This is a genomic window from Gordonia sp. OPL2 (assembly GCF_003797825.1).
GTDB lineage: Bacteria > Actinomycetota > Actinomycetes > Mycobacteriales > Mycobacteriaceae > Gordonia.
On the sequence record NZ_RKME01000006.1, the window covers coordinates 57,672 to 115,342 of the forward strand.

At 67.5% G+C, this 57,671-nt stretch carries 49 protein-coding genes (2 of these 49 cut by a window edge); 39 read left to right on the forward strand and 10 right to left on the reverse strand.

Features of this window, described 5'->3' with window-relative positions; translation table 11 throughout:
• The 11 genes from EEB19_RS08350 to EEB19_RS08400 all read left to right on the forward strand — a co-directional run.
• On the forward strand, positions 1-1,946 hold the 3' portion of the coding sequence (locus EEB19_RS08350; protein ID WP_187585055.1) for a biotin carboxylase N-terminal domain-containing protein. The gene continues 91 nt to the left of window position 1, outside the view; 1,946 of the gene's 2,037 nt are visible here — the last part of the coding sequence; its start codon lies off the left edge, out of view; the stop codon is at positions 1,944-1,946.
• Positions 1,946-3,091, forward strand: a complete 1,146-nt coding sequence (locus EEB19_RS08355) for an acyl-CoA dehydrogenase family protein (RefSeq protein ID WP_187585057.1) — start codon at positions 1,946-1,948, stop codon at positions 3,089-3,091. The genes EEB19_RS08350 and EEB19_RS08355 overlap by 1 nt, the downstream gene beginning before the upstream one ends.
• Positions 3,088-3,585, forward strand: coding sequence for a MaoC family dehydratase (locus EEB19_RS08360; RefSeq protein WP_187585059.1), 498 nt, complete (start codon positions 3,088-3,090; stop codon positions 3,583-3,585). Before EEB19_RS08355 ends, EEB19_RS08360 begins: the two co-directional genes overlap by 4 nt.
• Positions 3,586-3,587: 2 nt before the next feature.
• Complete coding sequence (locus EEB19_RS08365; protein ID WP_187585061.1) at positions 3,588-4,475, forward strand: CoA ester lyase; 888 nt, start codon at positions 3,588-3,590, stop codon at positions 4,473-4,475.
• A 110-nt stretch (positions 4,476-4,585) separates the two neighbouring features.
• Complete coding sequence (locus tag EEB19_RS08370; protein ID WP_187585063.1) at positions 4,586-6,262, forward strand: AMP-binding protein; 1,677 nt, start codon at positions 4,586-4,588, stop codon at positions 6,260-6,262.
• Positions 6,259-8,244, forward strand: a complete 1,986-nt coding sequence (locus EEB19_RS08375) for an acetoacetate--CoA ligase (protein WP_187585065.1) — start codon at positions 6,259-6,261, stop codon at positions 8,242-8,244. The genes EEB19_RS08370 and EEB19_RS08375 overlap by 4 nt, the downstream gene beginning before the upstream one ends.
• A gap of 157 nt (positions 8,245-8,401) precedes the next feature.
• Positions 8,402-9,472, forward strand: coding sequence for a hypothetical protein (locus tag EEB19_RS08380; RefSeq protein ID WP_187585067.1), 1,071 nt, complete (start codon positions 8,402-8,404; stop codon positions 9,470-9,472).
• Between the two features lie 231 nt (positions 9,473-9,703).
• Positions 9,704-11,323, forward strand: coding sequence for a DUF6350 family protein (locus EEB19_RS08385; RefSeq protein ID WP_187585069.1), 1,620 nt, complete (start codon positions 9,704-9,706; stop codon positions 11,321-11,323).
• 62 nt (positions 11,324-11,385) lie between these two features.
• Positions 11,386-12,021 (forward strand): phosphoribosylglycinamide formyltransferase, encoded by a 636-nt coding sequence (purN, locus tag EEB19_RS08390; protein WP_262365521.1) that lies wholly within the window; start codon positions 11,386-11,388, stop codon positions 12,019-12,021.
• On the forward strand, positions 12,018-13,592 hold the full coding sequence (gene purH / locus EEB19_RS08395) for a bifunctional phosphoribosylaminoimidazolecarboxamide formyltransferase/IMP cyclohydrolase (RefSeq protein ID WP_187585071.1): 1,575 nt from the start codon (positions 12,018-12,020) through the stop codon (positions 13,590-13,592). The genes purN and purH overlap by 4 nt, the downstream gene beginning before the upstream one ends.
• A 33-nt stretch (positions 13,593-13,625) precedes the next feature.
• Positions 13,626-14,369 carry a sulfite exporter TauE/SafE family protein gene (locus EEB19_RS08400; RefSeq protein ID WP_187585073.1) on the forward strand — a complete coding sequence of 248 codons (744 nt, stop codon included), beginning with the start codon at positions 13,626-13,628 and terminating at the stop codon, positions 14,367-14,369.
• Between the two features lie 44 nt (positions 14,370-14,413).
• Here the strand turns inward: EEB19_RS08400 and EEB19_RS08405 are convergent, their stop codons facing one another.
• The 3 genes from EEB19_RS08405 to EEB19_RS08415 are packed head-to-tail and all read right to left on the reverse strand — an operon-like array spanning position 14,414 to position 17,129.
• Positions 14,414-15,280, reverse strand: coding sequence for an ABC transporter permease (locus tag EEB19_RS08405; protein ID WP_187585075.1), 867 nt, complete (start codon positions 15,278-15,280; stop codon positions 14,414-14,416).
• The gene (locus tag EEB19_RS08410; protein WP_187585077.1) at positions 15,255-16,127 is read right to left on the reverse strand and encodes an ABC transporter ATP-binding protein; all 873 of its coding nucleotides are present in this window, start codon (positions 16,125-16,127) and stop codon (positions 15,255-15,257) included. Before EEB19_RS08410 ends, EEB19_RS08405 begins: the two co-directional genes overlap by 26 nt.
• Before the next feature lie 6 nt (positions 16,128-16,133).
• Positions 16,134-17,129 (reverse strand): ABC transporter substrate-binding protein, encoded by a 996-nt coding sequence (locus EEB19_RS08415; protein ID WP_262365522.1) that lies wholly within the window; start codon positions 17,127-17,129, stop codon positions 16,134-16,136.
• Positions 17,130-17,447: 318 nt separating this feature from the next.
• Here EEB19_RS08415 and EEB19_RS08420 point away from each other — a divergent pair, with 318 nt between their 5' ends.
• The 12 genes from EEB19_RS08420 to EEB19_RS08475 all read left to right on the forward strand — a co-directional run bounded on the left by EEB19_RS08420 (position 17,448) and on the right by EEB19_RS08475 (position 30,009).
• Complete coding sequence (locus tag EEB19_RS08420; RefSeq protein ID WP_187585081.1) at positions 17,448-18,794, forward strand: LLM class flavin-dependent oxidoreductase; 1,347 nt, start codon at positions 17,448-17,450, stop codon at positions 18,792-18,794.
• The gene (locus tag EEB19_RS08425) at positions 18,791-20,035 is read left to right on the forward strand and encodes an MFS transporter (protein ID WP_187585083.1); all 1,245 of its coding nucleotides are present in this window, start codon (positions 18,791-18,793) and stop codon (positions 20,033-20,035) included. Before EEB19_RS08420 ends, EEB19_RS08425 begins: the two co-directional genes overlap by 4 nt.
• A gap of 44 nt (positions 20,036-20,079) precedes the next feature.
• Positions 20,080-20,949, forward strand: coding sequence for an ABC transporter permease (locus EEB19_RS08430; protein ID WP_187585085.1), 870 nt, complete (start codon positions 20,080-20,082; stop codon positions 20,947-20,949).
• Between the two features lie 7 nt (positions 20,950-20,956).
• Positions 20,957-22,024: an ABC transporter substrate-binding protein gene (locus tag EEB19_RS08435; protein WP_187585087.1), complete on the forward strand. Its 1,068-nt coding sequence runs from the start codon at positions 20,957-20,959 to the stop codon at positions 22,022-22,024.
• A gap of 7 nt (positions 22,025-22,031) precedes the next feature.
• Positions 22,032-22,838 (forward strand): ABC transporter ATP-binding protein, encoded by an 807-nt coding sequence (locus EEB19_RS08440; RefSeq protein ID WP_262365531.1) that lies wholly within the window; start codon positions 22,032-22,034, stop codon positions 22,836-22,838.
• A gap of 345 nt (positions 22,839-23,183) precedes the next feature.
• Entirely contained in the window at positions 23,184-24,107 is a 924-nt protein-coding gene (locus EEB19_RS08445) for a TauD/TfdA family dioxygenase (RefSeq protein ID WP_187585091.1), read from the forward strand.
• A gap of 183 nt (positions 24,108-24,290) precedes the next feature.
• Positions 24,291-24,668 carry a helix-turn-helix transcriptional regulator gene (locus tag EEB19_RS08450; RefSeq protein ID WP_187585093.1) on the forward strand — a complete coding sequence of 126 codons (378 nt, stop codon included), beginning with the start codon at positions 24,291-24,293 and terminating at the stop codon, positions 24,666-24,668.
• A complete protein-coding gene (locus EEB19_RS08455) occupies positions 24,665-25,159 on the forward strand; it encodes an SRPBCC family protein (RefSeq protein WP_187585095.1) in 495 nt (164 codons plus the stop codon). The genes EEB19_RS08450 and EEB19_RS08455 overlap by 4 nt, the downstream gene beginning before the upstream one ends.
• Before the next feature lie 4 nt (positions 25,160-25,163).
• Positions 25,164-25,760 (forward strand): maleylpyruvate isomerase family mycothiol-dependent enzyme, encoded by a 597-nt coding sequence (locus EEB19_RS08460; protein WP_187585097.1) that lies wholly within the window; start codon positions 25,164-25,166, stop codon positions 25,758-25,760.
• 32 nt (positions 25,761-25,792) lie between these two features.
• A complete protein-coding gene (locus EEB19_RS08465) occupies positions 25,793-27,238 on the forward strand; it encodes a sigma 54-interacting transcriptional regulator (protein ID WP_187585099.1) in 1,446 nt (481 codons plus the stop codon).
• A gap of 32 nt (positions 27,239-27,270) precedes the next feature.
• Positions 27,271-29,268: a VWA domain-containing protein gene (locus EEB19_RS08470; protein WP_187585101.1), complete on the forward strand. Its 1,998-nt coding sequence runs from the start codon at positions 27,271-27,273 to the stop codon at positions 29,266-29,268.
• Positions 29,269-29,370: 102 nt separating this feature from the next.
• Positions 29,371-30,009 carry a DUF1707 domain-containing protein gene (locus EEB19_RS08475; RefSeq protein ID WP_187585103.1) on the forward strand — a complete coding sequence of 213 codons (639 nt, stop codon included), beginning with the start codon at positions 29,371-29,373 and terminating at the stop codon, positions 30,007-30,009.
• A gap of 24 nt (positions 30,010-30,033) precedes the next feature.
• Here the strand turns inward: EEB19_RS08475 and EEB19_RS08480 are convergent, their stop codons facing one another.
• A complete protein-coding gene (locus EEB19_RS08480; protein ID WP_187585105.1) occupies positions 30,034-30,981 on the reverse strand; it encodes an AEC family transporter in 948 nt (315 codons plus the stop codon).
• A 91-nt stretch (positions 30,982-31,072) separates the two neighbouring features.
• Between EEB19_RS08480 and EEB19_RS08485 the strand changes: the two genes are divergently transcribed.
• The 4 genes from EEB19_RS08485 (at position 31,073) to EEB19_RS08500 (ending at position 33,519) form a co-directional block, all read left to right on the forward strand.
• Positions 31,073-31,681: a DUF4190 domain-containing protein gene (locus EEB19_RS08485; RefSeq protein WP_187585107.1), complete on the forward strand. Its 609-nt coding sequence runs from the start codon at positions 31,073-31,075 to the stop codon at positions 31,679-31,681.
• Between the two features lie 92 nt (positions 31,682-31,773).
• Positions 31,774-32,433 (forward strand): DUF4190 domain-containing protein, encoded by a 660-nt coding sequence (locus EEB19_RS08490; protein ID WP_187585109.1) that lies wholly within the window; start codon positions 31,774-31,776, stop codon positions 32,431-32,433.
• A 166-nt stretch (positions 32,434-32,599) separates the two neighbouring features.
• On the forward strand, positions 32,600-32,773 hold the full coding sequence (gene rpmF, locus EEB19_RS08495; RefSeq protein ID WP_124707982.1) for a 50S ribosomal protein L32: 174 nt from the start codon (positions 32,600-32,602) through the stop codon (positions 32,771-32,773).
• A 110-nt stretch (positions 32,774-32,883) separates the two neighbouring features.
• Positions 32,884-33,519: a trimeric intracellular cation channel family protein gene (locus EEB19_RS08500; protein ID WP_187585111.1), complete on the forward strand. Its 636-nt coding sequence runs from the start codon at positions 32,884-32,886 to the stop codon at positions 33,517-33,519.
• A 50-nt stretch (positions 33,520-33,569) separates the two neighbouring features.
• Here the strand turns inward: EEB19_RS08500 and EEB19_RS08505 are convergent, their stop codons facing one another.
• The 3 genes from EEB19_RS08505 to EEB19_RS08515 are packed head-to-tail and all read right to left on the reverse strand — an operon-like array spanning position 33,570 to position 38,040.
• A complete protein-coding gene (locus tag EEB19_RS08505; protein ID WP_187585113.1) occupies positions 33,570-34,994 on the reverse strand; it encodes a condensation domain-containing protein in 1,425 nt (474 codons plus the stop codon).
• Positions 34,975-36,525, reverse strand: a complete 1,551-nt coding sequence (locus EEB19_RS08510; RefSeq protein ID WP_187585115.1) for a condensation domain-containing protein — start codon at positions 36,523-36,525, stop codon at positions 34,975-34,977. The genes EEB19_RS08505 and EEB19_RS08510 overlap by 20 nt, the downstream gene beginning before the upstream one ends.
• 18 nt (positions 36,526-36,543) lie before the next feature.
• Entirely contained in the window at positions 36,544-38,040 is a 1,497-nt protein-coding gene (locus tag EEB19_RS08515; RefSeq protein WP_187585117.1) for a condensation domain-containing protein, read from the reverse strand.
• Positions 38,041-38,748: 708 nt separating this feature from the next.
• Between EEB19_RS08515 and EEB19_RS08520 the strand changes: the two genes are divergently transcribed.
• The 3 genes from EEB19_RS08520 to EEB19_RS08530 are packed head-to-tail and all read left to right on the forward strand — an operon-like array spanning position 38,749 to position 41,463.
• The gene (locus EEB19_RS08520) at positions 38,749-39,708 is read left to right on the forward strand and encodes an ATP-binding cassette domain-containing protein (protein ID WP_187585119.1); all 960 of its coding nucleotides are present in this window, start codon (positions 38,749-38,751) and stop codon (positions 39,706-39,708) included.
• A gap of 50 nt (positions 39,709-39,758) precedes the next feature.
• Positions 39,759-40,541 (forward strand): ABC transporter permease, encoded by a 783-nt coding sequence (locus EEB19_RS08525; RefSeq protein ID WP_262365532.1) that lies wholly within the window; start codon positions 39,759-39,761, stop codon positions 40,539-40,541.
• 10 nt (positions 40,542-40,551) lie between these two features.
• A complete protein-coding gene (locus tag EEB19_RS08530) occupies positions 40,552-41,463 on the forward strand; it encodes a glycosyltransferase family 2 protein (protein ID WP_187585394.1) in 912 nt (303 codons plus the stop codon).
• Between the two features lie 8 nt (positions 41,464-41,471).
• On the opposite strand, the gene EEB19_RS08535 is transcribed toward EEB19_RS08530, so the two are convergent.
• Complete coding sequence (locus EEB19_RS08535; protein ID WP_262365523.1) at positions 41,472-42,746, reverse strand: glycosyltransferase; 1,275 nt, start codon at positions 42,744-42,746, stop codon at positions 41,472-41,474.
• 116 nt (positions 42,747-42,862) lie between these two features.
• On the opposite strand from EEB19_RS08535, the gene EEB19_RS08540 reads away from it, so the two are divergent.
• The 3 genes from EEB19_RS08540 to EEB19_RS08550 are packed head-to-tail and all read left to right on the forward strand — an operon-like array spanning position 42,863 to position 47,055.
• Complete coding sequence (locus EEB19_RS08540) at positions 42,863-44,284, forward strand: hypothetical protein (RefSeq protein WP_262365524.1); 1,422 nt, start codon at positions 42,863-42,865, stop codon at positions 44,282-44,284.
• Positions 44,285-44,292: 8 nt separating this feature from the next.
• Positions 44,293-45,639, forward strand: a complete 1,347-nt coding sequence (locus tag EEB19_RS08545) for a hypothetical protein (RefSeq protein WP_187585121.1) — start codon at positions 44,293-44,295, stop codon at positions 45,637-45,639.
• A gap of 3 nt (positions 45,640-45,642) precedes the next feature.
• On the forward strand, positions 45,643-47,055 hold the full coding sequence (locus EEB19_RS08550; protein ID WP_262365525.1) for a glycosyltransferase: 1,413 nt from the start codon (positions 45,643-45,645) through the stop codon (positions 47,053-47,055).
• 44 nt (positions 47,056-47,099) lie between these two features.
• On the opposite strand, the gene EEB19_RS08555 is transcribed toward EEB19_RS08550, so the two are convergent.
• On the reverse strand, positions 47,100-47,870 hold the full coding sequence (locus EEB19_RS08555) for an SDR family oxidoreductase (RefSeq protein ID WP_187585123.1): 771 nt from the start codon (positions 47,868-47,870) through the stop codon (positions 47,100-47,102).
• Between the two features lie 262 nt (positions 47,871-48,132).
• On the opposite strand from EEB19_RS08555, the gene EEB19_RS08560 reads away from it, so the two are divergent.
• The 6 genes from EEB19_RS08560 to EEB19_RS08585 all read left to right on the forward strand — a co-directional run bounded on the left by EEB19_RS08560 (position 48,133) and on the right by EEB19_RS08585 (position 54,491).
• Complete coding sequence (locus EEB19_RS08560; RefSeq protein WP_262365533.1) at positions 48,133-49,017, forward strand: diiron oxygenase; 885 nt, start codon at positions 48,133-48,135, stop codon at positions 49,015-49,017.
• A complete protein-coding gene (locus tag EEB19_RS08565; protein WP_187585125.1) occupies positions 49,017-50,591 on the forward strand; it encodes a 4Fe-4S binding protein in 1,575 nt (524 codons plus the stop codon). The genes EEB19_RS08560 and EEB19_RS08565 overlap by 1 nt, the downstream gene beginning before the upstream one ends.
• A gap of 276 nt (positions 50,592-50,867) precedes the next feature.
• Positions 50,868-51,215: a molybdopterin oxidoreductase gene (locus tag EEB19_RS08570; RefSeq protein WP_187585127.1), complete on the forward strand. Its 348-nt coding sequence runs from the start codon at positions 50,868-50,870 to the stop codon at positions 51,213-51,215.
• The gene (gene nirB / locus EEB19_RS08575; protein WP_187585129.1) at positions 51,215-53,695 is read left to right on the forward strand and encodes a nitrite reductase large subunit NirB; all 2,481 of its coding nucleotides are present in this window, start codon (positions 51,215-51,217) and stop codon (positions 53,693-53,695) included. Before EEB19_RS08570 ends, nirB begins: the two co-directional genes overlap by 1 nt.
• Positions 53,692-54,009 carry a Rieske (2Fe-2S) protein gene (locus tag EEB19_RS08580; RefSeq protein WP_187585132.1) on the forward strand — a complete coding sequence of 106 codons (318 nt, stop codon included), beginning with the start codon at positions 53,692-53,694 and terminating at the stop codon, positions 54,007-54,009. The genes nirB and EEB19_RS08580 overlap by 4 nt, the downstream gene beginning before the upstream one ends.
• 173 nt (positions 54,010-54,182) lie before the next feature.
• Complete coding sequence (locus tag EEB19_RS08585; RefSeq protein ID WP_187585134.1) at positions 54,183-54,491, forward strand: GIY-YIG nuclease family protein; 309 nt, start codon at positions 54,183-54,185, stop codon at positions 54,489-54,491.
• 136 nt (positions 54,492-54,627) lie between these two features.
• On the opposite strand, the gene EEB19_RS08590 is transcribed toward EEB19_RS08585, so the two are convergent.
• Positions 54,628-57,671: the 3' portion of a bifunctional nitrate reductase/sulfite reductase flavoprotein subunit alpha gene (locus EEB19_RS08590; protein ID WP_187585136.1), read on the reverse strand. The gene runs 1,093 nt beyond the window's last position; only the last 3,044 of its 4,137 coding nucleotides appear in the window; the start codon falls outside the window, past its right edge — the gene reads right to left on this strand; the stop codon is at positions 54,628-54,630.

Consider the following 57,671-nt stretch of genomic DNA (forward strand, 5'->3'; position numbering starts at 1 on the left):
GGATTCGCAGCATCGCCGTCTACTCCGACGCCGACGCCGACGCCCGCCATGTGCGGCTCGCCGACGTCGCCGTCCGGATCGGGCCGGCCGCCGCGACCCACAGCTACCTGGACATCGCCGCCGTTGTGCGCGCAGCACAGCAGACCGGAGCCGATGCGGTGCATCCGGGCTACGGATTCCTTTCCGAGAACCAGAAATTCGCCGCAGCTCTCGCCGATGCGGGCATCACGTTCATCGGTCCGCCCGCCGAGGCCATCGCGACGATGGGTGACAAGATCACCGCACGTGCCGCGGTCACCGAACGTGACGTCCCGGTCGTGCCGGGCCTGTCCCGTCCGGGCCTGTCGGACGAGGACCTCATCGCCTCCGCCCCCGACATCGGTTTCCCGGTGCTGATCAAACCCAGTGCCGGTGGCGGTGGCAAGGGCATGCACCGAGTCGAGCGCGCCGAGGATCTCCCGGCCGCGCTGCAGCGTGCACGCCGCGAAGCCGGATCGGCCTTCGGCGACGACACCCTGTTTCTCGAGCACTTCGTCGACACCCCACGACACATCGAGGTCCAGGTCCTCGCCGACGAGCACGGCTCGGTGATCCACCTGGGCGAGCGGGAATGCTCTCTGCAGCGTCGGCACCAGAAGGTGATCGAGGAGGCGCCGTCGGCACTGCTCGACGAGCGGACCCGCGCGCGGATCGGTGCGGCCGCCTGCGACGCGGCACGAAGCGTCGGCTACACCGGCGCCGGCACCGTCGAGTTCATCGTCTCCGCGAACCGCCCAGACGAGTTCTTCTTCATGGAGATGAACACCCGTCTGCAGGTGGAACATCCGGTGACCGAACTCGTCACGGGTGTGGACCTGGTGGAGCAGCAGATCCGCGTGGCCCGCGGCGAGCACCTCGCACTCACCCAGGACGACATCGTCCTCACCGGCCACGCGATCGAGGCTCGCGTCTACGCCGAGGACCCGGCCAACGGATTCCTGCCCACCGGTGGTCGCATCGCCCATCTCGAACACCCCGACACCGGGCCGGGTACGGGTGTGCGCGTGGACTCGGCCATGGTCGAGGGCCTCGTCGTCGGCAGCGACTACGACCCGATGCTCGCCAAAGTGATCGCCCACGGATCGGACCGCGAGGAGGCGATCGAACGCCTCGACCAGGCGCTGGCCCACACCCGTGTCCTCGGAGTGGTCACCAACGTCGACTTCTGCCGATTCGTCCTCGCGCAACCCGCCGTGCTCGCCGCCGACCTCGACACCGAGTTGCTCGACCGGCTCGTTCTCGACTACGCGGTGCCGTTCCCGATCCCCGAGGCGGCAGCGCTGGTCGGCGTCGCGCGCATCGGGCCGCGGGACACCCGCGATGTCTGGGAGTCGGCGGTGGGCTGGCGGATCGGAACACCGTCACCGGTGGTGACCCGGCTGACCTGGGGCGAGCATCATCTGACCGTGTCGATTCTGGTCGAGTCCGCGTCGGAGGACACCGTCGTCGCGACGGCGACGGTCAGCGTCGACGACACCGATCGCGAACCGTGGCAGGCCGCTGTCGAACACCGACGCGTCGACCGCGGCGGCGAGGTGTCCGCACGACTCATCGTCGACGGGGTCAGCCAATCGTGGTCGGCCACCTGCGACGACGACACCTGGTGGGTCTCGGGGCCGCGCGGCACCTGGCTGCTCGACCTGGCCCGGCCCGAACTCGACGAACAAGCCGACGAGCATGCGGGCGAGATCCTCAGTCCCATGCCGGGAACCGTCGTCGCTGTCACCGCGGGTGAAGGGGACACGGTGACCGCCGGCAGCGCGATCATCGTCGTCGAGGCGATGAAGATGGAGCACACCCTGACCGCGCCGATCGACGGCGTGGTCGCGATCTCCGCCGGCGTCGGCGACAAGGTCGCCGCGGGTCAGGCGCTCGCCCACGTACAGAACGTCCAGAAGGAGGACTGATGGAACTCGGTCAGGAGTACACCGACCTCATCGGCAGCGTCCGCGACTTCGCCCAGTCGGTGGTCGCGCCGGTGTCCGCGAAACACGATGAGGAACACAGTTTCCCGTACGAGGTCGTCTCCCAGATGGGCAAGATGGGGCTCTTCGGCCTCCCGTTCCCGGAGGAGTACGGCGGGATGGGCGGCGACTACTTCGCGCTCGCACTCGCCCTCGAAGAACTCGGCAAGGTCGACCAGTCGGTCGCCATCACCCTCGAGGCCGGTGTCGGTCTGGGCGCGATGCCGATCTACCGCTTCGGATCCGAGGAACAGAAGCAGCGCTGGCTGCCCGATCTCACCACCGGACGTGCGTTGGCCGGGTTCGGCCTCACCGAGCCGGGCGCCGGCTCCGACGCCGGTGCCACCGCGACCACCGCCAAGCAGGACGGCGACTCGTGGATCATCAACGGCGCCAAGCAGTTCATCACCAATTCGGGAACCGACATCACCTCACTGGTCACGGTCACGGCGGTGACCGGGACGAAAGACAACGGACGCAAGGAGATCTCGACGATCGTCGTGCCGTCCGACACCCCGGGCTTCACGGCGGAGCCCGCCTACAACAAGGTCGGCTGGAACGCCTCGGACACGCATCCGCTGTCCTTTGTCGACGCACGTGTCCCGGCGGAGAATCTGCTCGGCGAACGTGGCCGCGGGTACGCGAATTTCCTGTCCATCCTGGACGAGGGACGTATCGCGATCGCGGCGCTCGCCACCGGCGTCGCCCAGGGTTGCGTCGATGAGAGCGTGAAGTACGCGAAGGAACGTCAGTCGTTCGGCAAACCCATCGGTGAGTACCAGTCGGTGTCGTTCGCGATCGCGCGGATGGAGGCGAGGGCGCATGTGGCTCGCACCGCCTATTACGACGCGGCGGCGAAGATGCTCGCGGGCAAGCCGTTCAAGAAGGAGGCGTCCATCGCCAAGATGATCTCCAGCGAGGCGGCGATGGACAACGCACGGACGGCCACCCAGATCCACGGCGGGTACGGCTTCATGAACGAGTACCCGGTCGCGCGCCACTACCGTGACTCGAAGATCCTCGAGATCGGGGAGGGCACCACCGAGGTGCAGCTCATGCTCATCGCGCGAGAGCTCGGGTTCTCGTGAGCGCCGAGGGCTCCGATCCGGTCCGGGTCGTCCAGCGCGGACTGTGGTTCGGCGAGTTCGTCGAGGGCACCGTCTACGAACATCGCCCCGGCCGGACGGTGACCGAGGCCGACAACGTGCTGTTCACCACCCTCACCATGAACACGCAGGCGTTGCACCTCGATGCTGCGTGGTCGGCGCAGCAACCGGGTTTCGGGGGGCAGCGTCTGATCAACTCGATGTTCACCCTCTCGACGATCGTCGGTCTATCGGTGTCACAGTTGACCCAGGGCACCCTCGTCGCCAACCTCGGTTTCAGCGAGGTCGCCTTCCCGGCACCGCTCTTCGCCGGTGACACGCTCTACGCCGAGACCGAATGCACCGGCAAACGGGAATCGCGGTCGCGACCCGGCGAGGGCGTGGTGAACTTGACCCACATAGGACGCAACCAGCACGGCGAGGTCGTAGCGCGTGCCGCGCGGGCCACGCTGGTGCGTAAGGAGCCAGTGACCTAGCAATGCATTTCGACAGCCAGCCCGCCAATGCCTGGACGCCACCCGGTCCCGCCATGCTGTTCTGTCCGGCCGACCGGCCCGAGCGCTACCAGAAGGCACTGGACCGGTCCGACGTGGTCATCCTCGATCTCGAGGACGCCGTGTCCCCGGAGGACCGGGTAACCGCGCGTGAGGCCCTCGTCGCGAATCCCCTCGACCCGGACCGGACGATCGTGCGGATCAACCCAGCGGGCACGGGCGACTACCGGCGTGATCTGGCCGCGATCGGTGACACCAACTACCGGGTCGTGATGCAGGCCAAGGCCGAGGACGTGGACTCGATCATCGACACGGCCCTGCAGACCGTCGCCCTCATCGAGACGCCGCTCGGTGCCACGCGTGTCAACGACATCGCTGCGGCGGTGAACTGCATCGGGCTGATGTGGGGCGCCGAGGACCTCGTGGCCGGGCTCGGCGGCAAGTCCAGCAGGTTCGGGCCGAGTGAGGAACGTGCCGGGCAGTACCGGGATGTCGCACGGTGGGTGCGGTCGAGCGTCCGTATCGCCGCGGCCGCCCACGGCCGATTCGCCGTCGATTCGGTGCACCTCGACATCAATGACGTCGACGGCCTCGTCGCCGAGGTCCGGGACGCGGTCGCCCTGGGCTACACCGCCACCGCATGCATCCACCCGTCGCAGGTCGACCACATCCGGGCCGGGTACCGGCCGTCGGACGACGAGGTCGAATGGGCCCGACAGGTCGTCGACGGGTCGGCGGAACACAAGGGGGGAGTGTTCAGCATCGACGGCCAGATGATCGACGGACCGGTACTGCGGCAGGCCGAGGTCGTCCTGGCCCGCGCCGAGGCCCTGGAGAACGTCCCGGCAGGCGAGCCGGCCGCCGAGGCCTGAGGCGACCCATGGGTCGCCCTCAGCCGTTGCCGGAGTCGCCGACCCCGAATCCGTGACCGTAGTCCCGTGACCACCCGAGATGACCAAGACCGAGAAACCGGAGCGAGACCATGACCGAACCGGCGTACGCCCGCGGTGAGAACACCCCCGATCTGCTCACCGAGACGATCGGGGCGACCCTGGCGGCGACCGCCGCGTCCTACGGCGACAACGTCGCCCTCATCGACGCGGCCGCGGGGCGGCAGTGGACCTACACCGAGTTCCTGCGCGATGTGCGCGCACTGGCGGCAGGCCTGTACCGGTTGGGTGTCCGCCCGGGCGACCGTGTCGGGTTGTGGTCTCCCAACCGGTTCGAATGGGTGTTGACCCAGTACGCCACCGCCGAGATCGGCGCTGTCCTGGTCAATCTCAATCCCGCCTACCGTCAGAACGAGATCCAGTACGCACTCGCGCAGTCGGGGACGAGCGTCGTCCTCGCCGCCGAGCGATTCAAGGATTCCGCCTACACCTCGATGCTGGAGCAGGCGCGCCCGGACTGTCCCGACCTGCGTGAGGTGGTCCTCTTCGAATCCCCCGAGTGGACAGCGTTGCTCGCCGAGCCGACCGAATCGGAGGCGGCCGCGGTGGCCGAGATCGCCGCCTCGCTGTCGCCCGACGATGCGATCAACATCCAGTACACCTCGGGGACGACCGGATTCCCGAAGGGCGCGACGCTGTCCCACCGGAACATCGGCAACAACGGCTACCTCGTCGGGGAGCTCCTCGACTACACCGCGGCCGACCGGATCTGCCTGCCCGTGCCGTTCTATCACTGCTTCGGGATGGTGATGGGCAACCTCGCGGCGACCAGTCACGGTGCGGCGATGGTCATCCCGGCGCCGGCGTTCGATCCGGCGGCAACGCTGGCAGCGGTGTCGGAATACCGCTGCACCAGCCTGTACGGGGTGCCGACGATGTTCATCGCCGAGCTGGCCCTGCTCGACGAGCGTGGCGACGACCACGGCTTCGATCTGTCGTCCCTGCGTACGGGGATCATGGCCGGTTCACCCTGTCCCGAGCACGTGATGCGACAAGTCGTCGACCGTATGCACATGGGGCAGGTGTCGATCTGTTACGGCATGACCGAGACCTCCCCGGTGTCCACGCAGACGCGGGTCGACGACCCGCTCGAACTCCGCGTGGGTACCGTCGGCCGCGTCGGTCCGCACCTCGAGATCAAGGTCATCGACCCCGGCACCGGGGAAACGTTGCAGCGCGGCGACACCGGTGAGTTCTGCACCAAGGGCTACTCGGTGATGAAGGGATACTGGGACAACCCCGAGAAGACCGCAGAGGTGCTCGACGACGAGGGCTGGATGCGCACCGGTGATCTCGCGGTGATGGACGACAGCGGATACGTCCGGATCACCGGTCGCATCAAGGACATGGTGATCCGCGGCGGCGAGAACATCTACCCACGCGAGATCGAGGAGTTCCTCTACTCCCATCCGGACATCCTCGACGCGCAGGTGGTCGGCGTGCCCGACCCGAAATACGGTGAGGAGCTGATGGCGTGGGTCCGGTTGCGCGACGACGCAACCGATTTCACCGACGACGATCTGCGCGCGTTCGCCACCGGCAAGATCGCGCGCCACAAGATCCCACGCTATGTGCACGTCGTGAAGGAATTCCCCATGACGGTCACCGGCAAGGTCCGCAAGGTGCAGATGCGTGCCGAGGCCGTCGACATCCTCGGTCTCGACACCGGTGAGGACGGCAGCGAGAACGGAGCGGGTACCGGGCGATGAGCACAGACGCCGAGAATGCCGCTGCCACAACCCAGATCGAGGCGTTCGTCGAGTTGGCGCGTGGGCGGTCAGGCGAAGATCTCGCCGACTACGCACAGTTGTGGCAGTGGTCGGTGGACCGGCCCGCCGCGTTCTGGCGGGCACTGTGGGACTTCTATGATCTCGGCGAGATCGCGTCGACCGTCGACGATGCACCGATCGCCGACGATGCCGAGGTGCTCGCCGACCATGAGATGCCCGGTGCCCGATGGTTTCCGGGCGTGCGACTGAACTACGTCTCGGCGATTCTCCGCCGGTGCGACCGGCCCGGACCGGCCGTCGTCGGACTCGACGAGGACGGCGCCCGCACCGCCATCGGCTGGTCGGAGCTGCCGGGGCTGGTGACCGGATTCGCCCGTACCCTCACCGATCTGGGGGTCGGTGAGGGTGACGTCGTGGCCGCCTATCTGCCCGACGTCCCCGAGGCGGTCGTCGCGTTCCTCGGTACCGCCTACATCGGGGCGATCTGGTCGGGATGCGGCCAGGACTACGCCCCCGAGGGTGCGGCGGGCAGGCTCGCACAGTTGCGACCCAAGGTGCTGATCAGTGCCGCCGGATACCGCTACAACGGCAAGGACGTCGACAAGACGGCCGACAGCGCAGCGCTGGCCGCTCTGCTGCCCGAACTCGTCGCCCACGTCGTCGTCGGCGATCCGGGCCCGGCGGCCGGGCCCGCCCGCATCTCCTATGCCGACGCGGTCAGTGCAGACGGATCTGCGACGGCGCCCGCGCAGGTGCCGTTCGACCATCCGTTGTGGGTGCTGTTCAGTTCCGGGACCACGGGCCGGCCCAAGGGCATCGTGCACGGCCACGGCGGGGTCGTCGTCGAGCATCTGAAGGCCGGCGGACTGCACGGCGACCTGGGACCCGACGACGTGTTCTTCTGGCAGACGGCGCTGAGCTGGATGATGTGGAACTACCAGGTCGCCGGACTGCTCTGCGGGGCCCGGATCGTCTGCTACAGCGGGTCACCGCTGTCGCCCGACGCGGATCGGCTCTGGCAGATCGTGGAATCGGAGAACGTCACCTATTTCGGTACGAGTCCCGGTCAACTCCAGGCATCGCGGAAGGCCGGCCTCGTGCCCGGTCGTCAACACGACCTGTCGGCGTTGCGCACCCTGGGCAGCACCGGATCGACCCTGGCCGCCGACCTGTTCATTTGGGTCGACGACAACGTGAAACGCGGCCTGCCGATCTCGTCGATCAGCGGAGGAACCGATGTGGTCACCGCGTTCGCGGGCGGGTCGACCGGTGTCCCGGTGGTCGCGGGCGAGTTGTCGGTGCGCTACCTCGGTGTGGCCCTACAGAGCTGGGCTCCCGACCGCACGCCCCTCGTCGGCGAGGTGGGGGAGATGGTGATCACCGCTCCGATGCCGTCGATGCCCGTGTCCTTCTGGGACGATCCCGACGACGTCCGGTATCGGGCCGCCTACTTCGACCACGAATGGGCCGTCCCGTCGGACGTACCCGTCTGGCGGCACGGTGACTGGGTCACCGTGACCGATCGCGGTTCGCTGGTCATCCACGGCCGCAGCGACGCCACGCTCAACAGGCACGGGATCCGGATGGGATCGGCCGACATCTACGAGGTCGTCGAGGGGATCGACGAGATCGCCGAGGCGTTCGTCCTCGGCGTCGACGGACCGGACGGCGCGTACTGGATGCCGCTGTTCGTGACGCTCGTGCCGGATGCCACCCTCGACGACGACCTGCGGTCCCGTATCGCCGCCGAGGTACGTCGTCGGCTGTCACCGCGCCACGTGCCGGACGAGGTCATCGAGGCCCCCGGTATCCCGCACACCCGGACGGGCAAGAAACTCGAGGTGCCCGTCACGGGGATCCTCGCGGGACGATCCGAGGTCAGCATCGACCCCAGATCGGTCGACGACCACGGTCTCATCGAGTGGTACGCCGAGCAGGGGCGTGCCCACCATTGGCGCTGACCGAGCCATATCCGATCGGTTCTTCACTGCCGAGGTCATCGGCCCATTCCGGTGGATCCGCGCCGCAGGCGGGCGGGGACGGTCCGGGACATGTACTAGCGTGGGCGACGACACGAGCGCTCACCGTGGGGCGAAGGACGACTGAGCAGGAGATGCGATGACCTACCAACCGGGTTCCGGCCAGCAGGGATACGGGCAGTACGGCGGCTACTCACAGTCCGGCCAGCATGAGGGTGCCGGATACGGGCAGCAGAACTTCGGGGCCGAGGGCTCCGGACAGCAGCCCGCGTACGGCCAGCAGGGTTACGGCCAGCAGCCGGGGCAGCAGTATCCGCAGGGTTACGGCCAGCAGCCGGGACAGCAGTATCCGCAGGGCTATGGCCAGCAGCCGGGACAGCAGTATCCGCAGGGCTATGGCCAGCAGCCGGGACAGCAGTACCCACAGGGTTACGGTCAGCAGCCCGGCCAGCAGTACGGCTACACGGCACCGAAGCCCGCGAGCCAGGGGCTGCCCGCCAACATCGGTCAGCTGCTCGCGATCGCCGTCGGAGCCGTCGCGGCCGTCGACGCGATCACCAGCTTCTGGAACTTCGGGTCCTACCTCCCGTACCTCGCGTTCATCGCGGTCCTGGCCCTGCTGACCCTGCACCCGAAGATCGAGGCGATCTACGCGGTCCCGGTGATCGCGGCGGCAGCGGTCTCGACCGTCATCACCGACATCTACGCGGTGATCCACACTGCGTCGCAGGGCTCGGAGTTCGTCAAGAACTCGGGCGTCGACTACGCGCAACTGGCACTGACCATCATCGTCGCCGGTATCGCCGTGTTCTGGCTGGTCGTGGCGCTCGGACTGGTCAAGGTCGCGCCGGCAACGACCGGCGCCGCGACTGACGCGAGCGCATCGGTCGCCCCGCAGACGCAGGCACAGACCCAGACGCACGCCCAGACGCAGGCACCGACGACCGCGTTCGGCGACGCGCAGTCGAGCGCATACGGCGACGCGAGCGGTTACGGCTCCTCGGCGCTCGGTCGCCAGCCGACCTATGACCCCTCCGCGTACACACAGGTCCCGTCGCAGGGGCCGACGTCGTCCGCGGGTTACACGCCGTCGGCGGGCGCTGCCGACGCGGGTACGGCGCCGGGCGGATACGGATCCGAGCGCGTGACACAGGCCGGTGAGGCCGGGTCGGACGCCACCTCGGTGATCAAGAAACCCGAGCAGGGCTGACCCCCCTCACCTCCTCACCACGACGACACGAGCGTCACCGCCGGCGGGTGGATGGCTGGATGATCCAGACACTCCCATCTCTGCGGTGGCGCTCGTGTCGTCGGCGTAGGGGGCGCGTCCAGCGTGAGACACGAGGTGTGACGACCTCGGCCTGAGGCGTGTGTCGCTTTCTCCAGGTGTGTGCGGCGCGTCTGCCGTGTGTGACGGTTGTGGCGTGCCACGCTCGTAGCGATGCCCACGCCAACTGCTGAGAATCTCGCGTCGCGTCTCCGTCAGGTGCGGCGATCGAACCGTGCGCAACGGTCGGTGACCGACGGTTCGGCGCGTGAACTCGTGGTCGTGGCGTTCGCCGTACCCGTGATCACGATGGCTGTCCTGTTGGTGTCGGTCCTGGCGGTGCTGTTGTTCGCCGGCAGCGGTCTGGAGGGCCTCGCCACAGCCGTCGGGACGATATGGCTGGCCATTCACCAGGTACCGGTGACGATCAGCGGGGTGTCGGTGGGCGTGCTGCCGTTGCTGCCCACGCTCCTCGTCGCGGTCGGCACCGGACGGATGGCCGCCTCGGCGAGTGGTCCCGAGCGTTCCGCCTCCGAACTCGTCCCGGTGTTCTGCTCGGCATTGGGTGGCCCCCTGCTGATGACCGCGCTGTCGCTCGCGGTGGTGATGGACGGTATGTCGGTGCAACCGGTGCAGAGTCCGCCGGCGCTGCTGGCCTTCGGCTACACCCTCGGCATCCATGCCGCTGCCGCCGGCGCCTGGATCGCGTGGCGACGGCGCGACGATCTGTACGAGAGGTTCGCGATCACCGCGTCCGTGCGCCGTGGCGGTCGTGCCGGTGGCGTCGCGGTCACCGCGCTGCTCACCTGCGCGACCGTTCTCGTCATCGCCCGGCTGCTGCTGCGGTGGAGCCTCGTCGGGGACCTGATCGCCGGTGGCAACGACTTCGACGGCTACCTGGGCCTCACGGTGTTGTCGATCCTCTACCTGCCGAACGTCGTCGTCGCGAGCGCGGCCGTGCTCGTGGGTTCGGACGCGCACGTCGGAGGTACCACCGTCGACCTCACCGCCGTGCACGCCGGTCCGGTCCCGCCACTGCCGGTGCTCGGTGCGCTGCCCGACACCTCCGCCGGCCTCCCCGGGATCGTCGGCTTCCTGGTCCCCGTGCTCATCGCTCTGGCGGTCGCACTGCGCTGCCGCAACATCGACCCGCTCGCCAACGTCCGGTCCGTGACGGTCGCGGCGGCGGTCGCCGCATCGGTGATGGTCATACTCTGCGCCATGGCCGGTGGGGAACTCGGTGAGTTCGGCGGTGCCGGCGTCACGCTTCCGACGGCGGGAGTCTTCACCCTCGGGTGGATCGCGGTCGTCGGGCTGGTGGTGGCGCTGATCCACGCAGCCTTGCCGACGACACGGGCCGCACGCGAGACGGCCGGCGTCATCGTCGACGACGACCTGGACGATGACGGGTACGGCTACGACGACGATTACCTCACCGACGAGTACGACGAGTTCGACGCGGACGACTGGGACAACGAGTACGACGACGCCGACGACACCGATGCGGACTACGCCGACGACGAGTATTTCGACGACGAGAATTCCGACGACGTCGACCACCACGCCGACGCCCATGACGACCACTCGGACGAGGACGGCGCCAACCGGAGCCCGTCGGGCGGCCGCGTCCGATACGTCGACCGCGACCACGAAGATCTGCAGTACGACGACTCGACGATGACCGACGACATGCTCAATCCGTCCGACGAGGTGTCGTTCGCCGGTGAGGTCGCCGATCCGACCGGGCCCCGCGTCGGGCGCGACGAGGCCGACCGCCCCCTCGGCCGTCACTGAACCCGGTCGCCGATCGGCCCCGACGGCCCGGCCACCGCGACCGCCCACTAGGCTTCTGCAGTGTGAACGCAGTGTCGGCCGAAACTCCCGTGCCTGCGGTTCGCGTACCCATTGCGGTACTGGCGTCGGGGACCGGCTCGCTGCTCGAGGCACTGCTCGACCGCGCCGACGACGGCGCCCCTTTCGAGATCGCCGCAATCGTGGTCGACCGAGACTGCCGGGCCGCACAGATCGCGCGGGAGCGCGACATCTCGCTGATCGACTGCCGGATCGGCGACCACCCGGATCGCCCGGCGTGGGACTCGGCGCTCACCACCGCGGTGGCCGCAGTCGAACCGGCATGGGTGGTCACGGCGGGGTACATGAAAATCCTTGGGCAGGACTTCCTCTCACGATTCGGCGGCCGGATCGTCAACTCCCACCCGGCACTTCTGCCGTCGTTCCCCGGTGCGCACGGTGTCGCCGACGCACTCGACCACGGCGTGAAGATCACCGGGACGACGATCCATCTCGTCGATGCCGGCGTGGACACCGGGCCGATCCTCGCGCAGGAGCCGGTCGCGGTCCGTCCCGACGACACGGAGGCCTCCCTCCACGAACGAATCAAATCGGTGGAGCGTGTCCTGCTCGCCGACGTGGTGACGGCCCTCGTCACCAAAGGTGTAGTGATAGACGGACGAAAGGCCGACATCCCGTGAACGCACAGACCTCCGGCAGTGACCGCCGACCGATCCGGCGCGCACTCGTCAGCGTGTACGACAAGACCGGCCTCGCGGACCTCGCGACGGCGCTGAATGCCGCCGGGGTGGAGATCGTCTCCACCGGATCCACCGCGAAAACCATTGCCGATTCCGGTGTCCCGGTGATCGAGGTGTCCACCCTGACCGGCTTCCCGGAGTGCCTGGACGGGCGCGTCAAGACCCTGCACCCGAAGGTGCACGCGGGCATCCTCGCCGACAGTCGCAAGTCGAGCCACGTCGAGCAGCTCTCCGAACTGGGCATCGCCGCCTTCGATCTCGTGATCGTCAACCTGTACCCGTTCACCGAGACAGTCGCGTCGGGCGCGTCGCCGGACGAGTGCGTCGAACAGATCGACATCGGCGGACCGTCGATGGTCCGGGGTGCGGCGAAGAACCATCCGTCGGTCGCCGTCGTCGTCGATCCCGACGATTATCGTCTCGTGCGAGATGCCCTGTCCGCCGACGGTTTCTCGCTCACCGAGCGTAAGGCGCTGGCGGCCAAGGCGTTCCGTCACACCGCCGACTACGACGTCGCCGTGGCGTCCTGGATGTCGAGTGTGGTGGCGCCTCCGACCGATTCGGAGAACTTCCCGGACTGGATCGGTGCGACGTGGAACCGGTCGTCGGTGCTGCGTTACGGAGAGAACCCGCATCAGTCCGCCGCCCTCTACGTCAGCGAGAACGGTGGCGGGCTCGCCTCGGCCGAACAGCTGCACGGCAAGGAGATGAGCTACAACAACTACACCGACGCCGACGCCGCGTGGCGCAGCGCGCACGACTTCGACGCGCCCGCCGTTGCGATCATCAAGCACGCCAATCCGTGCGGGATCGCTGTCGGTACCGATATCGCCGAGGCGCACCGCAAGGCGCACGCCTGCGATCCGGTGAGCGCCTACGGTGGCGTCATCGCGGCCAATCGCGAGATCACCGTGGAGATGGCCGAGCAGGTCGCCGAGATCTTCACCGAGGTCATCATCGCGCCGGGGTTCGCCGATGGCGCGCTCTCGGTCCTGACCCGCAAGAAGAACGTTCGTGTGTTGACCGCCCCGGCGCCCCCGCGCCGTGGTGTCGAGACGAAGCCGATCTCTGGCGGGCTGCTCGTCCAGCAGCGCGACGTCCTCGACGCCGACGGCGACTCGCCGGCCAACTGGACCCTTGCGGCCGGCGCCCCCGCCGAGCCCGACGTCCTCGCAGATCTCGAATTCGCCTGGCGTGCTTGCCGTTCGGTGAAGTCCAATGCGATCCTCCTCGCCCACGACGGCGCGTCCGTCGGTGTCGGCATGGGACAGGTCAACCGGGTGGACTCCGCACACCTGGCCGTCACCCGTGCCGGCGAACGGGCGACCGGGAGCGTCGCCGCATCCGATGCGTTCTTCCCGTTCCCGGACGGGTTGCAGGTGTTGATCGCCGGTGGTGTGCGAGCGGTTGTGCAACCGGGCGGGTCGATCCGCGACAACGAGGTCATCGAGGCGGCATCCGAGGCAGGGGTGACGCTCTACCTGACCGGCGCACGACACTTTGCGCACTGACACCCTGACCCGCACCGCCGCCCTCGCACGGCCGTGAACCCGGCGGAGTTCGCCTTCCTGGTCGCCGCGGGGTTCGGCGCCGGGTTGATCGGTTACATCACCGGACTGGCGTCGGTGGTGAGTTATCCGGCACTGCTCGCCGTCGGTCTCAACCCGGTGATCGCGAACGTCACGAACACGGTGTCCCTCGTGGCGGTCGGGATCGGCAGCACCGCCCAGTCCGGACGCGTCCTCCTCGACGGTGACCGTCGTCGCCTGATCGGTGGTGTGATCGCGTCGCTCATCGGCGGCACCATCGGCGCCATCACGCTGTTACTCACGCCGCCGAACGCATTCGAGGCGATCGTGCCGTACCTCGTGGCGCTCGCCGCAGTCGCCCTGCTCATCCAGCCGATGTTGCGGCGGTGGGCGACGAGCCACGAGGACCGGCCATGGACGTGGCTCGTCAGCCTGGTCGTGATCTCGGTGTACGGCGGCTATTTCGGGGCCGGCGCGGGCATCATGGTCCTCGCGCTGATGCTGGTGCTCACCAACGAACCGCTCTGGCGTGCGGCGCTGTCGAAGTCGCTGTTCCTCGGTGTCGCGAACACCGTCGCCGCCGTCATCTTCATAATCTCGGCAGACGTCGACTGGTGGGCCGCGGTGGCGATGGCGATCGGGTGCCTGCTCGGTGGATGGTGCGGGCCACCGGTGGTCAAACGTCTTCCCGCCGAGCCCCTGCGCATCGTCGTCGGTATCGGCGGCCTCGGCCTCGCGGTCTGGCTCGCCCTGCGCTGAGCTCGCCCGACCCCGCGGATCCAACCCGCGGGAAGGTATCCGGATCAGCCGGCGCGCCCGCGGGTCAGTTTCTTCTCGGCCCAGGCCAGCAACCCGTTGAAGCCGACGCCGACGACGGCGACGGTGAGAATCCCGGCATACATCTGCGGGATCTGGAAGTTGAACTGACTGTTGCTGATCAGATAGCCCAGCCCGGCCTTCGCGCCGACGAGCTCGGTGGTGATGAGCACGACGATGGACGCCGCGCCGGCGAGTCGGATGCCGGTGAAGATGGTGGGCAGCGCGGCCGGGACGATCACCTTTTGGAAGAGGCGCGGCCCCGTCACGCCGAGGGATTCGACGGATCGGATGAGCAACGGATCGACGTTGCGTGCTCCGCTGATCGTGTTGTACAGCACCGGCCAGAAGCAGGCGTAGGTGATGATGGCGATCTTTGACGTCTCCCCGATGCCGAAGATCAGGACGAACACGGGGAGCAGGGCGACGGCGGCGGTGTTCAGGAAGACGGTGAACAGCGGGGTGAGGATCTCGCTCACGGTTTTGTAGTGGGCGATCAGGAGTCCGACGGGGACCGCGACCAGCACCGCGATCGTGAACCCGCTCAACGAGCGGATCAGGCTCGCACTGGTGTTGGTCCACAACTCGCCGCTGAGAATGAGATCCCATGCGGCGGCGAGCACCTCGGACAGCGGCGACAGGAATGTCTTGTCGACCCACCCGAAGGTGGGTGCGAGTTGCCACAGCGCGAGGAACGCGACGATCGCCGAGGATCGGACGGCAATCGCCCGCGCCCGCAGGGTCGCAGTCCGACCACGTCCGGGTTCGGCGCGCGGCGGCGGCGACGGTAGGGAACCTGGTTCCGCCACCGGGGTCTCGGTCACCGTGTCACGCGATTCGACTGTGCTGACCATCGTGGGTCACCTCTCTCGGTGTGATGTCGCCGGTCGACTCGAGGCCGACGGCCCGGGCGATCTCGTGATGGAGCAGTTCCCACACCTCGTGCCGGTAGCGAGTGAACGTGGGAGTGGACCGGATGTCGTTGCCGGCGAACCGGTCCCCGAGGTCGATCGGGAGAATGGTCTTGATCTGTCCGGGACGCGCCGACATCACCGCCACTCGCTGCCCGAGGTAGATCGCCTCCTCGATGCCGTGAGTGATGAACACGACGGTCGCTCCGGTGCGTTCCCAGATCCGCAACAACTCGATTTGCAGCAGCTCGCGCGTCTGCGCGTCGAGCGCGGCGTACGGTTCGTCCATCAGCAGGACCTTCGGCTCGTACGCGAGGCTTCTCGCGATGGCCACACGCTGGCGCATACCTCCCGACAACTCGTTCGGATAGCGGTCGCGGAACGAGTCGAGGCCGACGAGGTCGAGGACCTCGCGAGCTCGTGCCGCCCGGTCCTTCTTCTTCAGCCTCCCCTCGACCTCGAGGCCCAGTTCGACGTTGGCCTGCGCCGTGCGCCAGGGAAGGAGTGCATACTGCTGGAACACGATTCCGCGATCGAGGCCGGGCCCCGTGATCGGTTCGCCGTCGAGCTCGAGCGCTCCGGACGTCGGTGTCGTGAGCCCTCCGATGAGCTCGAGCAGGGTGGACTTGCCGCATCCGCTGGGGCCGACGAGGGTCAGGAACTCGCCGTCGGACACAGTGAGGTCGATGTCGCTCAGCGCGACGGTACGTCGTGCGGATTTCTCGTCGCCGAAGACCTTGCTGACACCTCGGATGGAGATCTTGGGTGGCCGTCCGTCCTGGGGTGACATCGCCGGTCAGTCCTTGCCCTGCTGGGTGAGCAGATCGTTGTACTCATTGGTGTAGAACGTGGAGGGCTCGAGCTTGTCGTCCACGCCGCCGGTGTCGCGCAGCCATCCCTCCCAGCGGGTGAAGTCGGTGTCGGAGATCTCGCCGTACTTGCTCGGCACGCCGACCGACAGCCAGTACTTCAGCGTGGAGGTGTTCTCGTTGGGGCGCTTTCGCGCGTTGATGATCTCGGTGAACTTGGCGACCACTGCCTCACGCGGGGTCGTGCGCTCCCATTCGAGTGCCTTTGCGACCCCGGTCGTGAACGTGCGGACGGCACCTTCGTTCTTGCCGATGAAATCATTGCGGAACACGTAGGGTCCGCCGTTGATCGGGCCGAAGGCCTCGGGCTCGGTGAAGACCGGCCGCACCCCGCCGGCGGCGACGGCACGCTGCTGGAACTGACCGGTCAGGGCGGCGGCGTCGATCTGGCCCTTGCGCAACGCATCCTCGATCGACGGCGGCGGCAGCGGGACCAGTTGCGCGGATTTGATCTGCTCGGTGCTCAGACCCTTGCCCTTGAGCACGGTATAGATGTCGGCCTCGTTCTGTCCGCCGAGCGTGTTGACGCCGATCTTCTTGCCCACCAGGTCCTCGGGCTTCTTGATGGAACTGCTGTCGAGGACGTAGTAGCCCGTGAAGGTCTTCTCGTCGGCGCCGTAATAGTTGATGACGGCCTTGATCGGCGCGCCGGCGGTGGCGAGCTTGGCGACCGCACCAGCGAATGCGCCTCCGAAGTCGGTCTCACCGGTGGCGGTCTGCTGGATTTCCTGCGGACCGCTGATCGTGTTGCCCACCCATTGCAGTTTGACCTTGCCGTCGAAATAACCGAGGGCCTCGGCCAGTTCGGGCGGAGTGACCTGTTGGGACCAGCCCTGGTAGCGCAGGGTGGTGACACCGTTCTCGCTCGCCGCTTCCGACGAGCACGCCGTCAGTGTCCCGACGCCGACGACGAGTGCCGTCACGATCGATACGGTGGCGCGAATACTCGCTGTTCGCAAGAGTTGTTCCTTCCATGAGGCACAGCTCATGCTGGTGCCGTGAAGTGGTGACGGGCCGTGTGGCCGGCGGCGGAGTCCGTGTGGTGGAGCCGAATCCGGACAGGTGAGCGACGCCGGGCGTCTCACGGCAACGTAGGCGACCCGCATGCCCTACTGCGAGGCTTTGGATCGCGCTGATCGAATCATCGTGACCGAAAGATTCGGACTCCGCCGCGATCTGTGATGACGTGTCCGGACATGGGAAAGTTCCCTACGGGACTGTGCGAGAGGATGTTTCACCGGATGCCACAACACCTGTATCTCAACGCCTTCGTGATGGGGGTCGGACACCACGAGGCCGCGTGGCGGCATCCGCGCACCGATCGTCACCGCCTCCTCGATGTGGATCATTTCGTGGAACTGGGTCGGATCGCCGAACGTGGCAGGCTCGATTCGATCTTTCTCGCCGACATCCTCGCGGTAGGGCCGAACATCGCGAGGAACACGCCGTCGGTCTTCGAACCACTGACTCTGCTGAGTGCCGTGGCCACGCACACCCGACACGTCGGGCTGATTGCGACGGCCTCGACGACGTACAACAGTCCGTACTCGCTCGCGCGCGCTTTCAATTCGCTCGAACACATCAGTGGCGGGCGTGTGGGGTGGAACATCGTCACCTCTGCCCAGGCCGACGAGGCCCGGAACTTCGGCGGCCCCGACACGCCCGATCACTCCGATCGTTATGCCCGCGCCGAGGAGTTCGTCGACGTCGTCGTCAAGCTCTGGGAGAGCTGGGACTCCGATGCCCTGGTGCTCGATGTGGAGGACGCCGTCTTCGCTGACCCGGCCCGGGTCCACACGCTCGATCACGAAGGAGAGCACTTCCGGGTCCGCGGTCCGCTCAACTCCCCGCGGTCCCCGCAGGGAAGGCCGGTCCTGGTGCAAGCCGGTTCCTCGGATGCCGGCAAGGAGCTCGCCGCCCGGGTCGCCGAGGTCGTGTTCACCGCACAGCGCAGCATCGCCGACGCCCGTGTGTTCTATGACGACCTGAAGTCGCGGGCGGTGCGGCACGGGCGGCGGGCCTCCGACATCAAGATCCTGCCGGGGATCGTGCCCTACATCGCCGACACCGAGCAGCGTGCACGGGAACTCGAACAAGAGTTCACCGACCTCATCTCGCCCGACTACGCTTTGCGTCAGCTGTCGGCGGTGTTCGGGACCGACCTCACCGGTCTGGCGCTCGACGACCGCCTTCCCGAGCTGCCGCCGGAGTCCGAGATCGAGGGCCAGAAGAGTCGGTCCACCCTGGTGCGTCACCTCGCCACGGAGGAGGACCTGACCGTCCGTGGGCTGCTCGGTCGACTCGGCGGGGGACGTGGTCACCGATCGATCGCGGGCACGCCGGAGCAGATCGCCGATGATCTCATCGCCTGGGCGGACGCCGGCGGGGCCGACGGCTTCAACATCATGCCTCCCTACCTGCCGGGCGGCCTGGAAGACTTTGTCGACCAGGTCGTCCCGATCCTGCAGCGGCGCGGCGTGTTCCGGACCGACTACTCGGCGCAGACGCTGGCCGGGAATTACGGTATCGGCGGACACGGTGCGGGTGACCGCTCCGTCCTCGGTGGCGTCGCAACCGCCCTCGGATGACCTCGCTCGGCGATCGCGGCCGTGTCGAGCACACCGACGACGGTGTGCCGATCGCCGATCTCGGTGCGCGGCCGCTGCGGTCGCTCGCGTCCACTGTGTACCTCCCGGCGGCAGCCTATGGGATCGGGCAGGGGGCCGCCGCGCCCGTCATGGTTCTCACCGCACTCGACATGGGTGCGAGCGGTGCGGTGGCGGGACTGACGGTTGCGGTGGTGGGCCTCGGCCAGGTGCTGGGCGACATGGGATCCGGTCAGATCGTCGCTCGGCTCGGTGAGCGGCGATCGATCATCCTGGCGAGCGCGGTCGCCGTGTGCGGTGTTCTGCTCTGCATCGTCGCCCAGACGATCGCGATGTTGTGTGGCGGGATCCTCGCTGTCGGCCTGGCGAACGCCGTGTGGGGCTTGGCGAGACAGAACTACCTGTCGCTGGCTGTCCCGTTCGCCTGGCGTGCCCGCGCGATGTCACTGTTCGGCGGTTCTATGCGCCTCGGGTTCTTCCTCGGTCCCGTCGTCGGGGCGGGGGCCATCGCCCTGGGCGGTGTCCGCGGCGGATTCGTCGTCCAGCTGGTCGCGGTGGTGGTCGCCGGGCTGCTCATGGTGCGTCTTCCAGATCCCGACGGAGCGCAGCGGTCGGATTCCGCGGTGGGTCTGGCGACGACACTTTCGCGGCATCGGCGGCTTCTCGCCACGCTGGGCATGGGCTCGCTACTGCTCGGAATCGCCCGTGCGGCGCGGGACTCCACCCTTCCGCTATGGACCGATCACCTCGGATTGTCGGCCGCGACAGCAAGTCTCGTCTTCGCCCTCGGTGCGGGCGTCGACGTCCTGTGCGCCTATCCGGCCGGACACCTGATGGACCGATTCGGCCGGACCTTCGTCGCGATCCCGTCGATCCTCGTGCTGGCACTGGCCTATCTGCTCGTCCCGTTCACCGGATCACTGGTCACGCTGGCGGCGGTCTCGGTGGTGCTCGGAATCGGCAGCGGGTTCGGGAACGGGGTGATCATGACCGTGGGCGCCGACGTGGCCCCCGCGAACGGGCGGGCGGAGTTCCTCGCCGTGTGGCGGTTGTCGCACGACGCCGGGTTCCTCCTCGGCCCCTTGTCGATCGCGGGACTCGCCGCGATCGCGCCACTCGCGGCAGCCGTGTTCGCCGCCGCTGGGTTGTCGGCGGCCGGTGCGTTCCTCCTCGCACGATATGTGCCGAAATACACATCGGCGACGAGCTTCGCGTCACGCTGAGGAAAAGTCTGGCTGTACGGTTGACCGGCCGCTAGACATTGCTGGTGACTTTGTTTGTCGACATCACGCCCGAGGAAGCCGGTGGCAGGCGGCCCGGCGCCCCACGCGTGACGGGGGATTCGCGTCTGCGTTCGCTGGCGACGCGGGTGGGCCTCCCGCTCCTGTCGGTGGTCGTCTTCCTCCTTGTGTGGCAGCTGATCGCGATCAGTGGCATCTGGAGTGAGACCTTCGTGCCTCGCCTGGGTACCGTCTGGCAGGCCTTCATCGACATGTCCACGACCCACGACGGTGTGCGCGGCTATGCCGACTACTACTGGTGGGAACACCTCTACATGACGTTGCGGCGCGTGTTCGCCGGCGTCGTGATCGGCGTTGTCGCAGGGGTTCTGCTCGGCCTTGCGATGGGGACGATCGGCTGGCTGCGACGTCTCCTGGAGCCGTGGCTGACCTTCCTGCGGGCGCTGCCCCCGCTGGCGTACTTCTTCCTGCTGGTCATCTGGCTCGGTATCGATGAGGCTCCGAAGATCACCTTGCTCGCCCTCGCGGCGCTGCCACCCGCCGCCGTCGCCACCACGACCGCGGTCAGCGCGGCCCCGGTCAGCCTGATCGAGGCGGCCCGGGCGTTGGGTGCGTCGCGACGTGAGGTGGTCCGCGACGTCGTCGTCCCGTCGGCGCTGCCGGAGACCTTCACGGGAATCCGCCTGTCCGTCGGCATCGCCTATTCCTCGGTGGTCGCCGCCGAACTCTTCAACGGCATTCCCGGCATCGGTGGCGTGGTGAAAGACGCCAGCAACTACAACAACACACCTGTCGTCCTGGTCGGCATCATCGCCATCGGTCTGTCCGGACTGATCATCGACGGCATCCTTCGGGTAATCGAGCACCGTGTGGTGCCCTGGCGCGGAAAGGTCTGATACCGCAATGACAATCAACCGTACGAATGACCGTTCGAGAGCACGCCGGCTGAGCTCGGTGTTCGGCATCATCGCCGCGCTGGTCATGGTCATCGCCGGCTGCTCGGTGGACAATTCGGGGTCCGACGACAGCAGACCCACGATCCGCCTCGCCTACCAGTCGTTCCCGAGCGGTGATCTCATCGTCAAGAACAACCGCTGGCTCGAGGAAGCGTTGCCGGACTACAACATCAAGTGGACCAAGTTCGACTCCGGCGCCGACATCAACACCGCCTTCGTCGCCAAGGAGGTCGACTTCGCGGCCATCGGTTCCAGCCCGGTTGCGCGCGGTCTCTCTGCGCCGCTGAACATCCCGTACCAGGTGGCCTTCGTCCTCGACGTCGCGGGCGACAACGAGGCGTTGGTGGCGCGTAATGGCACCGGGATCAACACCGTCGCCGACCTGAAGGGCAAGCGGGTCGCCACGGCCTTCGCCTCCACCGCGCACTACAGTCTGCTCGCCGCGCTCAATCAGGCGGGCGTGAATCCCAAGGACGTCAACCTGATCGACCTGCAGCCGCAGGCATCGCTCGCCGCCTGGCAGCGTGGCGATGTCGACGCCGTCTACACCTGGCTCCCGACCCTGGACGAGCTCCGCAAGACGGGCAAGACGATCATCGCCAGCCGTGAACTCGCCACCGCGGGCAAGCCGACGTTGGATCTCGGTGTCGTGTCGTCGTCCTTCGCGACCGAACATCCGGAGGCCGTGGACAAGTGGCGTGAGGTCCAGGCCCGGGCCCTCACCCTCATCAAGGACGATCCGAACGCAGCTGCCCAGGCGATCGCAGCGCAACTCGGGACCACCCCCGAGGATGCGGCTGACCAGCTCGAGCAGGGGACATACCTGACCGTGGCCGAACTGACCTCGCCGACCTGGCTGGGCACCGAGGGCAATCCCGGCAATGTCGCCGAGAACCTGTACAGCGCAGCGGAGTTCCTCGCCGAGCAGCAGCAGATCCCGTCCGCGCCGCCGCTGGACACCTTCCAGAAGGCCATCTACACCAAGGGATTGCCCGGTGTCGTCGAACAGCAGTGATGCCCGCATCGTCGAGGCCGATCGCCCCGCCGCAGGTCCCGACCTGCGTGGTGCCATCGCATTGCGCAACGTGTCGCAGACCTACGGCCAGGGCGCGGGTGCGGTGACCGCGGTCGGCCCGGTCGACCTCGACATCCCGCCGGGGGAGTTCCTCGTGCTGGTGGGTGCGTCGGGCTGCGGCAAATCCACCCTGCTGCGCCTCATCGCCGGATTCGAGTCCGCGACAGTCGGCGACGTCGAGGTCTCCGGGGGACAGCCGCTGCCCGGCCTCACCTCCGGCGTCGTCTTCCAGCAGCCGCGGCTGTTCCCGTGGAAGACGGTGGGCGGCAACGTTGATCTGGCCCTGCGCTATGCACGGGTGCCCAAGGATCGACGCGCTGCGCGCCGCGACGAACTCCTCGCGCGGGTGGGTCTCGACGACACCGCCGACCGTCGTATCTGGGAGATATCCGGCGGACAGCAACAGCGCGTGGCCATCGCGCGGGCGCTGGCGGCGGAGACCTCGCTCCTGCTGCTCGACGAACCGTTCGCCGCGCTGGACGCGCTCACCCGGGAACGGCTGCAGGAGGATCTGCGCTCGGTGAGTACAGACCTGGGGCGCACCAACGTGTTCGTCACGCACAGTGCCGACGAGGCGGCCTTCCTGGGCAGCCGGATCGTCGTGCTGACCAGGCGGCCCGGACGAGTGGCGCTCGACATCCCGTCACCCCTCCCGCGTGCCGGTGTCAGTGCCGACGAACTCCGGGGCTCGCCGGAGTATGCGGCGTTGCGCGCCGAGGTGGGTGCGGCGGTCAAGGAGGCCGCAGCAGCCTGACGGGTCGGCACGGTCCCCCGCTCCGGACCTTCGACGGTGTGGGACGGCCGCCGGGCCGTGGAGACCGAGTCGGAGGTGTTTTCCTCACCGTGCGGCTAACCCTGTCCGCCACGGCGTCCGCCGGTTACAAAGTACGGGTGACCTCCTCCGCATCGCCTGCTCAGCGCCTCGGCCGCATGTCGCCGTCCGCAGCACGCGCCGGCGGGGGAGTCGGTCGGGTCGGGTACCTCCCCTCCCGGCAGATGACGGCCCACTCGATGAACTGGTCGGACGGATCGCACCACGGCTCACCGCCCGCAGCGCCCGGACCCCGCCCTGCTCGTATCGATCCACGAAGGAACCGTCATGACCATCACCTCTCACCCCGTCTCCGCTCCTGAGTTCACCGCCGGTGGCGGCCTCGTCTCCTCCGGGATCGTCTCCTCCGGTGTCGAACTCGACGTCGACGAGTTCGGTCCGCATTTCGGTGCCGAGATCCGCGGTGTCGATGTCGCGTCGTCATCGGACGACGAGGTGCGTGCCATCCGTCAGGCGCTGGTCGATTACAAGGTCGTCGTCCTGCGCGATCAGCACATCGACGACGCCGCACACATCGAGTTCGGCCGTCGTCTCGGCGATCTCACGGCCGGTCATCCGGTGTGGAACAGCGGAGACGTCCCGGGCGAGGTCTACGCGCTCGACAGCTCCGACGACGGTTTCGCCGACGTGTGGCACACCGATGTCACGTTCATGCCGCGTCCGCCGATGGGGTCGATCCTGCGTCCGATCGTGTTGCCCCGCAACGGCGGTGACACCAACTGGGCCGATGCCGAGCTCGCCTATCTCTCGCTGTCCGAGCCGGTCCGCCGTCTGGTCGACGAGCTGACGGCCGTCCACGACGGCAACCGCGCCTTCGGCTACTACCTCAAGCAGCGCCGAGGTGGTCGTGGAAACACTTGGGACGGGGAGGAAGTCACCGAACTGGTGCCGGTCTCGCACCCCGTCGTCCGAGTGCACCCGGAAACGGGACGCAAGTCCCTCTTCGTGAACCCGGGCTTCACCTCGCACATCGAGGGGGTGTCGGAGGCGGAGAGCAGGGGAATCCTGGACCTCCTGTACGCGCACATCACGAAGCCCGAGCACATCGTCCGGCATCGATGGCGTCTCGGCGACATCGTCATGTGGGACAACCGGAACACCCTGCACTACGCGAATCGCGACTACGGCGACACCCGCCGCGTCATGCATCGCATCACGCTGCGTGGTGACGAACCGCTCGGCCCCGCCTGATCTCACACCCGGTTCGACTCTCGTCCCCCGGTTGACCGCCGCTCGCCCTCTCGCGAGCGACGTGGACGACCGGGGGACGAACTCGTCGACGGGCCGCTGCCGGCATCGTATTCAACCAAAGGGTTGACAACGGGCGCGCGACGGCGCAGAGTCTTATTCAACCGAACGGTTGAGGAGGACGACGTGGCCGACGAGCTGTCCAAGATGTTCGCCGCCCTGGCGGACCCGACGCGGCGCGACTTGGTCGCCCGGTTGGCGGTGTCCGACGCGACGGTGGGTCAGCTGGCCGAGCCGTACGACGTCAGCCTCCAGGCGGTGTCCAAGCACCTCAAGGTGCTCGAGGACGCCGGCCTGGTGACCCGAACCCGGGAGGCCCAGACCCGCCCGGTCCATCTGGAAGCGGAGGTGTTCGACCTCATGACCAAGTGGATCGAGCGTTACCGCAGGCAGGCCGAGGAGCGCTACCAACGCCTCGACGCTTTGCTCGCGGAGATGAACGACGGCCCCGCGGCACACCGTCGCGAGGACGAGAAACCGCGAAAGAAAGGAAAGGCGTCATGAGTGCAGTGCAGACCCGCTATCCCGAGGCCGCGATCGAGGCCGACAAGGATGTGCCCATCATCCGCATCACCCGCGACTTCCGGGGCACCCCGGCTCAGCTGCTGAAGGCTCACACGGACCCGGAACTGTTCATCCGGTGGGTGGGGCCGTCGGCGATCACCAGCCGCATCATCGACTGGGACGTCCGCGACGGTGGCAGCTGGCGCTACGTCAGCGAGCACGACGGCCAGGAGTACGGCTTCCGGGGGTGTTTCCACACGGTCTCCGAGGACAAGATCGTGCAGACCTTCACCTTCGAGGGGATGCCCGACCAGGTCGCACTCGAGTCACTGTGGTTCGAGGACCTCGGCGACGGGAACACCCGGCTGCACGCACAGTCGTTGTGTGACAGCTTCGAGGCCCGCGATGGGTGGCTCGCGTCCGGCATGGAGGTCGGTGTCAACGAGGGCTACGCCGCGCTCGACGACCTCCTCGGCTCGGGCGAGGTCTGATCCGATGACCGAGTCGATCGTCGACCTGTCGCCGGCCGACCGTCATCGCGCCGTGTCCGAGGGGTTCGCCGAACAGGTTGCCGCCGTGTCGGAGTGGGACGCCCCGACGCCGGTCGACGGGTGGGTGGCGCGTGACGTCGTCGCCCACCTCGTCGAGTGGTTCCCCGGCTTCCTCGCCGGCGGGGGAGTGACTCTGCCGGCGGGACCGGACGTCGCCGACGACCCCGTCGCCGCCTGGCGTGCCCACTCCGCAGCGGTCCAGGACCTGCTCGACGGCCCGTCGGCCGACGACACCTTCACCCATCCGATGGCGGGGGAGCACCGGCTCGCCGATGCTGTCGACCGGTTCTACACCGCCGACGTGTTCATGCACACCTGGGACCTCGCTGCTGCCGCCGGTCGTCCGTCGGGCCTCGACCCGACGTTCGCCGGGCAACTGCTCGACGGCATGGTCGGCATGGAGGAACTGTTGCGATCATCGGGACAGTACGGCGCCGCGGTGCCGGTACCCGACGACGCCGATCCGGTGGTCCGGCTTGCCGGGTTCATCGGCCGTGACCCGGCATGGGCCCCGCGTGCGGGCCGACCAGTGCGCCGCTGAGAGCGATCCGCCTCCGGGCCGAGGCGAGTACCGTGGACAAGGTGCCAGAGGAGAACTTCACCACACACACCTCTCAGACCACCGAAACCCGCCATCCCTCGCCCCGCACCCTGGGTGAGCTGCGTGCCAGTGGCCATATTCAGCGCAGCGTGCGCGACGAGATCCGCAACAACCTGCTGGGTGCACTGCGTGACGGCCGTGATCCGTGGCCCGGCATCGTCGGATTCGAGGCGACCGTCATCCCACAGCTCGAACGGGCACTGATCGCCGGTCACGACGTCGTGATGCTCGGCGAACGCGGTCAGGGCAAGACACGCATCCTGCGAACCCTCGTGCTGCTCCTCGACGAGTGGACACCGGTCATCGCCGGGTCGGATCTGGGAGAACATCCCTACGAGCCGATCACGCCCGCGTCGATCCGCAAGGCGGCGAATCTGCTCGACGACCTGCCGATCGAATGGCGCCACCGCAGCCAGCGATACAGCGAGAAGCTCGCCACACCGGATACGTCGGTGGCCGATCTGGTCGGCGACATCGACCCGATGAAGGTCGCCGAAGGACGCAGCCTCGGTGACCCCGAGACCATCCACTTCGGTCTCATCCCGCGTGCGCACCGCGGCATCGTTGCGATCAACGAGCTGCCCGACCTCGCCGAACGCATCCAGGTGTCCATGTTGAATGTCATGGAGGAGCGCGACATCCAGGTCCGCGGCTACACATTGCGCCTGCCGCTGGACGTGCTGGTGATGGCCAGCGCGAATCCGGAGGACTACACCAACCGCGGCCGGATCATCACCCCGCTCAAGGACCGTTTCGGTGCCGAGATCCGCACGCACTATCCGCTCGAACTCGACGACGAGATCGCCGTCATCGAGCAGGAGGCGGACCTGACCGCGACCGTACCGACCTTCGTGACCGAGATCCTCGCGCGGTTCACCCGATATGCACGTGACCACCCGTCGATCGATCAGCGATCGGGTGTCTCGGCCCGATTCTCGATCGCCGGCGCCGAGACCGTTGCTGCAGCCGCGCTGCACCGCGCCACCGTGATGGGCGAGGAGGTGCCGGTCGCGCGTGTCGTCGACCTCGAGTCGGTGATCGAGGTCCTGCGGGGCAAGGTCGAATTCGAATCCGGTGAGGAGGGTCGTGAACTCGAGATCCTCGAGCACCTGATGCGCAAGTCGGTGGCCGACACCGTGCGCGCACACCTCGGCGGTATCGACATGGCGCCGCTCGTCGACGCACTGGAGAGCGGTGAACCCGTGGTCACCGGTGACCGCGTCACCGCCGCCGACCTGCTCGGTTCGATCCCGGACCCCGACACCACATCCGACGTGCTGGCCCAGATCACGGAGAGACTCGACGCCGAGTCCGACGGTGAGCGCGCCAGCGCCGTCGAACTCGCGCTGGAGGGTCTGTTCCTGGCCCGGCGGATCGGCAAAGAGGCCGACGAGACCGGGCAGACGATCTACGGCTGACTCCCGACACGACCGACTGAGGGGCACGAATCATGGCCCGCAAGACATTTCACCGTTCCCGGTACCAGCGGTACGCCGGCGGCCCGGATCCGCTCGCGCCGCCGGTCGATCTGCGTGAGGCGTTGCGTGACATCGGCGACGACGTCATGGCGGGGGCATCGCCGCAGCGTGCGCTGCGTGAGTTCCTGCGCCGCGGAACGCAGGACATGCGCGGCCTCGACAAGCTGCGCGAGCAGATCAACCGTCGGCGGCAGGAGATGCTGAAAAAGCGCAACCTCGACGGGACGTTCGCCGAGATCCGTGAACTGCTCGACCGGGCCGTGCTCGAGGAACGCAAGCAGCTCGCCCGCGACCTCGACGACGACGCCCGGTTCGCGGAGATGCAGATCGGGAGTCTCCCGCCGTCGACGGCGCAGGCCGTCGAAGAACTCTCCGAGTACAACTGGCGCAGTCCGCAGGCCCGTGAGGACTACGACAAGATCAAGGACCTCCTCGGGAGGGAACTGCTCGATCAGCGTTTCGCCGGGATGAAGGAGGCACTCGAGGGTGCCGACGAGGGTGACCGTCAGCGTGTCTCGGAGATGCTGAAGGATCTCAACGAGTTGCTCGACGCCCACAACCGTGGTGAGGACACGAGCGACAAGTTCGAGAAGTTCATGGACGAGCACGGGGACTTCTTTCCGGAGAATCCGCGCAGCACCGAGGAACTCATCGATTCGCTGGCGCAGCGGGCGGCCGCCGCGCAGCAGTTCTACAACTCGCTGACCCCCGAGCAACGCGCCGAGCTCGACCAGCTGGCCCAACAGGCATTCGGGTCGCCCGAGCTGATGAGTCAACTGGCGCAGATGGATTCGTCTCTGCGACAGGCTAGGCCCGGTTTGAACTGGGATGACGCCCAGTCGTTCTCGGGTGATCAGCCGATGGGGCTGGGGGAGGGTGCCGCCGCGCTCCGCGACATCTCCGAACTCGAGGCGCTCAGCGAGCAACTCTCGCAGCAGTACGCGGGTGCCCAGATGGATGACATCGATCTCGACGCTCTGGCACGGCAACTCGGCGACGAGGCCGCTGTCGATGCGCGTCGGCTCGCGGAACTGGAGAAGGCGCTGTCGGAGGAGGGGTTCTTCGATCGCACCTCCGACGGACAGTTGCGGCTGAGCCCGAAGGCCATGCGCCAGTTGGGGCAGTCCATCTTCCGTGACATCGCCGAGCAGTTGTCCGGGCGCGGGGATCGACAGACCCGCCGATCCGGCGCCCTGGGCGAACCGACCGGCGCATCGCGCGAGTGGGAGTTCGGCGACACCGACCCCTGGGATGTCACCCGAACCGTGTCGAATGCCGTGCTGCGCACCATCTCCGAAAGTGACGAGCCGTCACTGATGTCGAGTGAGATGGCCCGGTCCGGAGTCCGGATCGATGTGCGCGACGTCGAGGTCGCCGAGACCGAGGCGCGAACCCAGGCTGCCGTCGTCCTTCTCGTCGACACCTCGTTCTCCATGGAGATGGAGGGTCGGTGGACTCCGATGAAACGCACCGCCATCGCGCTGAACCACCTGATCTCGACCCGGTTCCGCAGCGACGAACTGCATCTGATCGCCTTCGGGCGCTATGCGCGGTCGATCGACATCGCCGAACTGACCGGGCTGCAGCCACGGATGGAGCAGGGCACCAATCTACACCATGCGCTTCTGCTCGCCCAACGGCACCTGCGGCGGTTCCCCAACGCCCAACCGGTGGTCCTGGTGGTCACCGACGGCGAACCGACGGCGCACCTCGACCCGAGCGGTGAGCCGTTCTTCTTCTACCCGCCACACCCTCAGACGATCGCGCTCACCGTTCGCGAACTCGACCACGTCGCACGATTCGGTGCGCAGGTGACCTTCTTCCGGCTCGGCGAGGACCCGGGTCTCGCGCACTTCATGGACCAGATCGCCCGCCGGATCGGGGGACGTGTCGTCGCACCGGACATCGATGGACTCGGCGCCGCCGTGGTCGGCGACTATCTGCGGTCACGGCGGGGTCGTCGGCGGTGACCTCGGGGTCGTCGTCGGGGTTTTCCCCGAACCGACGGCCGGTCTGCGCGCGCACGTTCTCAGGGTGGTCTGGTCGATGAGCGGCCACTAGGCTCGATCACTGTGACGTCGCCCGATGACCTGCCGGCCCCTGACGATCGTCGCGCGCGGTTGCGCGCCGCCGATGCCGACCGTGAACTCGTCCATCAGATCCTCTCCGCAGCCATGGCGCGCGGCAGTCTGTCGCCTGTCGAGTACGAGGAGCGAGCCGGTAAAGCGGCCGCCGCCAAGACGTTCGGTGAACTCGACGATCTCACCGACGATCTCCCGGTGGGCCAGCTGGGTGTACCCATGCCGTTTGTCGGCGAGACGTCGGTGAGCCGGGTCGCGCCGGCCGCAGGACGGCGACCCGTTCTGCACCGTCTCGCACTGCTGTCCGGCACCGAGGTTCGTGGAAATGCCGTCGTCGCGGACACACTCACCGCGACCGCCATCATGGGTGGCGTGGAGATCGATCTGCGCGAGGTCGAGTGGACCGCACCGGTTCTCACCATCCGTTGCACCTCCGTCATGGGTGGCATCGACATCACCGTGCCGCCGGACGTGACCGTCGAGATCGGGGGCTGGGCGGTGATGGGTGGATTCGGGGGGCGAGCGGGCGGACCCGGGGTGCCCGGCGCACCGACGGTGCGGGTCGTGGGCTTTGCGCTGATGGGTGGCGTCGAGGTCAAGCGCAAGGACCGCAAGCGACCGGGGATGTGAGGTCGGTCCGTGCCGGCGGCGCGATCAGGCGAGCAATGCGGCGATCACCGCGATTGCCGGAATCGATCCGAGTGTCGTGATGAGCGCGGTGTCGCGGGCCATGATCTGAGCGCGCCGATACCGCGTCGCGTAGACGAGGACGTTCTGCGCGGTCGGCAGTGCGGCGATCACGACCTGGGCGAAGAGTTGGTGGCCGGTCTCGCCGAAGCCGAATCGCGCCACCACATAGACGAGCGCAGGCATGGCGACGATCTTCAGTACGGACGCGAGCGCGATGTCGCGGCGTGGACTCTGGCCCTTCTTGAAGATCGACGCGCCCGTCAGCGAGAGTCCGAATGCGAGCAGCGCGGCCGGGACCGAGGCATTGCCGAGCATCTTCATCGGCTCGAGGATCGCCGTCGGCGGTAGCCAGCCGGTCGTCGAGACGACGAGTCCGGTCACCCCACCGAGAACGATCGGGTTGGTCAACGGCGCGATGACCGCGTCCCGCAGGGTCGTCTTCGGCGAGGCGTGACCCAGTGCCGGGTCGGTGACGCTGAGGTCGAGGGTGATCAGTGCCATCGGCGAGTACACGAGGATCTGGAACAGCAGGAGCGGTGCGATGAACGATGCGTCGTCGAGCACGAAGATGGCGATGGGCAGACCGAGATTGACGCTGTTGACATACGACGACGCCAATCCGCCGATCGCGAGCTCGGGGATCGCGCGGCGCAACCACAGACGGGCGATGACGATGTAGATCGCGCCGATCGCCAACGCACTCCCGCCGGCGATCACGAGGGTCTTCGAGAAGATGACCGAGAGGTCCGACGTCACCAGCGAATGGAACAGCAGCGCCGGGGTGCAGACGAAGAACACGAGCCGCGACAGCACTTCGTGCGCGCTGTCGCCCAGGACGCGAGTTCGGCCGAGGAACCAGCCGATCCCCACCATGATGAAGATGACGGTGAAGCCCGAGACCACGCCTGACACCGCTCGAGTGTATTCACTAGGCTGGAGCGGACATTCAGTGGCGTCCGCCGGGTGGGAGCACTCGCCGCGTCACGTGAGATGAGGGGGTTCGGTGACCTATCCGGAAGATCCGCATCGGCGGCAGCCGTCCGACGGCGAGTGGAGCGACGTCCCTCCTGTCGATCCGTACGGGTCGTCAGATCCTGTGTACGGTCGGAGCCCGTTCGGGCAGTCGCCACCGAACCCCGACGCGCCGTACCCGGGTCAGCCGTACCCGAATGCCCCGTACCCAAATCAGCAGTATCCGAACCAGCAGCCGTACCCGAATCAGCCGTACCCGAACGCCCCGTACCCGAACCAGCAGTACGGGCAGGCGTACGGCGCTGCGGCCCACGGTGGTCAGCCCTACGCTGGTCAGCCGTTCGGTGTGCCGGGAGCGATGACGCCACAGACCGACGGTCGCGCCACCGCATCGTTGATCTGCGGAGTGCTGTCGCTGCCCCTCGTCCTCTTCTGCAGCGGGTTGGCGGTGCCGATCCCGATCGTCGCCGTCGTGCTCGGTGTCCTGGCGCGTCGCGACATCGCGAACTCGGGTGGGCTCCGGACGGGTGCCGGGATGGCGCTCGCAGGCATCATCACCGGTGCGGTCGCCCTGGTGTTGATGGTGATCGTTCTCGTGTTCCTGGGTTTCAGTGTCGCCGCCGACCTCGCGCACGCCTGACGACGGTCGACTCCTTGACGAATCCGGACACTAGGCTGGAAACGACTGGCGAGCGAGTGCGGGCCTTCGCGCTCGCCGAAAGGTGGTAGGAGATGACCGATCCGACCGGCGGTACACCAGGCGGCAGTGACCCGACACCACCCGCCGACTCGACCCCGTCGACCCCGTCGACCGATCCGCCTCCGTCGACCGATCCGACCCCCTTGACCGATCCGACCCCGTCATACGGTTCGCCACTGTCGTACGGGGCGGCACCCGACGGCTCACAGCAGCACGCAAACGAGCAGTACGGGAGCGAGCCGTACGGGAACCAGCAGTACGGCCAGGTCCCCGGAGAACAGTACGGTCAGCCGGGCTACGGCGCTGCCGGGTTCGGGGCCCAGCCGGGGTTCGGGACCCAGCCGGGGTTCGGGACCCAACCGGGTGTCCCGCAGTACGGCGCCGCGGGCTACGGCTCCCCGTACGGCGGAATGGGGTATCCGGTCGTTCGGCAGACGAACGGGAAGTCGATCGCGGCGCTGATCTGCGGCATCGGGTCGTTCGCGGTGTGCCCGGGTGTCCTCGGGGTGGTCGCGGTGATCCTGGGCAACTCCGCGCGCGACGAGATCGCCGCATCGGCCGGAACCCAGGATGGCGAGGGAATGGCGAAAGCCGGTGTGATCCTCGGCTGGGTGTCCATCGCGATCGTCGTGTTGTTCCTGCTCCTGGCGTTGGTCCTGATGGTCGTCGGAGCGTTCGCCTCGTCGACCTGAGGGCGCGAGCCGGAGGTCGAACGGCTCGTTTTGGAGCAAAGGGGATCGGCCCGGTAGTCTGGTGAGGTTGTGTGTCGCGCCTGACCGGCTTCGCCGCCATCGTCGTGGGACCGAGACAGGCCTCGACACACCGTAGAAGACTTACACGTAGGAGAAGGGCTCAACCATGGCTGTACCGAAGCGCCGGATGTCGCGGGCCAACACCCGCAGCCGCCGTTCGCAGTGGAAAGCGGACAACCCGGCACTGCAAGAGGTGAAGGTGAACGGCGTTGCACAGCGCATCCCTCGTCGTCTGGTGAAGGCTGCCAAGGCCGGCATCATCGACCTGGACCGCCGCTGAGCGCATCTCTCCGGTCCCGGTAGGGATCGCGACGACATCTTCGACAACGACCGCCTCGGACACCCGGGGCGGTCGTTGTTGTGCGCTCTCCCGACTGACACGATGATCGGGTGCTGCAAGAGATCCTGAATGACGTCGGTATCGCCGTCTTCGCTGCGTCGGGAGCACTCCTCGGCGTACGGAAGGATTTCGATCTCTGGGGCATCGTCACCGTCGGCGCGCTCACCGGGGTGGGAGGCGGCATCCTCCGCGACGTCCTGCTCGGTGTCACGCCACCGTCGTCCATTCAGAACTGGCCGCCGATCGTCATCGGCGCGGTGACGAGTGTCGTCGTGTTCTTCTTCCATCCGACCTTCGCGCAGTTGCGCCGCAGCGTCCTGCTGTTCGACGCGATCGGCATGGGCGTCTTCGCCACCAGCGGCGCGGCGATCGCGATCGACGAGCACGTGAGCGCATTCGCCGCAACGCTCGTCGGACTGCTCACCGCAGTCGGCGGTGGCATTCTCCGTGACGTCATCACCAACGACATCCCCTTGCTCCTGCAACCCGCGGACCTGTACGCGGTGCCCGCGTTGCTCGGCGCCGGGGTCGTCGCGGTGGGGGGAACCTACACCGCGGTTCCCGTCTGGTTCTGGCTGGTGGTCGGGACGATCGTCGCCACCGGCCTGCGGCTGGCGGGGCTCGTGTTCAAGTGGCGACTGCCCACCGCGCCCACAGGCATCCGACGACGCGACCGTGAGGCCTGATCTCCCGGGACCCGACGAGTTGTCCCGTGCGCACCTCAGTCGCGTCGTCTCTACGCCAGGGCGTTCACCGGCGACTGACCGAGGTCGTCCGAGGTCACACTGGAAAGACCCGCGGGCGGAACCGAGCGTGCGTCCACGGCCTCGGTGAGGATGCCGCGGACCTCCGCCAGGAACTCGGTGATCGTCGCGCGACCCATATCGGTGTCCGGGTAGCGGCTGCGGATGGACAACCCGCGGATCGTCCGGGAGATCCAGAACTGGGCATCGTCGGCGGTGGTGACATTGGAGATGTGCTGCGCGTCGATCTCGTCGTGGATGGCCGCACCCGGGACGGCGCGGTAGTCGACGTAGGAGACCATGAAGATGTCGTCGCGCACCCGGGACAACCCGCCGAGAGCGCTGATCACCTGGGGGATGGGGACGCCGCCGAGGCGCATCGCGCGCCGAAGTTCCGGGCCGGTACGCCGAAGGGTGTCCCGCAGGTCGTCGGTGCCGACGACGCTGATCGGCGCGTTGGTGGTGAACCAGCCGACGGCGTTGTGCCAGGGTTCGCTGCGTCGGGTGTGCATCGGGAACAGCAGTGCCAGTTCGGGTCCGCCGCCGAGGCGCCGAACCGCGTGGGCCATGGCGGAGAGGACGCCGCCGTAGGTGCTGCATCCGTTGCGTCGGCACAGGCCGGCCAGCCGCTCGGTCGAGGCCGCGTCGAGGAGCGGGCGTACGTCGGCGCCCTGCGGCGCGCGTTCGCCCGCACCCAGGCCGAGGTCGAGCGGAAAGGTGGGTGGGCCGCCTCCGTGATCGTCGAAGAAGCGCAACCAGGAGAGCAGTCGCGGGTCGGACGGTCCGACCTCGGTCATCTCCGCCTCCGCCGCGCAGTAGTCGACGAAATTGCCGCTCATCGGGAGACATTGGGGGCGGGCATCTTCTGTCGCACCCCGAAAACCCTCGTACAGGGTGTGCAGGTCGTCGATGATGATCGACATCGAGTAGGCGTCGACGTGGGCGTGGTCGAATCCGCACAGGATCGTCGAGCGATCGCGCCGGTCGATCGCAGCGAGGAGGTAGGCCGGGAACCCGAACGGGTGGCATGCCGCGTCGAGCGTTGCCCACACGGCTTGTTGCAGTGCCGCCGGGCTGGTCGCCCGGACTCCCGGGTTCTCGGTCAGCACCAAGGTGCGGGGATCATGCTCTTCGCGGGTCACTCCGTTGTCCCGCTTGGTGAACGAACTGTGCAGGGTTCCGTGCCGGGTGATGAGGGCGTGGTAGGCGCGGGCGAGCGCATCCCGATCGATCCGCCCCGAGACCCGGAACGATGCGGCCAACCATGTGCTGTGATCGTCGGCGCCGGAGAGATGGACACTCTGATTGAACGACGGTGGAACCCGAGACGGCTGTGCCACGCTGCCGGAGGCATCGACCGACCACGACAGGAACTCGCCGGGTGCCGGCCGGTAGTGGTCAATGGTCGTGACGTGCAAGGCGATGCTCCTCGAGGTGCGTCGGGGCGTGGTCGTCGGTGTGAGTGGGAACGTCGGTGGGGATGCCGGTGAGATCGGCGGCATCCGTCGGCTCGACGATGCGATGATCGCCGCTGCTTGCCACGTCGGCGATGACCTCGCACAGGTGGCCGAAGTAGCGGTGGACCTGACGCTGGGCGAACGATGTATCCGGAGTCTGGCTCCCGAGATACAACCTTTCGTGGTCGCGGTTGATCCACACCGATGCATTGGCGGTGCGGCCCTCGCCGGTGAAGATGACGCCGCGGTCATAGGCCGGCGATCCATCACCGGGGAACCATCGGAAATCGATGTAGGACAGCAGATTGGGCGCCGACACCACATCGTCGGTGGTGGCGCCGGCCGCGATCATCGCGGCCAGAGCAGACTGGACCGGTACGGTCGCGAGTCGCTTGGTCCGCTGCTGGGCCGTATGGGCGGACGGCAGCAGTCCCGTGAAATCCGCGTTCGGGCCGAGATCGATCTCCACGGGGGCGAATGCGCAGAACCAGCCCTGGGAACGGGCGAAATGCGGTAACAATGCCCGTGTGTTCAGCACCGTCATCCCGTAATGGTGTGGACCACAGCCCAGTTCGTAGCCGGTGATCGCCATCGCGGCGTAGATCCCCGAGAGGAAACTGCCCCCAGCGGACTTGCAGACCTTGTCGAAGCCATCGATACCGACCCTGTCCAGGATGTCCATCTCCAATGGCGCCACCGGCGCGGTCTCGCCCGGTGCCAGCCCGAGATCCAGTGGGAACGTAGGCATTCGAAGACCGTTGCGGGCGAACGTGTCTCTCCACTCCATGAACTCCGGTGACTCGGTGCCGTGATCGCGCGCGATCGCCGCCTCCGCGACGGCGTACTCGAGGTAGTCGCCCGGAGCCGGGGCCGACCGCGCGTGCTCGCACGTCTCTCCGTCCCTCACATCGCCGTCGACCGCGCTCTCGTAGAGTTCCGCCAGCTCGGCGAGCGCCAGGGCTTGCGAGGCCCCGTCACTGAGCGCGTGATCGCAACCGAGGTACATCGCGAATCCGTCGTGATGCGCGATCACTCCGAATGCCAGGCCGGGGAAGGTGTCACTGCGGGTCTCGGCCTCGAAGCGATGGCGGAGGTGACGATCGATCGCGTCCGGGGTGTCGAGCAGTCCCAGTTCCTCGACCTCGAACGCGACGTCGTCTGCGCCCACCACGTGGCGAAGCACCGTGGGTCCGTCGGACTCGAACCAGCTGCGCAGGATCGCGTGCCGACAGACGAAGGCCGTGAGTGCACTGGTCATGGCCTCGACGTCCAGGGTGCCGTCGAGCTGGGTGCCGGATCCCAGATAAGCACGGTGCGGTGTGCCGCGTGTGTGCGCCAGATGTGCACTGCGGACGTGGTTTTCGGCCAGGAACGTCACGGGTCCATCCGCCACGGGTGCGTCGGCCGCCGCCGCCAGACAGGCGGGCGTGGGCCGCCACAGATAGGCCCTTCCGGGGTCGGGCGTCCACTGGTGCAGTGCGGTGATCTTCACTGGGTCAGTCCTTCGTCGTCAGGCGGGCTGTCGCTCGGTGCCGGCGGTCATCGGGTCGGCGTCGAACATCCCGCCGCTGCGGTCGGGTAATCGGGTGCCGAGTACCGACGCCACGATCGCCGACGCGGTGTCGATGAGAAGGCGCACACTGGCCGCGGCGGTCGCGGTGCCGGGGTGGCGCGTCGACACCGTCAGACCGGTCGGCGTCCGCGCGACCCAGAGGTACACCTCGGTGTCCGACCGTGAGGTGCCCCGAAGTGTCTGTGCCTGCCAGCGCGGCCAGTTCGACGCTCCGGGGACGAATCGGAGATCGAGGTAGGAGACGACGAACTCTGGTTCGGCGGATGTCCCCAGCAACTGTGCGATCCGCGGGTAAGGGAGCCGCGACGTCTGTTTGGCCTCGGCGATCCCGGCCGCCGCTGCGGCCAGGGCATCGGAGATGGTCGCGGCTCCGGTCAGGTCGACCTGCAAGGGGCCCAGACCGACGTACCAGCCCACCGACTCGACGAACTGTGCCTCGTGTCGGGTGTGCATGGGCATCACCGCACGTAGGCAGGAACTGCCCGTCAATTCCTGGTTCGCGAGGGCGAGCGCGGCGATCACCGCCGCCTGGGTGGAGTGTCCCGCCGCACGGCACATCGCGCCCAATGCTGACATCTGGTCGGCGGTGGCCACGACCTGGGCCCACCCGTGCTGTCGATCGTCCACCTCGCGCGCATTCTCAGGCAGTGGACCGATCGCGGCGGGCGGGTCGATCAACGGGAGATCGAGGCCGGGCAACCGGCCGCCGGTGGCTTCGAGGAGCCGGCGCCACCTCGCCACCGCGAGATGATCTGCGGGCAACTCCTCACCGGATCTGCGGTTGACCGCGCTGAAGTCGACGTGACTCCCTATCGGCGGCAGACCGTGCTCGGTTCCGTCGACTTCAGCGTCGTACATGGTGCGTAACTCGTTGATGGACAAAAACATCGAGTACGCGTCCATGACCGAGTGATCGGCAGCGAAGACGAGGAGGAACCCGTCGTCGCGATATCGATCGGTGTCGGAGATCGTCGTGACTGTACATGGTGGCCACACCAGGGGGGAGAGCCGACTGTCGAAGCTGTCGACGAGGTGTGCGTGGATGCTGTCCGCACCCACCGTTCGAGCGGGCTGTCGGCGGATCGAGATGGTCTCCGCGCTCGCAGTTCGCCGCGCGACCTGGACGGTCGAGCCCGCGCCGACCGACGACACCGTTGTGCGGAATGCCTCATGGCGTCGGACCCAGGTCAGCAGAGCGCGCTCCAGCGCGTCCTCGTCCAGTCGTCGATCGATGACGAATACCGCTCCCAACCAGGAGCTCTCGGCGTCACCGCGATCGAGGGCACGCGCCGCGCGGATGATGTGGTCCTCGTGCTCGTAGGTCAGTGGGCGTGCGTCGTCGTCCCACTGGGCGGGGTCGGTGGCTGCGACCGGGGTCCACTCGGTGACCGTTCCACCGGGAAGATCGTAGTCCGGCAGTTCCGTGAATTTCATTGATGTGTGTCCGCTTTCGGTGATGCGGTGCTACTGGCCGACGGATGGGACGACTCCCTGCACGGCGTACCCCGGGCTCCGGCGAGCTCCGGGTAGGCATGGGTGCGGTTCGTGCACGCATCACTGCGCTCAGGGGGAGTGGGGAGTCGGTTGCGCGGCGATCCGCGCCACGGGGTTCCGTGTTCGACTATAGGTCGATGCCGCGTCGGTGCACATCGTCCGCAGCAGGTGTGCTTCGTCACACTAACGATGTGATGTACGAGCGCGAATTTGCGAATTTCACGACAGGACAGCGGATTTCGGTAACGCGCTGCGGTGTCGACGGCTGGTGGACCAAAGTGTTTCGGTCGCGTTAACCCTGTGAAAATCGAGGCCGGGGCGAAAATCGGTTCGCGGCAGAAGAATACGACGTCAAGGGTGGATCGGCTCGCGTCGTCATGTAAACCGAACGCGATGCGATGAGTCCGGAGAGGCGATTTCGGAGTCGGCGTGCACCGGACCGGAGCCTTGCACCGTCGTCGATGGCGGCTATAGCCTGGCATCAGCGGCTGTCGGGGCCGGTGTCACCGGGGAGTGGTCTGCACCTGTCACCGATCGGCGCGCGGGCAATGCTGCCCGAGGGGGTTCCGGCTGACGATCATGGAGTGAATGTCCATGATGGGAAGCATCTTTCGCTGTCCACGCAAGAAGTGACTTCTGGAGTGTGTGATGACCGATCCTGCGTTGGCCATCGACGCAGAGGGGCTGACCAAGACGTACGGTCGCTTCTGTGCGGTCGACCAGGTCGACCTGCACGTGCCCGAGGGCCGTGTGTATGCCCTGCTGGGAACCAATGGGGCGGGGAAGACCACCACCGTGCGCATGCTGTCGACCCTGACGAGACCGGACTCCGGGACGGCTCGGATCTTCGGACACGACGTCGTCCGCAGTGGCGGTACCGTCCGATCCCTGATCGGTCTGACCGGGCAATACGCCTCCGTCGACGAGGATCTCACCGCCGCAGAGAATCTGACGATCTTTGCTCGCCTGGTGGGCACCCCGGGGCGCCGGGCACGTGGCCGGGCGGACGAACTGCTCGACACATTCGGGCTGTCGGAGGTGGCGGACCGTCCGGTCCGTCAGTTCTCGGGTGGCATGCGCCGGCGTCTCGATCTGGCGGCGTCACTGGTCACCGCGCCGCGGCTGCTGTTCCTCGACGAGCCCACGACCGGTCTGGATCCGCGGACGAGGCTGCAGATGTGGAACATCGTCCGCGCGATGGTGGCCGACGGCTCGACGGTGCTGCTCACCACCCAGTACCTGGACGAGGCCGATCACCTGGCCGATCACATCGCGGTCATGGACCGCGGCCGGATCGTCGCCGACGGTACCCCGGATGACCTGAAGACCCGAGTCGGTGAGAGTTGCGTGCGGCTCGAGCTGACCGACCCGGGTGTCGGGTCGTCGGCCGTGGGCGCTTGCGAGCCGTTCGCCCAGCAGGCCGTCGTGATCGAGGACCCCGGCCATCGGATCACCGTCCCGATGGCCGATCTCGAACACCTTCCCGAGCTGCTCATCGCCCTGCGCGGCCGAGGTGTCGGCCTCCAGGCGGTCAATGTGGTGCGTCCGACTCTCGACGAGGTGTTCTTCGCGCTCACCGGTGGTGCGGGTTCAGAGGCCGCCGCGTGACGGCCGATGTCGGCGGGATCGGCACGGCCGATGCCCGAGCATTCGACGACGTGGACTCCACGCGAGACCGGGTGCCGCTGCGGGACACGGTCTCCCAGTCCCTGACGATGACCCGGCGTGGATTGTTGAAGATCCGCCACAACCCGTCGCAACTGTTCGACGTCATCGTCCTGCCCATCGTCTTCACCGTGACGTTCTCCACGATCTTCGGTGGGGCCATCGTCGGCGACGTGCAGAGCTATCTGCCGTTGCTCATCCCGGGTGTGCTCGTGCAGGTGGCCATCGCGGCCTCGGTCACCACCGGGGTGGGTCTCCGGGAGGATCTGGACAGGGGTGTCTTCGACCGCTTCAAATCGTTGCCGATCGCGCGGATCGCCCCACTGGCCGGTGCGTTGCTCGCCAACGCGGTCCGCTACATCGTGGCCACCGCCATCACGGTCGTCGTGGGGCTCGTCATGGGTTATCGACCCGGCAGCGCACCCGGACTGGCGGCGGCCTGCGTACTGATCGTGGTCGTCGCGTTCACCCTGAGTTGGATCTTCGCCCTCATGGGAGTCCTCCTGGACAGTGCCGCCACCGTCCAGGGTGTGTCGATGCTGATCCTCATGCCGCTGACACTGGTCTCGAACGCGCTCGTCCCCATCGACACCATGCCGGAGTGGATGCAGACCTGCGCCGGTGCGAATCCGGTGTCGCACCTGGTGACCGCGGCCCGGTCACTCGCCGCCGACGGCACCGTCGGGCACCAGATCGTCTTCACCCTGATCGGGGCCGTGGCGGTCCTTGCGATCTTCGTCCCATTGACCCTGCGAACCTACATGCGAAGGACGTGACGTGAACCCTGTGAGTGCAAGCCGGGCCGACGCCGGTGACATCGATGTCAACGGACTCCCGAAACTGTCGGTGGTCGTGCCGGTGTTCGACGAGGAGGACACCATCGGCGAGTGCCTGACCCGCCTCGTGGGTCAGATCGACCACATCGCGGAGATCATCGTCGTCGACAACAACTGCACCGACACCTCGATGGCGATCGTGGGCGCGGTGTCGGCCGATCATCCTGAGGTGCGGAGCGTCCATGAGCCGCGGCAGGGACTGGTGTTCGCGAGGAATGCGGGGATGGACGCAGCGACCGGCGAACTGATCGCCCGGATCGACGCCGACACGCGGGTCGGTCCGGACTGGGCGCAGACGGTGGTGGACTTCTTCGGCGCGGACGTCGACGGTCACTGGTCTGCGCTGTGTGGCCGCGGGGAGGCCTACGGGGTGCCGCTGGCGGGTCGCTTCGATCGGTGGAAGATCACGATCCATCCACTCGGGAGACGACGGGCGCACCGTGTGGTCACCGAGATCCCCGTGCTCTACGGATCGAACATGATCGTTCGACGAGACGTGTGGGAGCGCATACGTTCTCGTGTCAGCATGCGGCGGGACATCTTCGAGGACGTCGACCTGGGGCTGTGCGTCGGTGAGGACGGCGGTCGCAACGCGTTTCTCGCGTCACTGACGGTGGGCGTCTCGGCACGCCGTATGCAGTCGGCACTGCCGTCGTTCGTGACCTACATGAGCTTTCTGCCGCGGACCTTCGCGCTGCATCGGCGGTACGCCCTGACCGCCGGGTCCGCGCTGATCTACGTGCCCGCGCTGACCGTGCTCCATGCGCTCCGGCTCACCGCGATCCGCCTGTACGACGCCGACACCGGACGCTGGTCGGCGCGGCGCGTGCGGACGCGCCTGGCGGATCGCGTCCTCCCGTGATCTCGCGGCTATCGCCGTCTGGACACCGCTCGCTCGACGACCTCCGCCGCCGCCGTGACCGCACGCTTCGGTTCGACGAGGTCGTTGCTCAGCGCGCGGGCGCGCTCACGCGTCTGTTCCGCCGCGACCGAGCCGAGCGCGTCGACGAGACGCGTTCGGTCGACGCGCGACATCGGAAGGCTGGTGCCCACACCCGCCCGCGCGATCGCGGCGCCCCAGATCGGTTGATCTGCACCGACCCAGGTGACCACCGTCGGTATGCCCGCTCGCAGCCCGGCGGCCACCGTGCCGGCACCACCGTGATGGACGGCGGCGGCGCACAAGGGCAGGATCGTGTCGTGGTCGACGTGGCCGACCACGCGGATGCGGTCGTCGGTGACCCCGGACATGAAATCGCTCCAGCCACCCGACACCAGCAGCCGGATGTCGAGTTCGTCTGCCGCGGTGCAGAACACCTCGGCGAGTCGGTCCGCGTCGGCGGGGATCATGCTGCCGAACCCGACGTAGACGGGCGCGGGTCCGGACTCGATCCAGGGCAGCACATCGGTGATGGACCGGTCGCCGACGCCTTCCCGATGCTCGGGTGCCAGGGTGAAGAAGCCCACCAGGGGTCGGGCGAGACCCCATTCGTCGGTCAACGCAGGAAACAGCGCGGCGTCGTAGGCCTGGATCTCCGGTACACCGGTTGCGGCGATCTGTGCCGCGAACGGGGCTCGAACCGTGTCCAGGCCGAGGTCGTCGCGCAGCGCGTTCTCCGCGGATCGGCTCGCCCACCACAGAATCCGTTCGGCCACCGACCAACTCGCACGTGCGACCGGCGCCGGGACATCGAGACCGAGATGCGTCAGCAGAGACGTGGAACCGTTGCGGCGCAACGGGCACAGGTGCAGCGGCACATGCGGCACCCGTCGCACCTCGGCGACATTGTGCGCCCGTTCTTGTCCGGCACTCCCGGCGATGATCGCGTCGGCGCCCTCGGTGGCGTCGAGGAGTTGTTGTTGCATCAACCGACCGTCGCGGACGGTGAGTTCGGTGACCGCGCGCAGACGGGTGCGCGGATCACGCGACTTCATCCGCTCACGGACGAGATCCGAATCGAGGACCTCACGTGTGCTTCCACCATAGGGTTCGGTCGGCAGCCCGGTCGCCGCACTGAAGCCGACCAGATCGGATGGAACCAGCATCGTGATGGTGTGACCGCGCGACGCCAGTTCACCGCCCAGGGCCACCGCGGGCTGGACGTCGCCGCGGCTGCCGTTGCAGGCCATCACCAATCTCATCATCGTCCCCTCGTCGACTGTGGCGCCCAGTGTAGGCGAGGCGAAGCCGATCTTCTCGTCGAGAAGATAAGGATCGGTTGGACAAAGTTACTCTCGGACAACAGAACTCAGGAGGACACATGACCGCGAGTCCAATGGTGGTGACCCACGACAGGGAGTTGCCGGTCGAGACCGGCCCGCTGCCGGCCGGCGCGAGTGCAGCCGTCGTACGGCTCTCCGACGAGGACGCGACCTATTGGTTCCTGCATCGCGCGCTCAGGTGGACCGTGGTCCTGCAACTCGTCTGGGTCTTCGACGGACCGGTGTCCCGCGAGGCGCTCGCGGCGATGAACCGACGACTCGGCCGCGGGCGGCTGCACCGGAGGGTCGTGGTGCCACGCATTCCCGGTGCCCGACCACGGTGGGCGCCTGCCGTCGGCTGTCCCGACCTCGACTGGGATGACCGATCGATCCCCGACGCCGAGCTGGACGACTGGGCTGCTGCCGAGATGGGTTCTGTCCGGCTCGATCCCGAGCAGGGACGATGCTGGCGACTCCGTGCGGGGCGCAGCGACTCCAACCGCACGGTGGTCTCCCTCTGTGCGCTGCACCTCGTGGCCGACGGCCGCACCCTGGTGCGGTCGGCCGCTGCTGCCATGACCCCGGACGCGGACCCGGGTGTCACACCAGTTCAGTACGTCCGGGGCAGCGACGACACCCCGTGGACGTCGGATGCGGTTGATGCGCTCCGGCAGATCGTCGGGGCCGGTCGCGGTGTGGGGCGCGCTCTTCGCTCGGCGGTTCGGTCGGACACCGGCGGCGACGTCCCCGATGACCGACCGACACGCACGCCGATGGCACAGCGGGCCCCTACCGCCACGTGGCGGCGCGCGACGGCCGCCGTCCCGGTCGAGGCGTGGGATCGCGCCGCGGCCGACAGCGACGGAACGTCCAACAGCCTCTTCATCGCGGTTGTCGCGGGACTGCTGAGATCGAGCGGATACGCACTGCCCAGCGAGACGATCAAGGTGGGTGTGCCCGTCGACCGTCGCCGGGGAGCCGGGGATCTGCGGTCGAATGCCACTGCGGGCGTGTCGATCATGATGTCCGACGGACCGGCCCCGGGCGGCGATCTCCGCGCGATCCGGGCGTCGTGCAAGTCGGCCTACGCGCGACTCGCATCGGGCCGTCGGCCCGCCGTCGCGCACCTGCAGGCGATGGTGTGGCTGCTTCCGTCGTCATGGCTGGTGAGCGCCGCGACCGCGGGTTCGGGTATGCCCGACGCGATGGTGTCCAACGTGGGTGACGTTCCGCCGCAGGCCCTGCAGCTCGACGGTGTCGCGGCATCGAGATTCGCGTTCCGTGGCGTCGCTCAGGGGGTCGACCCTGCCGCCCCACACCGGTTCGGCGACGGGGTGCAGTCCTGGCTCGTGCGGACCGACGACACGGTCACCATGTCCGTGTTCGGTTGCGATGAGACACGATTCGACTCCGATCACACGCTGGCGACCGTGCTCGCCGACGAACTGTCCGGCTGGGGTCTACCGTACGAGATCTGGTGAGGTGAACGATGACGACGACCAGGCGAATGACCTTCGCGCCGCCCAGGGTGAGCGGTGCCGACGAGTCCTACCTGTTGGCCGAGGACCTGCTCGGGATGAGTGCACCGATCCAGTTCCTCTGGGTCTTCGACGACGATCCGGGCGAGCAGGCCGTGGTCTCACTGCGTGATGCGCTGGCCGTCGGTCCGCTCAATCGTGCCGTCCGACGAACCCGGATTCCGGCCGCCCGGCATCGCTGGGTGACCTCGCCCGTCCCGCCCGCGGTGGTCGAGACCAGCCGGATCGGCGACGACGAGGTCGGGTCGTGGGCCGACGAGCGGCTGCGGGCGGCGGATCTGCGGCCGGTGGACGGGGCGGGCTGGCGTCTGGAGTCGGCTACAACCGCCGATGGCCGACGAATCGTCTCGTTGTTGTTGTCGCACATGATCGCCGACGGTCAGGGGGTCTATCGCGCGTTGGCCGCGGCGCACTCCGGGGCCCGGGCGTCGCTGCCCGCCGCGGACGCAGTGCGCGGTGCTCATGCGCTTCGGGAGGACATCGTCGACGGTGGACGGCAACTCGCCGCCGCCGCCTCCTCCGCGCGCAAACTTCTCCGACAGGCCCGCAGCGGGACGCGGCCCGCCGCTCAGACGACGAGTCCGTCGACCCCGACCTCCTCTCCGCAGGGCGGGCCCGACACCACGCTCGCCATCGTCGACATCGACCGACACGCCTGGCACACATGCGCACGTGAGCACAACGGGACCGCCAACAGCCTGTTCACCGCACTGCTGGCCGGAATCGTGCAACGATCCGGACTCCCCATTCCGGGGGATCTCCGTGTCTGCATCGCGGTGGACAAGCGCACCGGCGATCCGGATGATCGGGCAAACGCGTCCGGGGGCGTATGGATCCGATTGTCCGAACCGGTCGAACCGGCGACACGTCTCGACGGAATACGGGCACTCAGCAAACGGGCATTCATCGACTACACGGAGTCAGGCGCCGATCAGACCGCGGACAACCTGGCGCCCATCGTCCGGTTGCTCCCGCGACGACTGGTCGCGAAGATGATGGCATCGATCCCGGGGCCGGACACCACCGTCTCGAATCTCGGTGTCGCACCGCGGGAGTCGTTGGAGATCGGCGGGTCGGTGGCATCGTCGTTCGGCATCCGCGCGATCATGCAGGGCATGCCGGCGGATCGTCGGCGCCGACAGGGGCCGGCGCTCGCCGCCTGGGCGGTGGAGTACGGCGACCGGATCACGGTGACGTTCTTCGGCATCCATCCTGATCATTTCGGTGACACCGACCTTCTGCGCAAACTGATCGACGACGAACTGGCCGGGTGGGGCCTCGACCACGGATTCTGGTGAGAGATGACGGTTTCTGAATCCATGCGGTCCGAGTCCATGCGGTCCGAATCCATGCTGTCCGAGTCCACGGTGTCGCCGGCGTCGTCGGACGGACCGTCGGCATCGGCGGGCGGTCACGTCGCGATCGTGTTGTACGGCAGTCGCGGTGACATCCAGCCCGGAGTCTGTCTGGCCCTGGAGTTGCAGCGCCGCGGTCGCCGCGTCACCGTCCTCGCGCCCCCGAACCTGACTGCCCTCGCCGTCGACGTGGGCGTCGACCATGTCATCCCGATCGGGCTCGACGAGCGCGGTGCGTGGTCGTCGGAGGAGGCGATCGCTGCGAACCGGCGTAACCCGTTGTCCAGGTGGCGGTTCATGATCTCGACGGTCCGCTCGGGCTTCACCGCGTTCGACGACGCCCTCGTCGAGGCGTTCCTCGGCGACGACGCACCGCTCGCCGACGTCGACGGCCTGGTGGTGGCCCCACTGTGCCAGGACCGCGGACTCGCCCTCGCCGACCGACTCGGGGTGGAGATGGTCGTGCTGCGCCACGGGCCGATGTCGGAGAACGGGGTCGTCGGTGCGCTTCCCGCGGCGACGGCGCGGTGGTCGCCTTCGGCGAAGCGACGCACGTGGCGGATCGCCGACCGCATCACGTGGGCCGTGACCGGCTGGAACGAGAACGTTTTTCGACGACGCCTCGGCCTGTCCGCCGAGCGGGGGCCACTGCCTCGTCGCCTCGCCGAGCGTGGCATCTGCCAGATCCAGGCATTCGATGACGTCCTGTTCGACGGCCTGTCCGGCGAGTGGGGGCCGACCAAGCCGATCGTCGGCTTCCTCGACCTGCCGCCGGAGAACCGCCGACGACTCGACGAGATCGACGCTGACAGTGCAGATCTCGCCGCGTGGCTGGCAGCGGGCGAGGCGCCGGTGTTCATCACGTTCGGCAGCATGGCGTCTCCGGCCCGCGATGCCGCGCTGCACTGTGTCACGCGGGCCGCGCGGCGACTCGGGCAGCGCTGCCTGATTGCGGGAGAACACCGACCGGAGACCGACGACGACGGGATCCTCGTCGTCGGGGCCGTCGACCATGCCTCGGTGTTGCCGCACTGCGCGGCAGCCGTCCACCACGGAGGTGCGGGTACGACGGCGGCGACCTTACGGGCAGGTCTGCCGACGATGATCTGCGCGGTCACCGCCGATCAGCCGCTGTGGGCCCACCGCGTACGGGCGTTGGGCGTCGGTGCGGCGACACGGATGTCGGCGGTGACCGAGGAGGGTGCGTACGTCGCCCTCGGATCGATCCTGACGATGTCGGTGCGATCGGCGGCAGCCGACATCGCCGCGCGGATGACACCACCGGACCGGTCGGTCGGCGCCGCAGCCGACATCGTCGAGGACCGCGTGGGCGTGTGCCGGCCGCCGATGGATGGGTGACGGCCACCGGAAGTCGCTGACCGGTTGCCGAGCTACCGGGAGAACTACTGGGCGATGAGTTTGTTGACCGCTCGGTTGAGGAAGTTGGGGATGAACTTCGCCGCGTTGCCGAGCACCAGTGTCTGTGCGCCCACCGAGTAACTGGTGCGATGCAGGAGTTTGTCCTGGCGCGTCGGGTGAACCGATTCCCACACCTTCTCCGCCACCTGTTCCGGGGTGATCCGCACGCCGAGGGTCTTGGTCGACTTGGCGTCGTTGTCCGCGAGCGCGGTCTTGGCCCAGAGCGGCCAGATGCCGACGACCCGGATGTCGTCGTGCTCCCATTCGAGCTCCAGCGCCTCGGTCAGGCCGCCGACGAAGAACTTGGTCGCGCTGTAGGTGGCGATGCCGGGCTGGCCGTAGATCGCCGACGCCGAGGCGATGTTGACCAGATGAGCGCCCGGCGTCGCCTTGAGATAGGGGTAGGCGGCCTGCGCACCCAACGCGACACCGAGTGCGTCGATCTCGATCTGGCGTCGCACAGCGTCCGCCGAGATCTCGTGCAACGGCCCCTCGACGAGGATGCCCGCGTTGTTGTCGAGCACATCGAGTCGACCGCCGGTCTGCGAGGTGAAGTCGGCGAGCGCGTCGGCCCACTGCTTGTCGTCGCGGACGTCGAGTTCGCCGACGATCCACTCGGGGTGATTCGCCTTCACCTTCGACAGGGCATCCGCCGACACGTCGTAGACGCCGACCGTCCAGCCTTCGCGGGAGAACCGCTCGGCGGTTGCCAGTCCGATGCCCGCCGCGCCGCCGGAAATGAAGATCGATGACATGTGCTCTCCTGCCTTTGCCCAGCTCGGGGGCATTCCACCGCTAAGTTACCGGCCAGTATAGGCCGAAGCTGTTTACTGGCTCACACGGCGATGCTATCTTGACAACACGCATTGTCATAACAGTGCTCATTGTCATGAAAGAACAGATGTTCACCGACGACCCGGGAGGTCGATTGCGATGACCGTAGCGATGGAACGTACACCGGGAGACGGAGCCGGGCGCGACGGTGCCGACGCCGCGCACCGCGACAACGTGGTCAGCATGCGTGACCAGGGGGCCAACGAGGTCTCCGAACGTCTCCTCGCCTCGGCCGCCCGGCTCTCCCGCAACGCGATGACCGAGATCGACTGGTCGGAACCGATGGACCCGACCAAGTACGGGTGCAGCCCGGAGTGGTCCTCGCTCTACGGGACGGCGTACTGGGACGAACTCACCGAGGAGCAGCGCATCTCGGTGACCCGTCACGAGTTCGCCTCGATCATGAACATCGGCATCTGGTTCGAGATGATCCTGCAGGAGATGGTCATCCGCGACCAGTACCTCGGCGCCTATCACGACCCGGAGTTCCAGTTCGCGCTCACCGAGGTCGCCGACGAGTGCCGCCACTCCATCATGTTCGCCAAGGCGTCGCAGAAGATGGTCGGCACGTCCTACAAGCCCACCAAGGCGGTCGGACGTCTGGGCAAGCTCTTCAAGCGCACGGCCAAGAACGAGGTCGCCTACGCCGGCATCCTCGTCGCCGAAGAGGTGCTCGACGTCTTCCAGCGCGGCTGCATGCGCGACGACCGGGTGCTCCCGTTCATCCGCACCGTCAACGAGATCCACGTGCTCGAGGAGTCGCGCCACATGAAGTTCGCGCGCGAGGAGGTTCGCGAGTCGATGGAGGGCGTGGGCTGGGCCCGGCGTCAGTTCAGTGCCCTGTATGTGTCGCTCGGCGCCTACTTCATCGTGACCAGCCTGGTCCAGAAGAAGGCCTTCGCCGATGCCGGTCTCGATGCGGATCGTGCTGTCGCCGAGATGAACTCGAACTCGCACTTCCAGTCGATGATCCGCAGCAGTTGCGCGCACCTGATGGAGTTCCTCGACGAGGTCGGTCTGCTGACCCGTCCGGCGATGCACTACTACCGGAAAGCGAACATGCTCTGATGTTCGTCATCACCCAGTCCTGCTGCAGCGACGCAGCATGCGTGTCCGTGTGTCCGGTCAACTGCATCCATCCGACACCGGAGGAGCGCGGTTTCGGTTCGTCCGACATCCTGCACATCGACCCGGAGGCCTGCATCGACTGCGGCGCCTGCGCGGACGCGTGCCCGGTGGACGCGATCTATCCCGCCGACAAGCTGGGCACCCGCGACAAGGTGTTCATCGACATCAACGCGGACTTCTACAAGAACAACAGCGACATCACCTCGGGATGGAAGCAGGTCGAGTACCCGGAGATCCCGAAACTCCCTGCAGGACTGCGCGTCGCGCTCGTCGGAACGGGGCCGTCGGGCGGGTACGCCCTGCGGATGATCCTCGATCGCACCGAGGCCCAGGTCACGGTCGTCGACAAGCTGCCGACGCCGGGCGGTCTGGTCCGTGCCGGGGTCGCGCCCGATCATCCGGGGACCAAGGGTGTCCTGCGTGGATTCGATCTGCTGTACCGGGACCCCCGGGTGACCATGGCCACCAACGTCGAGGTCGGCACCGAGCCGGGTCAGATCACGCCGGCCGAACTGGCCGAGCACTTCGACGCCGTGTTCTACGCCGTCGGCGCGAGTGAGTCACGGCGGCTGGGCATCCCGGGCGAGGACCTGCCGGAGTCGACGTCGGCGACCGAGCTGGTGGCCTGGTACAACGCGGTTCCGGGAGTCGAGGCGCCGCCGCTGGTGTCCGACGGAACCGGTCGAGCGGTCATCGTCGGCACCGGGAACGTCGCGCTCGACGTCGCGCGCATCCTCGTCTCCCCACCGGAGATGCTGGCCACCACCGACATCGCGGACCGCGCCCTGCGCATCCTCGAGCAGCAGAACGTGCACGAGGTGGTGCTGCTGGGCCGGCGCGACCAGGCGAACGCGGCCTACACATCGGCCGAATACCGTGCTCTGTCGACGATCCCGGGTGTCGAGGTCGTCGTGCACGATGACCCGTCCGGTGAGCTGCCGGATCTCAGTGGACCCGCGGATCCCACGAATCGGCGAATCGTGTTCCTGTTCCACAGCTCTCCCGAGGAGATCATCGGTGGCGATCACGTCGAAGGTGTCGCGGTGCGCACCAGGGAGACCCGGCACACGATCAGCACGGATCTGATGGTGCGCTCGATCGGTTACCGCTCGACCCCGATCGGCGGCCTCCCGTTCGACCATGACCGCGGCGTCTTCCCGAACGTCGAGGGCAGAATGCTCGACGCCGACGGAGAGATCGAGCCCGGTGCCTACGTGCTCGGTTGGGCGAAGCGCGGCCCCAGCGGCGGCATCGGCGCCAACAAGATCTGCGCCGAGGCGACGGTCGAGGACTTCATCCGCGATGCCGCCGCCGGTCGTCTCACGCGGACCGTCCGGACTGCGCGAGAGTTCACCACCTTGCTGCGCAGGCGGAGTCGCCACGTGATCGGCTACCGCGGTGTCCGAGCGATCGATGCGAGCGAGCGCCGTCGCGGCGTCGTGCAGGGACGACCCCGCGTGAAGTACACCGAGGTCTCGGAGATGGTCGGCGCAGCAGGCCGTCGTCGGCGCTGAGTGCCGCGGCTGTCGGTGTCGGGTACACAACCGACATGAGTGTCACCGCTCCGCAGCAGATGTCTGGATAATCCAGTCATCCCGTGCGGAGGCGTGACGCTCGTGTCAGCGTCCGTCTCGAGGTGTTGACCTTCGGCGTCGGTATCGCCTCGGGCCGTTCTCTTCTTCTGGCCCGGGACCGGGCTCTCGCGGCGTCGTCGACGCGGTGAGGCCCTGACAACGCGCCCGTAACACCGAGGCAAGTCGTATTTCACGAGCGCCACGGATAGTGGCGTCATGTCCAGCACTCCGCGGTTCCTGCAAGGCGTCTTCGCGTTCACCGGTACCGGCCTGACCAAGCCGGCACCGATCGATCCGTCGTTGACCTTCGTGGTCCCGCCCGGACTCACCGCGCAACCCCTCTACTTCCGGGGCGGCAACAGCTGTGACGACCTCATCTATGTCACGCTCACCCGCGACGGCCGGCCGATGCGGGTGTTCCCGATGGGTGCGAAGGCGTCGGTGAATGTGCCGCTGCGGGTGGTCGAGGACGTGGACCCCGATTCGACGCTGGAGTTGGTACTCGCCGCCCCGGAGGGCGCCGCCGGTGAGGTGGTCATCGACTTCGGGATGGTCGTCTTCTGATGGGGCGACGCAAGCTCGTCGTCGTCGGCAACGGGATGGCCGGGGCGCGGACCGTCGAGGAGATCCTGGCCCGTGGCGGTGCGGATCTGTTCGACGTCACGATGATCGGCGACGAACCGTACGGCAACTACAACCGGATCATGCTGAGCCACGTGCTCTCCGGCGAGTCGTCGCTCGACGACGACGACCTGATGCTGAATCCGATGGCGTGGTATCGGGAGAACGGGGTGACCCTCTACGCCGGCGACAGCGCGGAGGCGATCGACCGATTCGCCAAGACCGTGACCTGCGCGAGCGGTCGGACGATCGACTTCGACACCCTCATCATCGCGACCGGCTCGAACACCTTCTTCCCCAACATGGACGGGCTCCGCGAATCCGACGGTCGGCTCGCGCGTGGGGTGTTCGGATTCCGCACCATCGCCGACACCAACGGGATGCTGCAGATGGCAAGCGCGCGGGACGGGGTGCGTGCCGTCGTGATCGGCGGCGGACTCCTCGGGTTGGAGGCCGCCTACGGTTTGAAGACCCAGGGCGTCGATGTCGACGTCGTGCACTCGCCGGGACATCTGATGAACCAGCAACTCGACGAGCGCGGCGGAAAGGTGTTGCGCAACAAGATCGAGGAACTCGGAGTCGGCGTGCACACCGGCAAGCGGACGACCGCGGTGGTGCGCAACCACGACGGTGCGGTTGCCGGCGTCGGGTTCGCCGACGGCGAGTCGTTGCCGGCGGACATGATCGTCGTGACGGCGGGTATCCGACCGAACGTCGAGTTGGCGCGTGGTGCCGGACTCGTCGTCGAGCGTGGGATCGTCGTCGACGACCAGATGCGATGCGAAGACGAGGGTTTCATCTTCGCCGTGGGGGAGTGCGCCCAGCATCGCAGCGAGGTGTACGGACTCGTGGCACCGCTGTGGGAGCAGGCTGTCGTCCTGGCGGACGTGGTGACCGGCGCGAATCCCCGTGCGGAGTATCACGGTTCACGCCTGACGACGAAACTGAAGGTGGCCGGTGTCGACGTCGCCGCGATGGGGGTCAAGGGGCCGGAGCGCGACGACGACGAGTTCGTCCAGTTCTATGAACCCCGCAGCGGGGTCTACAAGAGCGTCGTCGTCCGGGACAACAAGCTGATCGGGGCGATGCTCCTCGGCGACATCTCCAAGGCCAACTTCCTCACCCAGGCGTTCGACGAGAAGGTGGCGCTGCCCGACGAACGGATCTCGATGCTGTTCGACATGGGTACGCCGTCCGCGGAGACGGGGGCCGCGGAACTCGCCGACGACGTTCAGGTGTGCAACTGCAACGGGGTCACCAAGGGCGACATCGTCGCGTGCGTGCAGGGTGGATGCACCAGTGTCAGCGAGGTGTGTGCGAAGACGAGGGCAGGGAAGGGGTGTGGCTCCTGCAAACAGCTCGTCGGCGACATCGTCGAGTTCGCGGCCGGGGACTCGCTGACCGAGGACCGGTCCGCCGAGTGGTATGTCCCGGCGATCCCACTGACCAAACCGGAACTCATCGATGCCATCCGACGTCAGAACCTGCGGTCGGTGACGGACGTGTTCGCGGCGCTCGCGCCCGAGGGCGAGGATGCGTCGGCGAAGATGCCGTTGTCGTCGCTCCTGCGGGTGATCTGGGGGCAGGACTGGCAGCGGGAGCCGGGAGCGTTGTTCGTCAACGACCGCGTCCACGCGAACATCCAGCGTGACGGGACCTTCTCGGTGGTGCCACAGATGAAGGGCGGGGTGACCTCTCCGCAGCAGCTTCGTCGGATCGCCGATGTCGCGGAGAAATACGACATCCCGATGATCAAGGCGACCGGCGGCCAACGGATCGATCTGCTGGGCGTCCGGAAAGAGGACCTACCGAAGGTCTGGAAGGATCTCGACATGCCGTCGGGATACGCCTACGGCAAGTCGTTCCGGACCGTGAAGACCTGTGTCGGAACCGACTACTGCCGTTTCGGACTCGGGGATTCGACCTCGTTGGGCATCGACATCGAGACGCGGTATCAGGGTCTGGAGTCACCCGCCAAGCTGAAGCTCGCGGTGACCGGGTGTCCACGTAACTGTGCCGAGGCGCTGTGCAAGGACTTCGGTGTGGTCGCTGTCGGCGACGGTCGCTGGGAGATCTACGTCGGAGGGGCCGCCGGCGCGCATATTCGCAAAGGCGACCTGCTGGCCACGGCCGACTCGCCGGCCGAGGTGATCCGGTTGTGCGGCATCTTCATCCAGTACTACCGCGAGCAGGCCAAGTGGCTCGAACGTACCTACGCCTGGGTGCCGCGGGTGGGTATCGAGGAACTGCGCGCGATCCTCGTCGACGATCGTGACGGTCTCGTCGCCGGGCTTCAAGAACGGATCGACGAAGCGGTGGCCGGTTACACCGATCCGTGGCTCGACCGCGAGGAGCCGAGGTCGCCCGCACAGTTCACGTCCTCGCTTCCGCTGCTCCCGCTGCCGAAGGTGCCGGTCCGATGACCCGTGTCGACGCAGGCGTTGTCGTGGGGCCGATGGAGGATCTGTTGCCGGCGGAGGGACGTGCCTACGCGGTCGACGGAAAGCAGATCGCGGTGTTCCGGATGACCGACGGCACCCTGCGCGCGACCGACGCGGTGTGTCCGCACAGGGGCGGTCCTCTCGCCGACGGCCAGTTCGATCTCGGCCAGATCGTGTGCCCACTACACCAATACGCGTTCCGGTTCACCGACGGCGGGTGCACTTCCGGCGAGATCGGGTCGGTCGGTGTGTACCGGGTGGAGGACCGCGACGGTCAGATCGTGGTGTGGGTGTGAGGTGGTGTCCCAGGTGACACCGCAGCGCGCGGGTAGGTCCACCCGGTCCCTGAGGAGCGAGCTTGCGAGCGTCACGAAGGGTCTTCTTTCCCAGTGGCATCGAAACTTCGCGGCTTGTGCACAGATCGCGCTGACGGGGTTATCTCAGTCGTGGGCTGCCCGATGATCGGTACATGGCATTTGTCTATCTTCTTGAGTGCGCGGACGGCGCCTACTACGTCGGTAGCACACGCGATCTCGAGTTACGGCTGGAACAGCACGCCACCGCTCGTATCGGGTTCACGTCCACCCGGCGGCCGGTGAAGCTTCTCTGGAATGCGGAGTTCGACAACATCGCCGACGCCTACGCCATAGAACGTCGTATTCACGGCTGGTCTCGACAGAAGAAGCGCGCACTCGTCGACGGAGATATCGGACTGCTGAGGTCACTGGCCAGTCGGGCACAGGACGGGACGTCTCGGGACTCGGGGGACCCTTCGTGACGCTCGCAAGCTCGCTCCTCAGGGACCGGGTCACGCTCGCAAGCTCGCTCCTCGGGGGACCCTTCGTGACGCTCGCGAGCTCGCTCCTCAGGGATCGGGCCCCGCACGCGAGGTCGCTCCGTGCCCGTGAGCGCCGTCAGTACACGTCCCGCACATACCGCTTGTCGGCGGCGAGGGCTTTGACGTAGCCCTCCGCGCTGCTGGGTGCGAGCTTCCCGTGTTGGGCGACCACACCTTTCAACGCCGAGTCGACATCCTTGGCCATTCGCGACGCGTCACCGCACACGTAGATGTGCGCGCCGTCGTGCAACCACCGGTACAACTCCTCGCCGTGCTCACGCATCCGGTCCTGCACATAGATCTTCGACTCCTGGTCGCGGGAGAAGGCGACGTCGAGACGGGTGAGCAGGCCGTCGGCGAGCATCGAGGTCAGTTCCTCGCGATAGTAGAAATCGGTTGCGGCGTATTGCTCACCGAAGAACAGCCAGTTCGGACCGGTATGGCCCAGCTCGCGGCGTTCGTGCAGGAACGCCCGGAACGGGGCGATGCCGGTCCCGGGACCGATCATCACCATCGGGGCATCTGGGTCGGCCGGTGGCCGGAAGTGGTTGGTGGAGTTGACGAAGATGCCGATGTCCTCGCCGTCGGCGTGATCGGCCAGGAACGTCGAACACACGCCCCCGCGAGGTGTCCCGTGGACGTTGTAACGCACCGCGGACACCGTGAGGTGGACCTCGTCGGGGCTCGACAGTGGGCTCGACGAGATCGAATACGAGCGCGGCGCCAGTGGTTTCATCACATCGACCCAGTCGGCGGCCGTTGCGCGCACGGGATGCTCGGCCAGCAGATCGACCGATTGCCGTCCCCAACACCACTTCGCGAACTGCTCCTTGTTGCCGGCTGCGGTCATGCCCCGCAGCGCGTCGTCGCCGGTCCGGTCGGCGACGAAGCGCACCAGATCGGCGCCCACCTTGGAGAACTCGAGCCGTTCGCGAAGAGCGCGCCGCAGGGTCATCTCGCCGGCATCGGGCAGGTCGACGACCTCGTCGCCCCGGAGTCCGGTCACCGACAACCACTCGTCGATGAGCGCCGGGTTGTTGCGCGGCCACACCCCGAGGGCGTCGCCGGTCTTGTAGCTCAACGATTCCGCGGGCAGATGGAATCCGACGTTGCGGACGTCCTTCGCCGAGCCGGAACCGTTCAGTCGCACATTCCTCGCCAGCGAAGTGACGAACGGATTCTTCCGAGAGTAGGTCGGGGTGGCCGACGGTGCGGGAGCGGACCGCTCGACGACGGACACGGGCGATCGGTTGTCGCCGATCGGATCCGCTGCGTCGACGTTGCCGAGCGCGCCGACGACCGACTCGAGCCAACTGCCCGCCGCATCCTCGAACTCCGGTTCACAGTCGACCCGGTCGAGAAGGCGCTCGCCGCCGAGTTCCCCGATGCGCGTGTCGAGCTTGCGGCCGTGACCGCAGAAGTCGTCGTAGCTCGAATCGCCCAGCGCCAGAACCGCGTACCGCACACCGGACAGATCAGGCGCATCGTCGGAGTTGAGCGCGTCCCAGAACGCGGTGCCGTTGTCCGGCGGATCGCCGTCGCCGGTCGTCGACGTGACGAACAGAACCGCGTCGTGGTCGCCGAGTGTGCCCGGATGCGAATCATCCATCGGGGCGGCGGTGACCCGTAGGCCGGTTCCGGCGACTCGTTCGGCGCACTGGGCCGCGAAGTCCTCGGCGTTGCCCATCTGCGACGCCCACAGCACGGTCACGGACCCGGTCTGCGACGACCCGCCACCCGGGGTCGCGTTCGCGCCGACCGGAACACGGGAGAACATGCCGTGCAGAAGGCCTGTCACCCATAGACGGGTCGGCGCCGACAGCGGCGCGTCCGCGGGCACGGTCGGTGCGGTGCCGGCAGGAGGGTGGGCGCGGAGGCCGCCGACGAGGCCGGCGAGATAGAGCTTCTCGTCGTCGGTCGGGATCGGTGCCGCGACATCGCTGACGCCGAGCACGCCGGCGAGGAGTTCCACCTCGGCTCCCTCGGACGCCGACAGCACGGATGGTGATGCCGCCGAGGACGTCTCGGGTGGCGTCGGAGTCTCGGCGGCGGCGACGCGCGTGAGGGTGACCGCACACACCTTGAACTCCGGCTGTTGTGACAGTGCGTCGACGGCGTCCGACGTGACGGCGTTGATGGTGAGGTGCTCGCCGAAGACGTCGTTCCAGTGGAACGGCACGAAGCAGTTGCCGGGACGCACACGATCGCTCACCGACGCCGGCAGAACGGCCCGGCCACGGCGTGATGCCACCTCGACGCTGTCGCGCTCGCCGATGCCGAGGCGATCGGCATCGAGCGGGTGGATCTCGACGAACGGACCCGGGTTGAGCTTGTTCAGCTTGGCGACGCGGCCCGTCTTGGTCATCGTGTGCCACTGGTGGGGGAGACGCCCGGTGTTGAGGAGGATGGGGTAGTCGTCGTCGGGCATCTCCGCGGGCTCGACGTGCGGGCGGGCGAAGAACTGGGCCCGTCGATTCGGCGTCGCGAAGGCGAGGTCGGGAACCGTGCCGTCCTCCCGCCGGAAGAGGGTCTGGCTCACCCCGTCATTGAGATAGCGGATGGGGTGTCGACCGTCGGTGGCCTGCGTGTCAGGTGGGCACGGCCACTGCATCGGCGTGCGACGCAGACCGTCGTAGCTGATCCCGCGCAGGTCGTATCCCGTTCGTGGATTGGCGAACTCGCGGATCTCGTCGAAGATCTCCTCGGCACTCGAGTAGGTGAAGGCCTCGGCGTAGCCCATCGCGCAGGCGATCCGCGCGATGATCTCCCAGTCCGGCATCGCCTGGCCGGGTGCTTCGTGTGCGGGTTCGAACAGGGTGACGTTGCGCTCGGAGTTCACCATGGTGCCACTCGACTCGGTCCACAGCGCGGCGGGCAGGGCGACGTCGGCGTAGGCGTTGGTCTCGGTGTCTGCGAACGCATCCTGGGTGATGACCAGGTCGGCGCGCTCCAGACCCTCGATGACAGTCGACCGATTGGCCACGGAGGCAACCGGATTGGTACAGATGATCCAGCACGCCCTGATCTCACCGTCGGCCATCCGGCGGAACATGTCGATCGTGCCGCCCCCGACGTCGGTGCGCAGCGTTCCCGGCTCGACATCCCACTTCTCCTCGACGA

Coding starts and splice junctions, on each gene's coding strand:
- EEB19_RS08570 (WP_187585127.1), top strand. CDS start 50,868: ATGTCCAGCACTCCGCGGTTCCTGCAAGGCGTCTTCGCGTTCACCGGT.
- EEB19_RS08405 (WP_187585075.1), bottom strand. CDS start 15,280: ATGGTCAGCACAGTCGAATCGCGTGACACGGTGACCGAGACCCCGGTG.
- EEB19_RS08455 (WP_187585095.1), top strand. CDS start 24,665: ATGAGTGCAGTGCAGACCCGCTATCCCGAGGCCGCGATCGAGGCCGAC.
- EEB19_RS08365 (WP_187585061.1), top strand. CDS start 3,588: ATGCATTTCGACAGCCAGCCCGCCAATGCCTGGACGCCACCCGGTCCC.
- EEB19_RS08470 (WP_187585101.1), top strand. CDS start 27,271: ATGGCCCGCAAGACATTTCACCGTTCCCGGTACCAGCGGTACGCCGGC.
- EEB19_RS08515 (WP_187585117.1), bottom strand. CDS start 38,040: ATGAAATTCACGGAACTGCCGGACTACGATCTTCCCGGTGGAACGGTC.
- EEB19_RS08555 (WP_187585123.1), bottom strand. CDS start 47,870: ATGTCATCGATCTTCATTTCCGGCGGCGCGGCGGGCATCGGACTGGCA.
- EEB19_RS08535 (WP_262365523.1), bottom strand. CDS start 42,746: ATGATGAGATTGGTGATGGCCTGCAACGGCAGCCGCGGCGACGTCCAG.
- EEB19_RS08520 (WP_187585119.1), top strand. CDS start 38,749: ATGACCGATCCTGCGTTGGCCATCGACGCAGAGGGGCTGACCAAGACG.
- EEB19_RS08410 (WP_187585077.1), bottom strand. CDS start 16,127: ATGTCACCCCAGGACGGACGGCCACCCAAGATCTCCATCCGAGGTGTC.
- EEB19_RS08385 (WP_187585069.1), top strand. CDS start 9,704: ATGCCCACGCCAACTGCTGAGAATCTCGCGTCGCGTCTCCGTCAGGTG.
- EEB19_RS08355 (WP_187585057.1), top strand. CDS start 1,946: ATGGAACTCGGTCAGGAGTACACCGACCTCATCGGCAGCGTCCGCGAC.
- EEB19_RS08445 (WP_187585091.1), top strand. CDS start 23,184: ATGACCATCACCTCTCACCCCGTCTCCGCTCCTGAGTTCACCGCCGGT.
- EEB19_RS08540 (WP_262365524.1), top strand. CDS start 42,863: ATGACCGCGAGTCCAATGGTGGTGACCCACGACAGGGAGTTGCCGGTC.
- nirB (WP_187585129.1), top strand. CDS start 51,215: ATGGGGCGACGCAAGCTCGTCGTCGTCGGCAACGGGATGGCCGGGGCG.
- EEB19_RS08550 (WP_262365525.1), top strand. CDS start 45,643: ATGACGGTTTCTGAATCCATGCGGTCCGAGTCCATGCGGTCCGAATCC.
- EEB19_RS08580 (WP_187585132.1), top strand. CDS start 53,692: ATGACCCGTGTCGACGCAGGCGTTGTCGTGGGGCCGATGGAGGATCTG.
- EEB19_RS08435 (WP_187585087.1), top strand. CDS start 20,957: ATGACAATCAACCGTACGAATGACCGTTCGAGAGCACGCCGGCTGAGC.
- EEB19_RS08545 (WP_187585121.1), top strand. CDS start 44,293: ATGACGACGACCAGGCGAATGACCTTCGCGCCGCCCAGGGTGAGCGGT.
- EEB19_RS08585 (WP_187585134.1), top strand. CDS start 54,183: ATGGCATTTGTCTATCTTCTTGAGTGCGCGGACGGCGCCTACTACGTC.
- EEB19_RS08370 (WP_187585063.1), top strand. CDS start 4,586: ATGACCGAACCGGCGTACGCCCGCGGTGAGAACACCCCCGATCTGCTC.
- EEB19_RS08565 (WP_187585125.1), top strand. CDS start 49,017: ATGTTCGTCATCACCCAGTCCTGCTGCAGCGACGCAGCATGCGTGTCC.
- EEB19_RS08380 (WP_187585067.1), top strand. CDS start 8,402: ATGACCTACCAACCGGGTTCCGGCCAGCAGGGATACGGGCAGTACGGC.
- EEB19_RS08490 (WP_187585109.1), top strand. CDS start 31,774: ATGACCGATCCGACCGGCGGTACACCAGGCGGCAGTGACCCGACACCA.
- EEB19_RS08560 (WP_262365533.1), top strand. CDS start 48,133: ATGCGTGACCAGGGGGCCAACGAGGTCTCCGAACGTCTCCTCGCCTCG.
- EEB19_RS08420 (WP_187585081.1), top strand. CDS start 17,448: ATGCCACAACACCTGTATCTCAACGCCTTCGTGATGGGGGTCGGACAC.
- EEB19_RS08425 (WP_187585083.1), top strand. CDS start 18,791: ATGACCTCGCTCGGCGATCGCGGCCGTGTCGAGCACACCGACGACGGT.
- EEB19_RS08460 (WP_187585097.1), top strand. CDS start 25,164: ATGACCGAGTCGATCGTCGACCTGTCGCCGGCCGACCGTCATCGCGCC.
- rpmF (WP_124707982.1), top strand. CDS start 32,600: ATGGCTGTACCGAAGCGCCGGATGTCGCGGGCCAACACCCGCAGCCGC.
- EEB19_RS08375 (WP_187585065.1), top strand. CDS start 6,259: ATGAGCACAGACGCCGAGAATGCCGCTGCCACAACCCAGATCGAGGCG.